We start from the raw sequence: 57,671 nt of genomic DNA on the forward strand, positions 1-57,671 counted from the left end.
GTAGGTCTTGAGCCCCAAGGCGCGTCCGAAGATCTGGTTACCGAAGCAGATACCGAACAGTGGCAGATCTGCCTTGATGATGTCTTCAACAATGCCCACCATCACGTCTGCAGTTGCTGGGTCACCAGGGCCGTTGGAAATAAACACGCCGTCCGGGTTGTACTGCTTGATTTCCTCAAATGGAGTGTTTGCTGGGACCACGACGGTCTTGATGCCACGGGCAGCGAAGTTGCGTGGGGTCTGGGACTTAATGCCCATGTCGTAGGCCACGACGGTGTACTTGGTCTCCCCTTCCGCCTCTAGCACGTAGGGTTCCTTGGTGGATACCTCTGCCGCGAGGTCGGCTCCGGCCATCGCTGGCTGCGCCTTCACAATTTCCAGCAGTTCTGCCTCGGGCTTCAAGGCGTCATCGCCGGAGAAAATGCCGGCTGCGATTGAACCGTGGTTGCGCAGGTGGCGCACCAGCGCGCGCGTATCGACGCCCGCGATACCGATGCAGTCCTGGGCCTGCATCTGTTCCGGAAGGCTCCGCTTCGCCCGCCAGTTGGACACCTGCTGGGACAGATCGCGGATCACAAGGCCGGCAACCCAGATGCGGTTGTCGTGGGATTCATTGTCCTCGTCGTTCCAACCGGTGTTACCGATGTGCGGTGCGGCGGTGACCAGAATCTGGCGGTGGAAGGATGGGTCCGTCATGGACTCCTGGTAACCCGTCATAGAAGTGGTAAAAACTGCTTCGCCGAGGGTGGTTCCGGTCGCGCCGAAGCCGGTACCGCGGAACGTGCGGCCGTCGGCCAGCACCAAGATTGCTGGTACGTCGTTGTTCACTGTGAAAACCTTTCTATTTAACTTATACGGCGCGAGGCGCGGCGGCCTTGCCTTCAGCACAGGTGATGTGGCCACGCAGGATGGTGGTAGTGACCTTGGTGTGGAACTCCGTGCCTTCGTACGGAGTGTTTTCCGCCTTGGAATCCATGTCCACGCCACGTGCAATCCAGGTGGTGTCTTCCGCAACGAGGGTCAAGTTTGCTGGCTCGCCGACGGCGATCGGGCGACCATGGCCCGGCAGCCGGACGATCTCGGCGGGACGTTCGGACATGACTTTTGCCACCCAGCGCCAATCGGCCTGGCCGGTGCGAACGAAGGTATCAGCGATCACTGCCAGCGAGGTTTCCAGCCCCAGCATGCCGGGCCGAGCGTGCTCGAATTCGACGCACTTTTCTTCCGAGCCGTGTGGGGCGTGGTCGGTGGCGACGCAGTCGATGATCCCGTCGAGCAGGGCTTGGCGCAGCGCCACGGTGTCGTGGTCTTCCCGCAGCGGTGGATTCACGCGGTACACGCCGTCGTAGGATTCCAGCAACGCGTCGGTAAGCACCAGGTGGTGTGGCGTGACTTCCGCGGTGATCGGAATGCCCTGGCTCTTTGCCCATTTGACCAGCTCCACAGAGCCGACGGTGGACAGGTGGCAGATGTGCATGCGGGTGCCGTAGTCACGAGTGAGGAGAGAGTCGCGGGCAACGATGGATTCCTCGGCGGCACGGGGCCACCCGCGCAGCCCGAGCCGGGCTGCGGTTTCACCTTCATGGGCTGGGGCGTTGTCCGTCAGGCGGAGGTCCTCGCAGTGCTGCGCGAGCAACACGTCCTGGCCTTTGGCGTACTCGATGGCACGGCGCATGATCATCGGGTTGTCCACGCATTTGCCGTCATCGGAGAACATCCGCACCTTGGCTGCGGAGCGGGCCATCATGCCGAACTCGGTGATCTCAGTGCCTTCGAGGCCCTTGGTGATCGATCCCACCGGGTGCACATCGCACAGCCCAAGGGCCTGGGATTTCAGCCACACTGATTCTGCGATGGTCGGTTGATCCATCACCGGGATGGTGTTGGCCATAGTAAACACGGCGGTAAACCCGCCCTTCGCAGCAGCTGCCGAACCGGTAGCGAGGGTTTCGGTGTCCTCACGGCCCGGCTCCCGCAGGTGGACGTGAATATCCACCAAGCCCGGAAGCAGAACCTGGCCTTGCCCGTCGATTTCTCGATCCGCCGTGACATCCAAGTTGGCGCCGATCTGGGTGATCTCGCCGTTTTCTACGAACACATCAACAGTGTCTTCACCGTAGGGGCGGACGTTTTTAATCAATAAGGACTGCTCCGCCACTGGCGCGAGTCGCCCGGTTTCTGGGTAGTGCATTCTTAGCCCTCCGTCCCGATCAAAGTGGTGAACAGCACTGCCATGCGCACGTGCACACCGTTGCTGACCTGCTGCAATACGGCGGTCTGTGGTGCATCGGCCACGTGGTAATTCATTTCCATCCCGCGCAGCATGGGGCCGGGGTGCATGATGATCGCATCGTCACGCATCGACGCGGCCCGGGCTTTGGACATGCCGTAGAGCGTCGCATATTCGCGGTGCGACGGGAAGAACCCGCCGTGCATGCGCTCCTGCTGGACGCGCAGCATCATAACGACGTCCGCCTCCTTAATCTCTTCATCCATGTCATAGGCGAAGCGCACCGGCCAGTGCTCCACGCCTGTTGGCAACAGTGTCGGTGGCGCGATGAGGACCACCTCATTGCCAAGGGTGGCATGCAGATCCACGTTGGAGCGGACCACACGCGAGTGCAGGCAGTCACCCACAATGACGACCTTGAGACCGGTGATCCGGCCGAGGCGTTGGCGCATGGTGACGGCGTCGAGAAGCACCTGCGTTGGGTGCTGGTGCGCGCCATCGCCGGCGTTGATGATGGACGGGCCACTCACTCCGTCGGGGCTGAGCCACTGTGCTACCTGCTGCGCCGCGCCTGACGACGGGTGTCGCATCACAATCGCGTCGGCGCCAACGGCGGCTAGTGTGGCAGCGGTGTCCTTGAGGGATTCGCCTTTCTTCACCGAGGAGCTGGACGCGGAAATGTTGATAACATCTGCGCTCATCCATTTGCCGGCGGTTTCGAAGGAGGAACGGGTACGGGTCGAGTTCTCGTAGAACATGGTGAAGATGGTGCGACCACGCAGGGTGGGCAGCTTCTTTACCTCGCGTCCTTCAAGAGCCTCGCGGAACTTATCAGCTTCATCCAAAAGCCCGATGATTTCCTCGGAGCTTAAGTCAGCAATATTCAGCAAGTGCTTCATAGTCAGCTTTCTCGAGTGATGGTGACGCTGTCGTGGCCGTCGATTTCCGACAGGCGAACGATCACGTCTTCGTCCTTGGACGTCGGGATGTTTTTGCCCACGTAGTCGGCACGGATCGGTAGCTGGCGGTGGCCACGGTCGACCAAGACAGCCAGTTGGATCATCGCCGGGCGACCTTCATCCCGCAGCGCATCGAGCGCAGCCCGGATCGTACGTCCGGAAAACAGCACGTCATCGACGAGGATGACCGTTGCTCCGTCAATGGACTCGGGGATCACTGTGGGAAGTAGCGCGCGATGCGGCTTCTTGCGCAGATCGTCGCGGTACAAGGTGATGTCTACCGAGCCGGTGGGAACCCGCTGCCCGGAGAATTCTTCGATCTTCGCAGCTAGTCGCTGCGCTAGTGGGACGCCTCCGGATGGAATGCCAAGCAAGACCACTCGGGCACTCCCTGGGGCATCCAGGGCCGTCTTTTCAATAATTTGGTGCGCGATTCGCGCGACGGTTCGACCAACATCTGCTGTGGACAGCAGTTCGGTTTCCACGTTGTCGCTCATCGTGACCTCCTTCCCCGCCTCTCTGTGCGGACCATTAAAGGATGTCTCTATGCTGGTATGGCAACGACGAGTCTAGCACCGGTACCTACCCAGGCACGAAAGGCACAACGAATGAGCTACACCACCACGCAATTCCTGCCGTTCGACCGCGCCACCGTCTGGGAGTACCACACCCGAAAGGGTGCCATCACCCGGCTGTCACCCCCATTTTTGCCGATGACCCCCGTGCGTCAGGCCAACAGCCTTGCCGACGGCACAACTATCTTTTCCCTCCCCGCAGGCCTCAAGTGGATCGCGCGCCATGACATCACCGCCTATCGGGGTGGTCGGCAATTCGCCGACGAATGTGTGTCGGCCCCATTTAAGGCTTTCGCGCAGTGGCGGCACGTACACCGGTTTGCGGATGCGGAAGGCGGGTGCACCGTCACGGACTTTGTCGATACCCGCGTCCCCTCTGCCACAGTGCGGGCCACCTTCGCCTACCGCCAGGCCCAGCTGCTCGGGGATCTCACCACTGCCGCCCGGTTGGACACCCGCCCCCTCACTGTGGCGATGACGGGATCCCGCGGTCTGGTGGGGCGCGCCCTGTCTGCATTTTTGTCCACGATGGGTGTGACGGTAGTTCAGCTTGTTCGCGGCAATGTGAAGGAGGGCCAACGACACTGGAACCCGCACGCCCCGGCTGCTGACCTGTTGGACGGGGTGGACGCCCTCATTCACCTGGCCGGAGAGCCTATTGGGGGCCGGTTTACAGACAGTCACAAGGCACTGTTGGTCGAGTCCCGGGTGGAGCCGACAGCAAAGCTGGCAGACCTAGTGTCCCGGTCCGAAACGTGCCAGGCTATGATTTCCGCTTCTGCGGTCGGTTTCTATGGCCCGTCTTGCGGTGGCGATGCCTCCGTCACTGATGATTCACCGGCAGGCTCAGGATTCTTGGCGGATTTGGTGCAGCAATGGGAGGCTTCGGCTGCGACCTGTACTAAACGCACGGTGCTGATGCGTACTGGTCTGGTGCTTTCTGGACGAGGTGGGTTGCTGCCGGTGTTTAAAGCCTTATTTTCTACCGGTCTAGGTGGCCCACTGGGCACTGGTGAGCAGTGGATGAGCTGGGTGGCGATTGATGATCTGCTGGACATGTATGCCACTGCCCTGTTCTCGTCCATCTCCGGCCCGGTCAATGCGGTGGCGCCCCAGCCGGTGCGCAATTCTGAGTTCGCGGAATGTTTGGCGAAGGAGCTGCGTCGTCCCGCACTGCTGAACGTGCCGAGCTTCGGCCCGAAACTGCTGTTGGGTAAGGAAGGCGCGACGGAGTTGGCCTTGGCGGATCAGCGGGTAGCGACGTCGTTTGAGCAGTTCCGTTTCCCTGCGCTATCTGAGGCGCTGGCTCACGAATTGGGAGGACATCGTGCTTAATCGAGTGGCGGCGTTTTTTGATGCTGAGGGCATTGCCTACGTGTCCGACGACCGGAGCGTGTCCACGGGGTTCGATGACGTGGCGATCACCGTGTTGTGGTCGGGCCAGCAGCTGCTGGTGAGCGCCCGGTACCGGGAGCCGTTTAAGAACCTCACGAAGGTCAACCAGTGGAATGTCGAACACCCAAATCCAACAGCGTTTGTGCTGGGTGGGGAGCTGTATTTTAAGGCTGGGCTAGCGCTGGCGGACCCGACTGTTGATCAACTCGGATTCTTCCTCGCCAGTGCTCTTGGCTCGATCGGATCCGCTTGCGAATGGTTTGCACAATGGAAGTAACATACCCCCGTATCCTCGACTCGGCCCGCGCTCTCGGCGTGGAGCTCACCCCGACTCCGACGCCACGCTTGTGGGTCGCTGATTTGAATGGACAGTTGATGCAGGTCCTCTCGCTGCCGTCACAGGTGGTGCTACGCATGGACTGCCCCGCCACGTCCATCCCGTGGTGCAACGAGGTCAACGCTGCCCCACTGTTTGTGAGCGCCGCGCTTATCGACGCCCAATCCCCTCTCACCCGATTGGAATATAGTTTCCCAACCGCTGCGGGTCTGGACGATGAACAACTCGAGCACCTGCTCAAGGTTGGCATCGATCAGCTGTTTGCTGCTAAGAATTCTTGACGCGTTCCAGTTCCCGAGCAACATCAAAATCAGGCGCTGGCCAGTCCAAGTTCATGCTGCGTAGGACGTCGAGAAGCAGCATCTTCACCACCAGCCTGGCGTACGGCTTGTTATCGCTTGGCACGATGTACCACGGCGCGGCGTCGGTATCGGTGCGCTCAAACGCAATCCGATACGCCTCCATATAGTCGTCCCATCGGGCGCGCTCATCCACGTCCCCGGGGTTGTACTTCCAGTATTTTTCCGGATCTTCCAGACGCTCGAGCAAATTCTCCTTCTGGAACTTACGCGAAATGTGCAAGAACACCTTAATCACCCGGGTGCCGCTTTTCACCAGCCGCGCCTCAAAATCGTTGATCGCCCCGTACCGGCGTTCGATCTCCTCCGGGCTGGAGAGCTGATGAACGCGATGCACGATCACATCCTCATAATGCGAACGGTCAAAGATCGCGATCTTTCCCTGCGCAGGCAGCTGCTTTTCCACCCGCCACAAAAAATCGTGCGCCAACTCTTCCTCGGTAGGCTTTCCAAAGCTCGCGATGTGCACTCCCTGCGGATCGAGCGGATCAAGCGTGTGCTTGACCACCCCGCCCTTGCCCGAGGTATCCATCCCCTGCAGCACAATCAGCACACTGCCCGGGTTATCGCCCGACCGCGCGTTAGCGTAAAGCTTCTCCTGCAACTCCCGCAGCTCGGCATCAACCTTCTCAGCATTCTTCTCGATAGCTGCTTTGTCGCCTTTAAAGCCCGGCGTCGCCTGCGGATCCACATCCATGGTGGTAAACCGCAAGCTTTTTGCTTCTTTAACTGTCAATGTGCTCATAGAGCCAGTGTACGGGCGTCGGGGCTGGCGGGAGTACGGAAAACTCGAAACCTAGAATTCGAGTCTCGGAGCCCGTTAGGCCAGTTTGACGGCGCATAGCCATTTTATTCACCGAGACTCGAAAAACAGGACTTGCACATCGGGTGAAGGTACTGTCGTAGCCCCGACAATAAGCAAACAGGAAAACCCCCGACCACGATGGATCGGGGGTTCACACTTCCAGCTACGACTACGACGTTTCAGCCTCAGGAGAATCCTCGGAAGCAACCTCAGAAGCTACTTCTTCGGGCGCGGCGAGAATCTCGTCGGCGTTGCTGAGCACGTCGTCGAGTACGGCGTTGATGTATGGCGGAGCTACGTCGGTGGAGTACTCGGACGCAAGTTCGATGCCTTCCACTACAGCGGTCTTGCGCGGAACCTCTGGGTTGAACAGGATTTCCCAGGTGGCGACACGCAGGATCGCCCGGTCGACTGCTGGGATGCGTTCCAGCGTCCAGGTCTCGGCAAGGAACCGCTCGATGGCCTCATCGATGCGGTCGAGCTCGACGGCGACACCACGCACAATCTCCTGCGAGTACGGTGCAACGGGCGCGACCGGTGGCTCGGGGAGGCGTGCGAGTTCGATGCGGTCTTCAACGACGGCAACTGGGTCGACGTCGCGGGCTTCGGCCTCGAAAAGAATGTCAACTGCGCGGCGACGTGCTTTGTAGCGGGCGCCGCGTCGTTTCGGATCGTTGCGCATTAGTTGTTGACGCGAGAGAGGTAAGAGCCGTCGCGGGTGTCTACCTTGACCACGTTGCCGGTTTCGAGGAACAGCGGGACCTGGATTTCCGCGCCGGTCTCCAGGGTGGCAGGCTTGGTGCCACCGGTGGAGCGATCGCCCTGCAGGCCTGGGTCGGTGTGCTCAATCTTCAGGTCAACAGAAATTGGCAGTTCTGCGAACAGTGGCTCACCTTCGTGGAAGGACACCTGAACAACCATGTTTTCCAGCAGGAACTTTGCGCCCTCACCCATCAGGTGTGGTGCGAGTTCGATCTGGTCGTAGGTCTTGGAATCCATGAGGACGTAGGAAGATCCGTCAAAGTACAGGTAGGTCATGTCACGACGGTCGACGGTTGCGGTTTCAACCTTGACGCCAGCGTTGAAGGTCTTGTCGACGATCTTGCCGGAGACCACGTCCTTGAGCTTGGTGCGCACGAAAGCTGGGCCCTTGCCTGGCTTGACGTGCTGGAACTCGATGATCTGCTGGAGCTTGCCTTCCATCTTCAGGACAAGGCCGTTCTTGAAATCAGCGGTAGTCGCCACGAAAAATCTCCCTCTTTAGGTATTAACCCGAGTATTCTACAACACCCGAAGGTCTTTGGACATTACGGTGATGATTTCCGGCGCGCCACCGGTGATGATGAGCGTGTCCTCAATTCGGACGCCACCGACTCCGGGAACGTAAATACCGGGTTCGATCGTCAGTGTCATCCCTTCCTCGAGCACGCCTTCGCTGGTCTTCGCGGCGTATGGTGCCTCGTGGACATCGAGGCCGACGCCGTGGCCGGTGGAGTGGACGAAATAGTCACCGTAGCCTCCCGCCTCAATGATGTCACGGCACGCCTTATCGACGTCCGACAGCGCCGTCCCCGGCGTTGCCGCAGCAACGCCGGCCAATTGCGCCTGAAGAACCAGGTTGTAAATCTCGCGCTGCTGCTCGGACGGCTCGCCGACGACAAAGGTACGGGTCATGTCGGAGTTGAATCCGCGATCATGGGCACCGAAATCAATGGTGAGGAAATCCCCGTCCTGGATGACCCGGTCACCTGCGCCGTGGTGTGGTTTCGCGCTGTTCTCACCGGATGCCATGATGGTGTCGAAGCTGGGTCGTTCCGCGCCGGCCTTGCGCATGAGATATTCCAGTTCTGCAGCAACATCGCGCTCGGTACGACCCTTAATCGGGCCTGCCAGGAGTTGTTCCAGGCAGCCAGTAGCGAGTGCCGCGACGTCACGCAGCCGCTCCAGCGAGGTGGCGTCTTTCAGCAAGCGAAGTTCCTCGATGACCCCAGTGACGGGGACCAGGACGATGTCGTCCCCCGCTGCTTCCTTGAGCTTTTCCAGCTGCGCCACGGAGACATAATCCGCCTCGAAACCCACGCGACGTGGCCCCGTCACGGTTGCCAACAGCGCGCTGGCACTGTTTCGCTCGATCAGAGCGTCGATATCCGGGACTTCCTCAGAAATCTGGGTGGTGTAGCGACCATCGGTGCATATTTTCGCAGTGAGATCCTTGTTTACCAGCAACGCAGCATTGGAGCCGGAGAAGTTGGACAAGAACCGCACGTGTGTCAGGTGCGTGACCAGCATGGAATCGATGCGCTGCCCAGCAAGTTTTGCGGACAGCGCACGGCGGCGGGTGAGGAAACGGGTATCGGCAAAATGAGACATGAAATCTATAGTACTTCGTCAGCTAGGCTGCGAAGTGCTAATTCATATCCTTTCACCCCAAGCCCCGCAATTACGCCCCGCGCGATGGGTGATAAGTAGCTGTGCGCGCGGAAAGGTTCGCGCGCGTGCACATTGGAAATGTGTACCTCAATGAAGGTGGTTTCCACGAGGGCGTCGCGGAGGGCGACGGAGGTGTGCGTGTATCCGCCTGGATTGATGATGATGCTCCACCCGTTCTCGGCAGCCTCGTGGACCCATTCGATAAGTTGCCCCTCGTAGTTGGACTGCCGGCACTCTACTTCCACGCCCAGCTCACTGGCCACGCGACGGATGTCAGCCTCGACGTCGGCGAGAGTGGTGAAACCGTAGATCTCGGGTTGTCGCTTCCCGAGCCGATCCAAGTTCGGTCCGTTGAGCACCAGAATCATCGGTTCATCTCCTCAAACGCGGCGCGCATCTCCTCCTTGGTGACGCCTTCCAACCGCGTGGTCTCGCCCACCGCGGTGATGGCGACGAAGCGGATCCCGCCACCACGATTCTTCTTGTCGCGGGTCATGCCGTCATATAGCTCGTCAAAATCACCGTCGTAGCGGGTAGGCAGGCCAGCGGCGGTGATGATGGACAGGTGGCGTTGCAGCAGATCGGCGTCGATAAGCCCCTTGCGGTGCGACAGGTGCGCGATGAAGCTCATCCCCACTGCGACGGCGTTGCCGTGGCGCCACTGGTAGTTTTCCGCAAGCTCAACGGCATGTCCGAAGGTGTGGCCGTAGTTGAGGATTTCCCGCAGCGAGCTTTCCTTCAGGTCGGCGGCCACGACGCGCGCTTTCACGGCAATGGAGCGTTCGATGAGCTCAGGGAGCTTGTCTTCGCCGGACTCGTAGATCCGCAGGATCTCTTCGTCAGCGATAAAGCCCGTCTTAATGATTTCGGCGGACCCCGACACCAGCTCCTCGCGTGGCAGAGTGTCCAGGAAAGCCAGGTCCACGTACACCGCAGCAGGCTCATGGAATGCGCCGACTAGATTTTTGCCGGCCGCGGTGTTGATACCGGTTTTGCCACCAACTGCGGCGTCGACCATAGCCAGCAAGGTGGTGGGCACCTGCACCACGCGGATGCCCCGCATCCACGCCGACGCGATGAAACCAGCGACATCAGTGGTTGCGCCACCGCCGAGCCCCACGATGAGGTCACTGCGGCTAAATCCGAGGCTGCCTAGTAAGTCCCAGGCCTTCTCCGCCACGGCGAGGGTCTTGCCCTCCTCGGCATCAGGGATCTCAAACAGGTGAGCATCCTCGAAGGCCTCGGCAAGCTGCTTGGCGTGATCCCGCATCACGGGCTGGTGAACGATGAGGGCTTTACCTGTCGGTGTTGCTGCCACCTGGTCAAGGAGATTGCGCCCGATGTGGACCTCGTAAGAAGTGCCGACCTTGATACTCACTGTTCCTCCAGGTGCGTCAGAATTTCGGTAACGACTTTCTGTGGCGTCGTCGAGCTGGTTTTCGCGCGGTAGCTGGCCACCTCGCGGTACAAAGGCTCGCGGGTGGTGAGGATTTCCCGGTAGCGGGCCTCAGGATCTTCCGCCTGCAACACCGGGCGGGAATTGTCCTGTGTCCGGCGCAGCCCCTCCACGACGGACACGTCGAGCCACACCACTTCGTAGTCGCGCAGCAGCTCGCGGGTGCGGGGGCTGAGGACGGCGCCACCGCCGAGGCTCACCACGCCACCGCCCCGCACGGCCTTAGCGACGACCTCTTCCTCAATCTCCCGGAACCGAGGCTCACCGAGTTCTGCAAACACCTCACCACAGGTTTTCCCGAATTGCTGGGCAATGAGCTCGTCGGTATCGGTGAATTCTTGGTTCAATGCCCGCGCCAATCGGCGCCCGATGGTAGATTTCCCGGCCCCGGGTGGGCCGACCAAAACCAAAGTGGACATACGTTAAAACTCCAACCGCTGGGCAACTGCATCCAGGTAGGATGCTACGTTACGTTTTGTTTCTGCGAGGCTGTCGCCACCAAACTTTTCCAGCACGGCCTTGGCCAGCACGAGCGCAACCATCGCCTCGGCGACGACGCCGGCTGCTGGGACAGCGCACACATCGGAACGCTGGTGGATCGCGCTCGCTGCGGAACCGTCCTTCATGTCGATGGTTTTCAGTGCGCGAGGCACGGTGGAAATCGGCTTCATGGCAGCACGCACGATGAGGGTTTCCCCGTTGGTCATGCCACCTTCGAGGCCGCCGGCGCGGTTGCTTTCGCGGCGAATACCGTCGGCATCTCGCACGATTTGGTCGTGGGCGTCACTGCCCCGGCTGCGCGCTTGTGCGAAACCGTCGCCGATCTCCACGCCCTTGATGGCTTGGATGCTCATCAACGCTGCTGCGAGCTGCGCGTCCAGTCGGCTCTCGCCGGACACGTGCGATCCCAAACCGATTGGCAAGCCCTTAACGACGACTTCCACCACGCCGCCAAGCGTGTCTCCCTGCTTCTTCGCGGCCTCGATTTCAGACACCATGGATTGTTCGGCGTCCTTGTCAAAGCAACGCACAGGAGAAGCGTCGATGGCTTCCAGATCACTGAAGTCCGGCACGGCCCCTTCGTAGGAGAACCCGCCGATGCCGAGCACGTGAGAGAACACCTCGACCCCGAGGGTCTCCCTCAGGAAGTTGCGGGCCAGCGTCGCTGCCGCGACCCGGGCCGCGGTTTCTCGTGCGGAGGAACGCTCCAGCACGTTGCGGGCGTCCTCAAAACCGTACTTGACCATTCCAGAGAAGTCGGCGTGACCTGGGCGAGGCCGAGTGAGCTTGGCGCCACGACCGGAGTCGAAAGCCTTAGCAACCTCTTCATCGGAGGTGTCCACAGGATCGGCGGACATGATGGTGGTCCACTTGGGCCACTCGGTGTTGCCCACCATGATGGCCACGGGCGAGCCCAAGGTTTCACCCAGGCGAACGCCAGTGAGCAGGGTGACCTCGTCGGCCTCGAACTTCATGCGGGCGCCACGACCGTAGCCGAGTCGACGACGCGCGAGCTGGTAGGAGACCTCTTCAGAGGACAGCGGCACGCCGGCTGGCATGTTTTCCACCATCGCGATGAGGGCTTGGCCGTGAGATTCACCTGCAGTAGTCCATCGAAGCATGCCCAACATTGTCTCATGTGGCGTGGTGCACTTAAAGCTAATACCCCCTTATTAGCAATGTGGCCACGATCATAGCTGGACCGTGTGGCAGTGCAGAGCGCCGCAGCAGGAGGCACAGTAACACCGTTGCTAACGACGCCAGCGCAATCGCAGCGAATAAATCCATGATTCCGCCCGCTACAGCCAGCGTGCCCAGGCTGGCGGCCAACTTGACGTCACCACCCCCGACGCCACGTCGCAGGTATAACGCGGCCCATGCCACTCCCCCAAGAATGCAAGTCGGATGCCACCACCACGCCACCGCGATAGCCGGAAGAGTCAGCCAATCCGGCAGGCGCCGAAAACAGATGTCATAGCCACACAGCGCAGTGGCCCAGAAAAATACCCCCATGGGGCATCAGGCTAGCAGGCGTTACGCCTCTTCGCGCGCGGGGAACAACCGTGCCTCCAGCGCACTGCGCATCGCATCGCGAGGTGCCGGCTGGCCCGTGAATAGTTCAAACTGGGCGTATGCCTGGTGCGCGAGCATGACGTGCCCAGCCACGTGTGGCAAGTTTTTCGACGCGGCCTGCGCGATCAGTGGCGGTGGCCAGGGGCTGTAGCTGACGTCAAACAAGGGCGCATCGATGCTCAGCTCGGCCGCGGCGGCACCGGGTAGCGTAGAGACCACCACATCAGCGTCCGGAATGGTCCCGAGTGGCAGCCACTGGGCGTCGGCAAGCCCGGCGAGTTCCTTCGTGCGGTCGCTGCGGTTCATCACGGTGACGTCCGAGACGCCGAGCTCGCGCAGCGCCCACAGCACGGAGCGCGCAGTACCACCTGCGCCGATGACAACGGCGGTACGGGGTGCGACATCGAGTTCTTCGAGCGCGCCGAGCACACCGAGGCAGTCGGTGTTGTCCGCGAGCCACCCGTTGCCACGGCGTACCAAGGTGTTAGCTGAGCCGATCTCGCGGGCCCGATCAGTGACCTCGGTCGCTGCGTCGAGGGCCGCAAATTTGCAGGGCATGGTCACTGAGTAACCGGCGAATGATGGGTCAATCAGCGTCGGCAGCTGCTCCGCGGTGCATTCGATCGCGGTGTATGTCCAGTCATCGAGCCCTAAGGCCGCGTACCCCGCGTTGTGGAGCAACGGGGAGAGCGAGTGAGCGATCGGGCTTCCTAAAACAGCTGCGTGTGGCATTAGCGCTGACTATCCAACACGCCGTTCGCGATCGCTTCGTTCGTATCGCGCTGGTGGTCCTCGAAGGTGCGGTTGAACTTCGTGGTGCCGTCCTTGCTAACGGTGACGAAGAACAACCAGTCTCCCTCTGCGGGATTTTCCATGGCCTCGATAGCTTGCATAGACGCTGCGGAGATCGGGGTTTCCGGCAGGCCTTCCTTGGTGTAGGTGTTCCACGGGGTTTCGCGCTTGCGATCCTCGTCCGTGGTGGCGACCTCCACGGTGGGGAGCCCATAGTTGACCGTAGAGTCGAATTCCAGGCGCATCGGCTCGGCGAGGCGGTTCAGGATCACTCGCGCGACCTTATCGAAGTCACCGCGCGGTGCCTCCCGCTCCACCAGCGATGCTGCGGTGAGCAGCTGATACGGCGTGAGCTTCATGGCGGCAGAGCGCTCAACAATACCGGAATCCTCATACTGCTTCGCGGAGCGGGTGATCAGATCGGTAAGGATGGCGGTGGCGTCGTGGCTAGGGTTGATCACGTACTGCCCTGGGGCGATAAGGCCCTCCAGACGCTTCGGGTCATTGCCACGCTTCACGACGTCCGCTACCGCCCACTCCGGCACCCCGAGCGCCTTCGGGTCTGCTGAGGCCGCAACCTGCTCGAGTTGCGCGACGTTCACACAGTTGTTTGAGTGCTTGCACGTCACATCTTCAATGGTGGAGTAAATACCTTTGCGGGTTTCACCGCCAACGACCGTCACATCAGCCAGGGTTTGTCCGCCCGGCACCTGCAACAACTCCACCTTGTTCTTAGGATCAACCAGCGCCGCTACCGCGTCGGCAGCCGACATTTCCTTCTGCACCCGGTAGAACCCAGGCGAGACAGTAGCGGCGGCATCGTTTTGACCGGCGGCCCGCTGGAACGCGCCGTTGGACTTCACCACGCCCAGTTTCACAAGCTCGGGGCCGAGTTGAGAAACGCTCTCGCCTTCCGCGATTTCCACCATGACTTCCTCGCCATTTCCGGCACCTTTGAAGTCTCCCAGGCTCGGGGGATTCGCACGGGTGTATCCAATGAACACGATCGCTCCAATGATGAGGAGGAGGCAGGCTACCAGCACGGCGAGGCCACGCTCACGGCGCTTCCGGTACTTAGGTTCCATACGCATGTCGTTCAAGCCCTTTCTAGGTACCGGTGGCGTGCGTCGAGCCACGATTGCAGGATTTCCACGGCCGCGATCTGGTCAATCACGGCGCGGGTTTGCTTTTCTGTTCGCCCAGCAGCGTGAACAGCCCCGAGGGCTGCTACCGTAGTGAGCCGCTCGTCACCGAGGCGCACGGCGATGTCTTTTCGTCGCTTGATGCGGAAGGCAATGTCCTTGGCGTGTTTGACGCTGCGAGAACCATTGCCTTGCAGATCACGGGGCAGTCCCACGACTACCTCCACGACATCGTATTCCTCGATGAGGGCCAAGATCCGCTCGATATCAGTGGAATCGCGGTCTTTCAGGCCGGTAGTGCGGGCGATGGTTTCCAGGGGCATCGCCAAGGTTGCTTCTCTATTTGAGTAGGCAGCCCCGATACGGACAGTACCCACGTCCAACGCGAGCCGTCGGCCTTGGCCTGGGTCATTTTCCCCTGGGATGTCCGGTTTCACCATGTTTTCAACTTAGCGGGTTTCCGGCCCGCCACAGGGCAATGCCCTGGGCGTGTCTGAAAACTCTTAGCGCTGCTCCAACTCGTGCTTTACAGCGGCAAATGCCTCGTGTAGCCCAGCAGCGTTGGTACCTGCGCCTTGTGCCATGTCCGGCTTTCCACCGCCACGGCCGTCCACGTACTGGCCCATCAACTTGACCAAGTCACCACTCTTGACGCCTCGGTCGATGGCGGACTTGGTAGCGGCGACGATGAACGGCACCTTGTCGCCGGCCTCCGCTGCCAGCACGATCACGGCGTCCTGGGCGGAGAGCTTGTCACGCATCTGCGTAGCGATGCCACGCAAGTCACCAGCCTGCACGCCCTTGGCCAACTGCGCCGTGACCACCTTGAACCCGTTGACGTTCTGAGCGGAGTCCACGTGCTTCAAGCTGTCGGCTGCGAGCTGAGCTGCGCGCATCCGCTCAACTTCTTTTTCTGCCGCCTTGAGCTTTTCAGTGAGCGCTGCGATACGATCCGGTAGTTCCTCCGATGGTGCCTTGAGCGAAGCTGCCAGACCAGCCGCAAGGGCGCGTTCTTTGGACAGGTAGCTGAAGGAATCCATGCCGGAGTAGGCCTCGATGCGACGCACGCCGGAGCCCACGGAGGATTCACCAAGGACGGCAACTGGACCAACCTGGGACGAGTGAGACACGTGGGTACCACCACACAGCTCCATGGAGAACGGACCACCGATCTCCACCAGGCGAACTTCGTCGCCATAGTTTTCGCCAAACAGGGCTAGCGCACCCATGGCTTTGGCTTCCGCCAGGCTGGTTTCGATGGTGTTGACAGCCCAGTCGTTATCCACGGCTTGGTTGGTGATCTGCTCGATCTCGTGCAGCTGCTCCGGGGTGAGAGCCTCGGTGTAGTTAAAGTCGAACCGCAGGTAGCCAGGCTTGTTCATGGAACCGGCCTGGACAGCTGTTGGGCCGAGTACCTGGCGCAGCGCAGCGTGGATCAGGTGGGTACCGGTGTGTGCCTGACGAGCGGCGTGACGCCACTGCTTATCCACACTCGCGGTGACCCGCTCCAGTCCCAGCTCACCTTCGGTCACCACCGCCTTGTGCACCCAAAGCTTCTTACCGATCTTCTGCACGTCCGTGACGCTCAGCAGCGCGCCACCAGCCTTGATCAGGCCACGGTCGCCCAGCTGGCCACCGGCCTCAGCGTACATCGGGGACACGTCAAGGATCACCTCGACCTCTTCGCCCTGAGATACGGACGTTTTCTTCTCCCCGCCAGAGAGCAAGCCAATGACATTGGCCTCTGCATCGAGGTTGTCGTATCCAACGAACTCGGTCGGATTCTGATCCACCCACTCGCGGTAAATAGACAGGTCAGCGTGACCGTGCTTCTTTGCCTGGGAATCAGCCTTGGCGCGGGCCTTCTGCTCAGCCATCAGGGCGTGGAAACGGTCCTCATCCACAGACAGCCCAGCTTCTGCCGCCATTTCCAGGGTGAGGTCGATGGGGAAACCGTAGGTGTCGTGCAGTGTGAATGCTTCCGCACCGTCCAGGATGGTCTTGCCGGAAGATTTGGCCGCAGCGGCTGCTTCTTCGAAGAGCTTGGTGCCGGATTCGAGGGTGTTCAGGAAGGCCTTTTCCTCATTGACAGCCACGGCGAGGATGCGCTCGCGGCTATCCGCGATCTCCGGGTAGGACGGGGTCATGGTGTCCATGATGGTGTTCATGAACTCGGCCATGGTAGCGCCGGTAGCGCCAAGCAGTCGTGCCGAGCGGATAATGCGGCGCAACAGGCGACGCAGGATGTAGCCACGGCCTTCGTTACCTGGGGTGACGCCGTCGAGGATGAGCATCATGCCAGTGCGGGAGTGGTCAGCAATGACACGGAAACGGATGTTGTCCTCGTCCTTAGCACCGTAGGTGGCGCCGGTGAGTTTCTCCGCAACATCAATCACTGGACGCAGGAGGTCGGTCTCGTAGACGTTGTCCACGCCCTGCAGCAGGCAGGCGATACGTTCGACGCCCATGCCGGTATCGATGTTCTGCTTCGGCAGCGGCCCGAGAATTTCAAAGTTATCCTTGCCAATGCCCTCGCCGCGTTCGTTCTGCATGAACACGAGGTTCCAGATCTCCAGGTACCGGGAATCATCGGCGATCGGGCCACCTTCCTTACCGTACTCTGGGCCGCGATCGTAGTAAATCTCGGAGCAGGGGCCGCACGGGCCAGGAACACCCATGGACCAGTAGTTGTCCGCCATGCCGAGGCGCTGAATGCGTTCCTTTGGCAGGCCAATCTGCTCGTGCCAAATGTCGGCAGCTTCGTCGTCATCCAAGTACACAGTCACCCAGAGCCGCTCTGGACCGAAGCCGTAGCCACCCTCTTCTACCGGATTGGTCAGCAGGGACCAAGCGTGCTTGATGGCGCCTTCTTTGAAGTAGTTGCCGAAGGAGAAGTTGCCCGCCATCTGGAAGAACGTGTTGTGGCGGGTGGTGATGCCGACCTCTTCGATGTCCAGGGTGCGCACGCATTTTTGGATGCTGGTGGCGGTTTCAAACGGAGGTGTCTGCTGACCCAGGAAATAGGGCTTAAAAGGGACCATGCCTGCGTTAACGAACAGCAGGTTTGGATCGTCCAGAATCAGGGACGCGCTGGGCACTGCGGTGTGGCCGGCGTTGACAAAGTGCTGGGTGAATCGTTCCCGGATTTCATGGGTCTGCACGACGAATGTTCCTTGCTTCGTTGGGCGATAAGTTACAGCGTCTCAGTTTACCCCGTTGCACAGTGCGCTTTTCGACGGCCACACTTTTTCTTCATTCTCGGTACTGTCGGAGCCGTGAACTCTCCCCTTCATTAGTTCAATGAAATCCGAGCCGTCGGCAGACACGGCTTGTTTTTCTCTGAGATTCAACAACGCGCACTCACCCGGCAGATTAGCTATAAGGTTTTTCCAGACACCGTACCCACGATCGACAATCCAGCTGGTGTCCGTACGGATTTCCACCGTCACATGGACCTATACGGCCAGCCACCGTTTGCCTTGTTCTATCATCCGGATCGTCCCGATGCCCCGGTGCTGCACGCCAAGGCGCACTTGATGGCGTCATTGTCCTTGGGACCTACCACAGTACTGTGGGGCTACGCCTCCATGTTTGCTGACCGTAGGGACCTTAGCCCAGTTCCCATGCAGATTTTCAGTTCGGGCGACAGATGCAATTGGAGGCCTTCAATACAGAGGCGTTCTACTATGCAGATCCAGCTACCCCTGACTCCGACCGGTTGGCAGCCCGCACCGATGCGTTTCGGTACTTGGGCGGGGTAGCTGCAGAGATCTTAGGCCCTGGATATGTATATCTGGATTTGTTGTGCTGGTTTCCGACTTCTTGCCACCAGATTTCACGGTCACTTTTGATGACGTCTTTACTTTTCTGGCCGATGTGTTGGTGGACGCTGCACTGCGGCGGTACGACGCTTTGGTGGGTATCCGGGGTTTGGCCAAGCACCTAGGGTGGCAACTTTCTGAACAGGCGACCGACACGTTCGGGCTCATACCACCCGAGGGGCCCGAAGGCCTAGGACGTGCCACGCACTATCCTGCGAAGCCGGCCAAGGAAGTCATGCAACCGCTTTTCAGCGCCATGGGTTGTCGGTTCGTAATACACAGCATCGGCTAATTCTTCCGGCACATACTGCTGGGGCACCACTCCCCTAGGATCATCGTGCGGGTAGGCGTAGCCGACTGCGTTTCCGAGCTGCTTTGCTCCGGCGTAATGGCCGTCTCGCAAATGCGGCGGCACCACACCGATGTTGCCGCTACGGACGTCGGAAAGCGCGCGGTCTATCGCAACGTACACCGCGTTCGACTTCGGCGCTGTGGCCAGGTGAATGGTGGCTTGTGCCAACGCCAGCCGTCCCTCAGGCATCCCGATGAAACTCACAGCATGGTATGCAGCAGTGGCGGTCTGTAAGGCCGACGGGTCCGCCATCCCCACATCCTCGCTCGCATGCACCACCAGCCGTCGAGCAATAAAACGAGGATCCTCCCCCGCATCAATCATCCGGGCCAAATAATGCAGTGCGGCGTCTACGTCAGAGCCACGAATCGACTTAATGAACGCCGACGTAATGTCGTAGTGCTGGTCCCCATCCCTGTCATAACGTGCGACAGCCCGGTTGATATTCGCTCCCACGATCTCCGGAGTCAACTCTTTCCCGTCGTCCACAGCTTCCGCAGCAGCCTCCAGGTATGTCAGCGAACGACGGGCATCACCACCGGCAAGCTGGACCAACATCTCAACGGCTTCCGCACTGGCGGTGATCCGGGATGCCAGGCCACGGTCGTCGTGAATTGCGCGCTGCAATACTTCCCTAATTGCCTCGGGTGGCAGGGAATGCAGCTGGATCAGCAGGGAACGCGACAGCAACGGTGCCACCACGGAGAAGCTTGGATTTTCCGTGGTCGCTGCAACGAGCAGTACGGTCCGGTTTTCCACCGCCGCCAGCAGCGCGTCCTGCTGAGTCTTGGAAAACCGATGCACTTCATCAATGAACAACACGGTCCGCTTACCGTGAATGAGATCCCGGCGGGCCTTGTCAATCACCGCGCGAACTTCCTTCACGCCAGAGCTCAACGCGGACAACCCTACAAAGTTATCGCCGGTGGCCTCGCTGATCAGCGAGGCGATAGTCGTCTTGCCAGTTCCGGGCGGACCATACAAGATCACCGACGCTTCCCCATTGCCTTCAATGATCCGGCGCAGCGGCTTCCCAGGGCCCAGCACCTGCTGCTGGCCTACCACCTCGTCCAACGACCGCGGGCGCATCCGAACGGCCAGCGGAGCACCGTGGTCAGGATGGAAATAGTCCTTCGCCTCGGTACTGGGTTCTTCAGGAAACAACGACGACTGAGTCACGGTTTACCCGTCAGACAAGCTGAGCCGATCGACCATAGTTTCGGCGAACACCTGGATTGGGGCGAACCGGCCATCGTCCCAGCGTGCCGCGAAGCGGGCCAGGGCCTCAAAGGTCTCGTACAAATCCTTGCGGGCAAGGCGCCCCTCCGGGGTACCCTCCGACAAGAAATCTGCCGTGAACAGGTTAAACTCAGCGTCCAAATCGGCAGCGATCAGCGCCTCAAGCTCGGGATCAACCTCACCGTCCCACTCGTCTACCGAACCCACCAGGGACACCGCCTGGTTCATCGAACCGTGATACAGGTATGCCACGCTAGCCAGAGCCCAACCGATCAAAGCTGTGACAATCCGGCCGCCACGACGGTTCACATCATCAGCGTTCGGCCACAGCTCCCGGACTTCACGAGCCCAAGACTCCACAAACGCATCCACTTCCTCATCAGTGATGATGCGGGCAGACACGAACTGTGGGAATCCCGCCACGACGCAGGCCACGTCGAAGGTGACATCGCGGAAACCAGCCCACTCGTAATCCAGGAAATAGGTGCGATTCGCCGACAAAATGTTGTCGGGAGACAAATCAAACGGTGTGAACGCCCTGTGATTGCCGGACGTGAGGCGTCGTTTAGCTTCGCGCGCCACACGGCGCACTTCCTCCGGCGCCGCAACCCCCGACTGTTCGATCAGGTCCAGGCCGTTGTCAATGCTGGCAAGCAGCGAAAGATCACGCAGATTCTGCAGGTGTCCCGTATCCGGGTGCGCTTTGAGCATCCGCGCAAGTAACACATCAAAGTCCTGCTCGTGCGTAGCCGTGGCCACATGCAGCTTGCCCAACGCCCGACCCAAATTCCGCAGGTGCTGCTTACGCACCTCCAGGTCGGGGTGTGCCAGGAGCTGCTCGTAGGTTTCGCTATCACCGGCGTCGGTGATAACGAGGATGCGGTGTTCGACGTCGTAACCGAGCAGCACCGGACCCGGACGCACATCCTCACCGAGAGAGTTAGTGAACTGGTAGGCGACGATTTCGCGGATCAGGGCGGCATCATCGATCGCGTCCTCGGAAGGCGGAACGTACTTGATGACCACGGAGCGCTCGTCTAGAAACGGCGACGGGCTCAATCGTGCGCGAAGCACCCGCGCCGAACCATTACCGCTCAACGGCTCCGGATCAGACAACGTTTGGGTACCACCCAGCCTTTTAGACAGCAGCTCCGCTGCCAGCCCGACAATGTCGGAATCGGTTGGCATATCGTGGTCCTTCCTAGAACGTAAGTGTTCAACTGAGTTTTATTCTACGTAAGCGCCCCAGGGGTTGAACAACAGTTGTGGGGCTAGGTCACACAAGAAAGTGGCCAACGCATCTGCGCGCAAGCCACTTTCCGATACTTGGTCGTCCGCTAGCTTTTCAGCTCAGCCTTCTTCGGCTCAGCCTTCTTTGGCTTTGCGTCGATGCCGGCTTCCTTACGCTGCTGCGGGGTGATCGGTGCCGGAGCGTCGGTCAGCGGGTCGACGCCGCCACCGGACTTCGGGAAGGCGATAACGTCGCGGATGGAGTCGAAGCCGCCCAGCAGGGAGACGATACGGTCCCAACCGAAAGCGATGCCGCCGTGAGGTGGTGCACCATAGGAGAAGGCCTCCAGAAGGAAGCCGAACTTCTCCTGCGCTTCTTCCTCGGTAATACCCATCACCTTGAACACGCGTTCCTGCACGTCACGGCGGTGGATACGGATGGAACCGCCACCGATTTCGTTGCCGTTGCATACCAGGTCGTAGGCGTATGCAGTAGCTTCGCCTGGGTTCTCATCGAAGGTATCGATCCATTCCGGCTTCGGCGAGGTGAATGCGTGGTGCACTGCGGTCCACGCGGAGTGACCGAGCGCAACGTCGCCAGAGGCCGTCGCATCGGCAGAAGGCTCGAACAGTGGCGCATCCACGATCCAGGTGAATGCCCAATCACCTTCCTTGATCAGGCCCAGCTTCTTAGCGATCTCGCCACGAGCAGCGCCAAGCAGCGCACGGGAGCTCTTAGCATCGCCAGCTGCGAAGAAGATGCAGTCACCAGGTTGCGCGCCGACGTGAGCTGCAATGCCTGCGCGCTCCTCATCGGTGATGTTCTTGGCTACCGGGCCGGCCAGTTCGCCGTCCTCGCCCACCAGAATGTAGGCCAGGCCCTTGGCGCCACGCTGCTTCGCCCAGTCCTGCCATGCGTCAAGCTGACGACGTGGCTGGGAGGCACCGCCCTGCATCACGACGGCACCAACGTAGTCATTCTTGAACACGCGGAAGGTCGTGTTGGCGAAGAACTCGGTGCATTCCACGATCTTGATGTCGAACCGAAGATCCGGCTTGTCGGAGCCGTAGTACTTCATGGCATCGGCGTAGGTCATCCGTGGGATGGGCGTTGGTACGTCGTACCCGATGAGCTTCCAGATTTCGGTGGCAAGCTGCTCACCCAGCGCGATGACGTCGTCCTGATCCACGAAGGACATTTCGATGTCCAGCTGGGTAAACTCGGGCTGCCGGTCGGCGCGGAAGTCCTCGTCACGGTAGCAACGGGCGATCTGGTAGTACCGCTCCATACCAGCAACCATCAGCAGCTGCTTAAACAGCTGCGGGGACTGCGGCAGCGCATACCAGGAACCTGGCTTCAAGCGAGCTGGAACCAAGAAGTCACGGGCACCTTCAGGGGTGGAACGCGTGAGCGTTGGGGTTTCAATTTCGGTGAAGTCGTTCGCATCCAGCACGCGACGAGCAGCCTTGTTAACCTCGGAACGGAGGCGCAGCGCGTTGCCCTGGGATTCCCGACGCAAGTCCAGGTAGCGGTACTTCAGTCGGGTCTCCTCGCCGACTTCACCGGAGTTCGACTGGTCGTCGATCTGGAATGGCAGTGCCGCTGCCTCGTTGAGAATTTCCAGCTCGGTGACGTTGACTTCGATGTCACCGGAAGCAAGGTTCGGGTTCTCGGAACCTTCCGGGCGTGCTTCCACAACACCGGTGATACGCAGGCAGTATTCGGAACGCAGTGAGTGTGCTCGCTCGGCCACTTCACTTTCCCGGAACACAACCTGTGCGATGCCGGAGCGGTCGCGCAGGTCAATGAAGATCACGCCACCGTGGTCGCGACGACGCGCCACCCAACCAGTCAAAGTGACAGTTTGCCCAACAGATTCTTTACGGAGTTCACCCGCAAGGTGCGTACGCAACACTTCAGATCGTGTCCTTCCAGCGAAAACGTCTAACGTCATTTAGTCTGTCGGCCAGTCTACCTGCCACAGTTGGTGGAGTACACGATTACCTCACCCAATACCGCCATTACGCCCCGTTATCGCCAGTGATGTGGAAAGATTATCGCCATGACATTCCGCGAAGACGCTGACTATTCCGAAAAGTACGCCCGCACCGGAGGCGGAGGCCGACGCCTCGCTGCTGGTGGTGGCATCGGTTCCCTGCTGCTGGTGGGCTTATTCCTACTTCTCGGTGGCAACCCCGGCGATATCGGTGAAATCCTCGGCGATAACACCCAACAGTCCAGTGGTGAGGCTGGATATCTCGAAGGTTGCGATAGCGCGGAAGCCGCCAACACTCGCGCAGACTGCCGAGTGGAAGAAGCAGGTGTGTCCACCAACAAGGTGTGGGAAAAGGTTTTGCCCGAGCAGGCAGGACTGCAGTACACCAAGCCAGGACTCGTCGTGTTCACCAACTCGACCATGTCCGGTTGCGGTATGGCATCCGCTAACACCGGTCCGTTCTACTGCCCTGCCGACGACACCGCCTACTTCGATGTATCATTCTTCAACCAGCTAGAAAAGCTCGGAGGTGACAACGCACCACTGGCACAGATGTACATTGTGGCCCACGAATTCGGGCACCACGTACAAAAGATCGAGGGCACTCTCGGCCTTTCCAACTACAACCAGCCGGGCGCAGATTCCAATGCGGTCAAGATCGAACTGCAGGCCGACTGCTACGCCGGCATCTGGGCCCACCACGCTGACAAGGGCGAAGGCGCGATGCTGGAGACAATCACTAACGACCAGGTCCGTTCCGCTGTGGAAACAGCCGCTGCGGTGGGCGACGACAACATCCAAAAGCGGTCCGGAGGCGAGGTTCGACCGGACCTGTGGACCCACGGCTCCTCCGCCGACCGCGCTAAAGCTTTCATGACGGGATACCAGCAAGGCACCATGAAGTCCTGCGACACTCTCGGCCGCGGGGTATATAAGTAGAAGCTAATAGGAAATTTAGCGTATAGATGGGACGATTCCAGCTTAAAAAATCCCATCCGTACGCTAAATCCGGGTTGCCCTAAATATTCAGCTCCGGATGCAGGGTATCCAAGCTCATGACCCGGTCGCGCCAGGCGGACAGCGTGGTGATGGTGAGTGCGCCGATGAGGACGCAGCCGAGCACCAGAATTGATTGCGTGAGGCGTCCGTCCCAGACGGAGTGTCCCCCTACCAGCATCTGTCGGAACAGGTTCACTGAATAGGTAATCGGGTCTATCGTGTGGAACCAGCGCAGGAAGGCTGGCTGTGTTTCCGGCGGGTAGAGCCCACCGGAAGAGACAAGTTGCAGCGCCATCAGAATGATGCACAGCAAGCGGCCTGCCGAGGTCCCCACGAGGGCGTTGATGGATTGAGTGACGGCCACGAAGGTCATGGATACCCCAATCAGCGCAGCCCACAGCCCGAGTGGGTGTACGGCGTGGGCCCCGAGGAGGAATTCGAGGACGAACCATACTGCGGTGGCCTGGAGGCTGCCAATAATGATGCCGGGGATCCAGGAGGAAATAGCGACCCGGAAGGGGTGCATGCCGGCGTCGATGGCACGCCGCTTGAGGGGCCGCAGCACCATGAACATCATGGTTCCGCCGAGGAACATGGCCAGCGATGCGAAAAATGGTGCGAGACCGACACCGAATTTGGTCAGCTCTTGCCCTTCATTGTGGGTGTTGACCATTCGTCCCAGCATGGTGGAGGCGTTTTCGCGTTTGTCGTCGTCGAAGTTGGGGACTTTTTGGCTGGCGTCGCTCAGTTTTAGGGATAGCTCCCCGGAGCCTTCGTCGAGTTGCACCAGGCCATCACGCAAGGCGGCTGCTCCAACGGAGAGTTGTTGGGTGCCGTCGACAAGCTGCGTGGTGCCCGCGGTGAGAGTTTTCGTGCCGATGACAAGCTTGCCCGACCCTTCTGAAAGCGCACCAAGTCCCGTGGCCAGCTGGCTTGCGCCGGTTCCAGCCGCGGTCATGCCTTGGCGGTACTCGGACTCAGGGTTGTCCAGCTGGTACGCGAGGGCGTGCGCGCCGGTCTGGAGGCGCTGCAGGTCGGCGGCGGTTTTCGATGCGGGCCCGACGCCCTGCTGGCTTATCGACGCAATGACCCCATCAAACTGGTTGGCCAAGTCGATCGCTGCTGGGATGCCCAGGGCGCGAAGTTGCGCCGAAGCGTTCACCAGCGGAGCCAGCACTTGGTTTTGGGCGTTGGTGAGGCCGCCTGCCATCCCGACGATCTTGTCTACCCCGGCAGCGATTTGGGAGGCTCCGGAACCGAGCTGGGTGGTGGCCCCTTGTAGCTGGCCCAGTCCGTTATCGAGCTGGACTGCGCCGTCGGCAGCTTTTTTAATCCCTGCGTCTAGCTGGGATGTGCCGTTGGCAAGCTGTTGTGCACCGTTGTTGAGTTGGGTGCTTTTCTCGGCGAGAGTGTGGTTGCCCTCGGCGAGCTTATCGGAGCCGGTGCGGGCCTGGCTGACGCCGTCGCTGAGTTTCTTGGAGCCATCGGCTGCCTGCCCCAGACCGCTACTGATGGTGTTGAAGCCGATGAGCAGCTGGTTGGTGGCCTTTTTGCCGAGTTCCGCGTCGATGGTGCTCACGACCTGGTTTGTGACGGTGTTGCCCAGCATGGTGGCGATGAAGCCGTTAGCGTTGTTGTACACCGTGGCGATCTGCGCGGCATGCGGATTGTCGCTATCGACGCTGGTCACAGCCTCGGAAAAGTCGGTGGGCAGTTCGAGCGCGAAATAGTAGGTACCGTCGGCGACGCCACGTTCTGCCTCTTGCGCTGTGGCTTCGACAAAACCGACCTTGTCGCTCTCGATGAGCTTGCGCTGGACTTGTTCACCGGCGTTGATGTGCTCGCCCTTCACCTCGGCTCCGGTGTCGGAATTGACCACCGCTACGGGGAGGTCTTTCAGGCCCGTAATTGGGTCCCAGTATGCCCAGGGGAACAATCCGCCGAAGATCAGTGGGAGGAGAGTGAGAACAACGAAGGCCGCGCGTGGGAGTTTGCCAGTAGCAAATCGACGCAACTCAGAGCCAATGTGGAACAGGTTCATTGGACGCTTCCTCCGTCCAGGGAAATAACGGTGTCAAAGTCTGAGTGTTCATCAGGATTGGTTGAGGCCACCAGGACAGGCACTCGTTCAGAAAGGCGCCGGAGCTGAGAAATCAAATCTGCCCGGATGGCTCCGCTGCGAACCTGGTCGATGTCGTCGATGATGACGAGGGCAGGTTCGGGCCTCGCAAGGAGTGCCAGAGCGACACGCAACAGGAAGCGGTCGGCGGGCCCCAGCTTGCCGACGTGCAGCGCCGGATCAAACTCGAGGGCAAACAGCTCTGCGAGTTCTTTCCACCGCTCGATCTGGTCGACGTCGCGCGGGGTGCGCCGGTACCACGGCGCTGACCAGGCAGATACCTCGCGAATGTAGGTGGCGGCGGAGACGTTGCGGTCGAGGCCGTCGATGTCCGGGACACCTGCGAGGGCAACTTGTTGCGCGATGCTGCGAGGCGTGGAAAGTTCCTCACCGCCCACTCCGCGCAGGACGATGCTGCCTTCCCGCGGCTTCATGCGTCCGGCGAGCGTGAGCATAGTGGTGGTTGCGGAAGACTCCCGACCTGTGGTGACCAGATTGAGGGGTGTGGTCAGGGTGAAATCCGGGACATGTTGTCCGGTAGCGACCACAAGGGAGTCAACATGCAAAAAAGTATCCGGGGGCATCGGTTCCTAATTTCCTAACCGGAGGTTGGACTATCACTTAACTGTGGGTCTATCATGCTCCTACAGAGATACATTCGCAAATATGGAGGTGGGAAGCCAGCCATGCGTGCTGATGCGCGTCGACGCAGAGAGGCAATTATCGAGGCCGCGAAGACTGTTTTCGCAGCCGGCCCAGACTCAGGCACGTTGGAGGATGTAGCCAAAGTGGCCGGGGTGGGCATCGCCACCGTGTACCGCAACTTCCGCGACAAGGATGCATTGCTCATCGCGCTTCTCGACGACCTCCTGGCCGCGATCGTCAGCCTCCAAGAAGACACGCTTGCCTCTTTCGAATCAGAACCGGAACGAAAGTGGCACGCCTACGCTCATGGTCTTATTGACCTTGGCTTGGCTCCGCTGATCGTCAAAGCGAGTGATGACACGGTGCGCGAGCTACTTCCCCACTTCTTGGAGTTCCGCGACCAGATCACAGCCAACAATCGACGGATTGTCGGCTTGGCCCGGCAGCATGGACTGGTGCGGGCGGATATTTCTTCCGCACTGTTTATTAACGGCATTATTCAGGCAGCCCGGCCAGCAGTCACTACCATCCTGCCGGCGGTGCCGAACGTGGAAACCCGACTGGTCGATATTGTGCTCACCGGGCTCCGGCCCGTCTCCTGACCTAGTCTGGAAGGTATGACCACGTCGCCAGCCACAGCTTTTCTCGCAGCTTTTAACGCCATCGAGAGCCACCTTCGGAACGCCTTGAATGCACGAAATTCCGATAGCTTTTCCTGGATGGTGCGTCAGGCAGCGCAGCGCCGGATCATGACAGAGCGCCAGTCACGCACGTTGTTGGACTATGCGGAGTTACGGAACGCAATTGACCACGGCGAGTTCGATGATGGTCAGCCGATCGCTGACCCCCGAGAACAAACAATCACAACCATTGAGGCTATTCGAGATAGTTTGCTTCATCCCCCGTCAGCTCTCACTGTCCTCGGCCCCCTCCCCGTGCGGACGGTGGGCCCGGAAGATACCATCGCTGACGTGTTGGAGCTAGTGCGCACGACACAGTTCACCCAGTTCCCCGTGTATCAGGGGCGCCGGTTTCATGGCTTACTTTCCGCCCGCACACTCACCCGGTGGGTGGCCAATGACTATACGGATAACGGCACACTCGATGCTATGACGGTCACTGACGTTTTACGCTACGCCAGTAACTCGGAGGCGGTGGAGTTTTTGCCTCGTAATGTCTCGGCCACGACGGCTCTGCTCACTCTCCTTAGCCCCGGCTCGATCCAGTTTGCGCTGATCACAGAGAACGGGCACCAGCATGAGACCCCGCTGCGCGTCATCGGTCGTAGCGATCTGCCTACTCTCCATGCGGCAACCGAGCCGGTGAGGGCTGTTCGAAAACGCTAACAAAAAGCATTATTGTTGATGTAACAATATTTTCTCGGTCAGTTAGGATCCACATGCAATTCGGAATTTTTACCATCGGCGACGTCACTACGGATCCCACCACCGGGCGCAGCCCCACCGAGGCCGAGCGCATCCAATCCATGACTGCCATCGCACTCAAAGCGGAAGAGGTAGGCCTTGATGTGTTCGCGACTGGCGAGCACCACAACCCGCCTTTTGTCCCCTCATCCCCTACCACGCACCTGGGCTACCTTGCCGCAAAAACCGACAACATTATCCTGTCCACCGCTACCACGTTGATCACCACCAATGATCCGGTGAAGATCGCGGAGGACTACGCGTTCCTGCAGCACCTATCGGGTGGCCGCGTGGACCTGATGATGGGTCGCGGGAACACCGGCCCCGTGTATCCCTGGTTTGGTAAGGACATCCGCCAGGGCATCCCGCTCGCCGTGGAAAACTATCACCTGCTTCGTCGTTTGTGGCGCGAGGATGTGGTGAATTGGCAAGGTGAGTTCCGCACCCCGCTGCGGGGCTACACCAGCACCCCAGCCCCACTGGACGGCGTGCCTCCGTTCGTGTGGCACGGCTCAATTCGTTCGGTCGAAATCGCAGATCAGGCAGCCTTTTATGGCGATGGATTCTTCCACAACAATATTTTCTGGAACAAGGAACACACCGCTCGCATGGTGAACTCCTATCGGCGCCGCTTCGAACAATACGGCCACGGCAGGGCCGACCAAGCGATCGTCGGATTGGGCGGTCAGATTTTCGTGGCCGATTCTGAAGCCGAGGCAAAGCGCATCTTCCGCCCGTATTTTGACAACGCCCCAGTGTATGGTCACGGACCGTCGCTAGAAGAATTTACCGAAGTAACACCACTGACCGTCGGCACGTGCGAGCAGGTCATCGAACGCACCATGCAGTTCGCGGATTGGGTCGGCGATTACCAACGTCAGCTTTTCCTCATCGACCACGCCGGGCTGCCCCTTACAATGGTCCTCGAACAGATCGAGATTCTCGGTCGCGACATCGTTCCGGAGCTGCGCCGTCGTATGGAAGCGCGTCGCCCGGACCATGTGCCATCCAATCCGCCCACGCACGCTACCCTCAAAGCACAACCAGATTCGCCGCACTTTAAGGTCATGCCAGGAAAGGAAAGTTAATGCATCACCTCGTTGTGATCAACGCAGGCTTATCGACGCCCTCCTCGAGCCGCACCCTCGCCGAGCAACTCGCGGCAGCAACGACCACCGCACTTTCCACGCGTGGCGAAGCCTCAGACATCCACTACATTGACCTGCGTGACCTGGTAATGGACCTGGCGCAGTCGTTTACCAACCCTGGTTTTAGCTCTCCGAAGCTCAGCGCCGCGATTGAGCGCACGGAATCGGCGAGCGCTCTCATCGTGGTCACACCCATTTACAAGGCAAGCTACTCCGGCGTATTTAAGATGTTCTTCGACATCATTGATCAAAAAGCGATCATCGATAAGCCGGTACTCATGGGCGCCACTGCCGGTAGCCCTCGGCATTCCCTCGCTCTCGAACACGCTGTCCGTCCCCTGTTTTCCTTCCTGCGGGCACGCACCATCGCCACCGCGGTGTTCGCTGCTACCGAAGACTTCGGTGGTTCCAACGAACTCGGGGACCGGATCGTGCGCGCAGCCGGTGAATTGGCTACCAGTTTGACGTCGGTAAGTACGACCGTCGGCGGGCTCGGTGGTACCTTCGCACGCGACGGAGAGGCAGATGACCTGGGAGAAGGCAGCTTCGCGGACAGAATAAGGAAATATAACTAAAATCGCGTGCTATGACGATTAGTGTCGTAGATCTCTTTAGCGTAGGTATTGGCCCTTCTTCCTCCCATACCGTGGGACCGATGCGCGCGGCCCAACGATTCATCACAGAACACCCCGCCACGCACGTGGACATCGAACTGCGTGGCTCACTCGCCGCCACCGGCAAAGGACACAGCACTGACCGTGCAGTCCTCCTAGGCCTCCAAGGCTTTGCCCCCGCCACAGTGCCCGCCGACGTAGAACCCACCGCAGGCTCCGACATCCCCGCCAGCGGAACCTTGCCCGGCGGACTTACCTATTCCATCACCTTTGACACCGAACCTCTGCCCGCACACCCCAACGCAGTCATCTTCCGCGCCGGGGACCAGGAGGAGTGCTACTACTCCGTAGGTGGTGGCTTCATCCTTTCCGCCCCTGAATACGAGGAACAGCACAACCAAGGCGGTGTCGGCGCCGGCGTGTCCACCACCGGCCGCCCCGACGATGTCCCCTACTATTTCACCTCCAGCGCCCGCTTGCTCATGCTGTGCCACAAGTATGACCTCAGCATCTCAGACCTCATGAAGGCCAATGAGACTGCGTTGCACGGCTGGGAATCCGTAGAAGCACATCTCGACCTGGTGTACCAGACGATGCGCGAGTGCGTCACTGCCGGTATCTCTACGGAAGGCATACTGCCGGGCGGATTGAACGTGGAACGTCGCGCGCCGGGCCTCTACAAGCAGCTGGTACGGAAGCGGGAGCAGCTTGCCACCGATGCGTTCGGAGCGATGGAGTGGGTGAACCTCTATGCCCTCGCGGTGAACGAAGAGAACGCCGCCGGCGGCCGGATTGTCACAGCCCCGACCAATGGCGCCGCTGGTATTATTCCTGCGGTGATGCACTACGCCCGCGATTTCCTGCCACAATTCACTAAGGCCGAATCACGCCGATTCTTGCTGGCGGCCGCCGCTGTGGGCCTGATTATCAAGGAAAACGCCTCGATCTCTGGTGCCGAGGTCGGCTGCCAGGGCGAGGTGGGTTCCGCGGCTGCAATGGCTGCTGCAGGCCTAAGCGAAATTTTGGGAGGCACCCCGGAGCAGGTCGCTAACGCCGCCGAGATTGCGCTGGAGCATAACCTGGGGCTCACCTGCGATCCGGTGGGTGGTCTAGTGCAGATTCCATGTATCGAACGCAACGCCATCGCGGCGGTGCAGGCGATCAACGCGGCGCGATTGGCGAACCTGGGCACTGGTATCCACCACGTGTCGCTCGACGATTGCGTCCGCACGATGGCCGACACCGGCCGCGACATGATGAGCAAATACAAAGAGACCTCCATGGGAGGCCTCGCTGTACATATTGGGTTGCCGGTCAACCACACGGAGTGTTAGCCGAGCGCTGCACCGAGCTGCTTCACGACGCTCTCCAGCGCCACCTCTTCCTGTGAATGTTCGGCGAGGTTCTTCACTGCCACCACGCCGGATTCCAACTCCCGGTCGCCGAGCACGAGGGCGTAGGCTGCGCCTGCCCGGTCTGCGCCCTTCATCGCTCCCTTGAGCCCGCGATCGCCGTATGCCATGTCGGCGGAGATCCCAGCGACGCGCAGCTCGTTAATCAGGCCGACCATCCGGCGCTTGGCTTCTGCGCCCATGGCCACACCATAGACATCGACGCGGTTTCCCGCAGTGACCTGCTGTTGCTCAGCCTTGAGGGCGAGCAGAGCGCGGTCTACGCCCAGGCCGAAACCAACGCCGGAGAGCTCCTGACCGCCGAGTTGGGCCATGAGCCCGTCGTAGCGGCCGCCGCCACCGATGCCGGATTGGGCACCGAGGCCGTCGTGGACGAATTCGAAGGTGGTCTTGTTGTAATAGTCAAGTCCACGGACCATACGCGGGTTGATGACGTACGGCACGCCCATGTCGTCGAGCAGGCCGAGGACGGTGTCGAAGTGGGCCTTAGACTCGTCGGAGAGGTGGTCGAGCATAAGTGGCGCGTCGACTAGCAGCTCTTTCATTTCTCGGCGTTTGTCGTCCAGAACGCGCAGCGGATTGATGTCAGCGCGACGGCGGGTTTCTTCGTCGAGCGGCAGCTTGAACAGGAATTCTTGCAGCTTTTCACGGTAGGCCGGGCGGCAGGTGTCGTCGCCAAGGCTGGTGAGCTCCAGACGGAAGCCACTTAGGCCGATGGAGCGGAAGCAGCGATCCGCCAGGGCAATGACCTCAGCGTCGAGGGCTGGGTCATCGATGCCGATGGCCTCGACGCCCACCTGCTGCAGCTGGCGGTAGCGGCCAGCCTGGGGGCGTTCGTACCGGAAGAATGGGCCAGCATAGGTGAGTTTCACGGGTAGCTGTCCCCGGTCGAGGCCGTGTTCAATGACGGCGCGCATCACACCGGCGGTGCCCTCGGGGCGCAAGGTCACGGACCTATCCCCACGATCGGCGAACGTGTACATCTCCTTAGACACCACGTCGGTGGATTCACCGACGCCGCGGGCAAACAGGGCGGTTTCTTCAAAGATCGGCAGCTCGATGTGCTCGTATCCAGCGAGGTGTGCTTGATGCGCAAAGGTGTTGCGCACGGCGAGGAACTCCGGGGAGACCGGTGGGACGTAGTCCGGCACGCCTTTGGGAGCGGACAGGGGCTGGAATTTCTTTGCTTGACTCACAACGAAAAACTTTACCTTGTTCTATTTCAGTTGTTGCAGGAAGGGGTTAGTGGCACGCTCGGCCCGGATCGTAGTAACGCCCCCGTGTCCCGGCAGCACATTCATTTCATCCGGCAGAGTGAGGACTTGTTCCCGCAGCGAGGTCAGCATGTGCGCGTGATTGGAGAAGTTCAGGTCGGTTCGACCGATCGAGCCTTTAAAAAGGACATCGCCCGCGAAGCACACCTGTGCGTCGGCGTTCACGAGCAGCACTGATCCTGGCGAGTGGCCAGGGGTGTGGCGGACCTCAAAGTCCACACCGGCCATGGAGACGTTATCGCCGTGGTTCATCAGTTTCAGGTCGGAAATAGCAACCATGCTGTCTGCGTCGAAAAGCTGCCGCGTTTCCTCCCTCATGCCCGCCCCCTTATCGAGCATGAACTCATCCTCAGGGTGGATGTACACCGGCACCCCGAACCGCTGCGCCAACGAGCCGGCGTCGCGCGTGTGGTCGATGTGACCGTGCGTAAGCACGATCGCCTCTACTCTTAGCTGCTGCTTGTCGACGGCCTGTACCACCCGATCGTGGGCGTGCATGCCGGGATCGATGATCACACAAGCGCCTTCGTTGACCCAGAAGTAACAGTTTGTTTGGAATGGCCCAGCGGCAAACCCCATAATTTCCATGCCCTCACCATACTCTGCCAAGGCACTCGACTAGGATTAATGAACGATTTATGTCCTCTTCTATGGAAAGCAACACTACTGTGACTTCTAATAAGCAACGGCGCGAACAAGCTATGCACAGCCTCGAGCGGGAACTGAAAAGCCGCGATCGAGCGGAAAAGACGAAACCACTGGGCGTCATCGTGACCGCCGCGGTAGTGATCCTGGCGCTCGTCGGCGGTATTTGGTTCGCAGCCACCCGAACCAATGACACCGAAACCGAGGCTGGCTCTGAATCCACCCAGACGCAGCCATCCACCGAAGCGCTAGAAGTAAAACCACTGGCCATGAAGCGTGCCACTGCCCTGCCGGACACTGTGGAATGTGCCTACCCGGCCAGCGGCGAAGCAGCCAAACCGGTGACCGCGCCGGCTAAGACCAGCGGCGTCCCAGCAACGGGCACTGTGAACGTCACCCTGACCACCTCCCAGGGCCCCATCGGACTTGAGCTGGACCGTGCTGCGTCGCCATGTACCGTTAACGCCATCGAGCACCTCGTGAGCAACGGTTTCTATGACGACACTGTGTGCCACCGCCTCACCACCGCTGGCCTGTTCGTGCTGCAATGTGGCGACCCATCTGGAACCGGAACCGGTGGTCCAGGATTCTCCTTCGCTAATGAGTACCCCACTGACGAGATGGCAGACGACCCACAGGTGATCTACCCACGAGGCTCTGTAGCAATGGCAAACTCGGGCAAGGACACCAACGGTTCCCAGTTCTTCCTGAACTTCAAGGATTCGCCACTTGCCGCCAACTACACCTACTTCGGTCAGATCGATGAGGCTGGATTGGAAACTCTGGACAAGGTTGCAGCTAATGGCGTGCAGGGAGGCGCTGCGGATGGTGCCCCAACTGAAGAGGTGCGCATCACCAAGGCTGAGGCGAAATAGTAGGCTCCCCCGCAGGTACCACTAACACCATAGGCCCCTTCAGCAACAGACCTTGATAACAATTCCATAACAAGTTTCCGGCTTTTCACACTAGTTTTCAGTAGTGGAGCCGGAATCTTTTTTGCCATACCTCAAGGTAGAAGCAATATTTTATGGTTCGGTAAGCAATTTTTAAGGTGTCATATTTGAACAACTTTTACACAGGAAACTTTTACTAACCCGTTGCATTGTTACGGTCCGACCCATATCATGTTGGAAGGTTCACCGCTTCTACAAGACGATAGGAACAATATGAAGCTCTTCTCCCGCAAGGCAATTGCTGCAACCGTCGCTGCCGCTGCGATCTCCACCGGCGCTCTGACCGCTCCTGCAATGGCTGCTCCTTCTGTGACCGTTGTTGCCCAGGAAAACAAGAAGGAAGACGCCACGAAGCCAGCTAACGGCGATGGGTCCACCGACTTCGTCTCCGGTTCTTCCGACTTCGACTCCAAGAAACTCAAAGAGGTCGTTGCGACTGTTTCCGGTATCGGCAGCCTGCTGGGTGCTATCATCACCATCTTCAAGAACTTCGACGCTATCACCAAGCTGCTCAAGTTCTAATACACTGGCACTTCAAGCCTTGCATTAAAAGCCCGCTAGGAATACTCCTAGCGGGCTTCGCAATTCAGAAGCGAAATCCAGCGTACGGATGGGACGATTCGTTGCTCAAAAATCCCATCCGTACGCTAAATTTCCCGAGTATCCTCTCACCCCGCTACCCGCCTGACGTCAAGCGGTACACGTCATATACGCCTTCGATATTGCGCAAGCGCGCCATCACGGAACCCAATTGTTTGGTGTCCGAAACTTCGAAGGTGAAGCGCGCAACGGCGACCCGGTCGTCGGCGGTATGGATGTTCATCGCGGTTGTGGTGAGGCGTTCCTCGTTGATAACGCGAGTAATGTCCATGAGTAAGCCGCTACGGTCAATCGCCTCAAGCTGCAGGTTCGCCGCAAAAACCGCCTTGCTTTCCGACGCCCACTCCACCTTAATCAGCCGCTCTTTTTCTTCGAAGAGTTTGGCGGCGTTGGTGCAGTCGGCGCGGTGCACGGACACCCCGCCGCCTCGGGTAATGAAGCCGAAGATTTCATCACCGGGTACTGGCATGCAGCATTTGGCGAGCTTGGCCATCACGTCGGGACTGCCGTCGACCAGGATCCCGGAGCCAGTGGCACCGGTGTTTCGTGCGTGAGACTGCGCGTTGACGATTTCGCTGAGTGGGGCGCGGGATGCGAGGACGTCTTGGACGTCTTCGTCGTCACCGTAGTAGGCGGTGATCTGTTCTACCACGTGCCGTGGTGTGATTTTGCCGTCGCCGATTGCGGTGTAGAGGGCGTCCACGTCTGGGAAGTTCAGAAGGGAGGCCACATCCTTCATGGAGTGGGCGTTGAACAACCGGTGCTTCGGCAAGCCGCCTCGCTGAATTTCCGCTGCGAGGGCGTCGCGACCAGCCTCGAGAGACTCCTCGCGGCGTTCCTTTGCGAACCATTGGCGAATCTTCGCTTTAGCGCGTGGCGAAACGACGAACTTCTGCCAGTCCTGACTCGGCCCAGCGGCAGGATCCTTGGAGGTAAAGATCTCAACGCGGTCCCCGGATTTGAGTGCGGATTCCAGTGCCACCAACTTGCCGTTGACCTTCGCACCAATGCAACGGTGCCCAACTTCGGTGTGCACGGCGTAAGCGAAATCCACCGGGGTGGAACCAGCTGGCAGGGTTACCACGTCGCCCTTAGGCGTAAAGGCGAAGATCTGTTTCGTGGTGAGGTCGTAGCGCAGCGAGTCTAGAAACTCGTTTGGGTCGGCTGCTTCCTTTTGCCAGTCCAGCAGCTGCCGCATCCACGCGATCTGGTCGACCTCGGTTTGTTCACCGGAGTTTTTGCCCTTGGTTTCCTTGTATCGCCAGTGCGCTGCGATGCCGAATTCCGCGTTGTAGTGCATTTCGTGCGTACGAACCTGCACTTCGAGGGGCTTGCCACCGGGGCCAATGACTGTGGTGTGCAGCGACTGATACACACCGAACCGTGGTGCGGAAATATAGTCCTTGAACCTGCCTGGCATCGCTGGGTAGAGGGCGTGGACGGCGCCGATGGCTGCATAGCAATCGTGGATGCTGTCGACCAGGATGCGGATGCCGACGAGATCGAAGATCTCGTCAAAGTCGCGTCCCCGGACGATCATCTTCTGGTATATCGACCAGTAGTGTTTTGGTCGTCCCGCGACCTCGGAGACGATGTGGTTTTCCTTCATCGTTCCGGAGACCGAATCAATAATCTCCGAAAGGTAGCGGTCACGGCTGGGAGCGCGATCAGCAACAAGCCGGACGATCTCGTCGTATTTCTTCGGGTACAGGATGGCGAAGGAGAGGTCTTCTAGCTCCCACTTCACTGACGCCATGCCCAGACGGTGCGCCAGAGGCGCAATCACTTCCAGAGTCTGGCGGGCTTTCTTCGCTTGCTTTTCTGGTGGCAGGAACCGCATGGTGCGCATGTTGTGCAGCCGGTCCGCCACCTTGATGACCAAGACGCGAGGGTCTTGGCTCATCGCGACGATCATTTTGCGGATCGTTTCGGCCTCAGCGGACGCGCCGAGGGCAACTTTATCGAGTTTGGTGACGCCGTCGACAAGCCGCGCTACTTCCTCACCGAAGTCGGCGGTGAGGTCTGCAAGCGAGTAGTCCGTGTCTTCCACGGTGTCGTGCAGCAGAGCGGCAACCAGCGTAGTAGTGTCCATGCCGATCTCCGCGGCGATCGTCGCGACGGCCAGCGGGTGGGTCACGTACGGGTCTCCGGACTTCCGGAAAACCCCTTCGTGGAGACGTTCAGCAGTGTCGTAGGCGCGTTGCAGCAGCGCCGCGTCGGCGCGGGAATGGAACTGCCGGTGGATGCTGAGCAGTGGTTCCAGGATCGGATCGATCCGCGTGCGCCCACCGGTGAGGCTGCGGGCTAACCGCGCAGACATACTGCGCATGTTAACCTGCTGTTTTTGCTGCTTTCGCTCGGCCATCACACACCCCTTCGTAACTACCCCTCTATGCTACCCATCACAGGTATCGCGGTGAGTAATCAGTACTGTTCGTTCAGAACCACCACTGGTGCGCCCGCGAGTCGATCGCGGCCACCAAGGCCGGGAACTTCCAGGACCACAACGTATCCGACGACCTCCGCGCCGCATTTTTCCAGGAGGTCATGCGCCGCGACCAGGGTGCCACCGGTAGCGAGGACGTCATCGACGAGCACCACTTTCTTACCTTCTACCTCGATGCCACTGGCTGGAATTTCCAGCGCCGCCTTGCCGTATTCCAGCGAATAAGACTTGGTGTGAACTGGTGGCGGCAGTTTGCCCTTCTTGCGGATTGCCAGGATGCCTTGCCCAAGCTTGTAGGCCACGGCGGAGCCGAGGAGGAAACCACGTGCATCGAGTCCCCCGATGATTTCGGCGCCCATGCCCTTAGCAGCCGCCGCGAGTTCGTCCACGATGATTGAGAACCCTTCCGGGCTGGCCAGCACCGGGGTGAGGTCCTCGAATAGGATGCCTTCGCTGGGGAAGTCGGGGACTAACCGGACGAGGTCGGTTAGTGCTTCGTGCGCGGTGGCGTATCGGTTGCTCACTTGGTGGTCCCTTCTACCCAACGTTCCATGTTCCATCCGATGCCGGAGAGGGAGCTGTTGGGCACAATATTCGCAATCTTGCTGTCATAGACAATAGTGCGTGGTTGGGCTGCTAACGGAATGGTGTCAGTTTCGTCCCACAGTTGCTGTTCGGTGGCACGCAGCTTTTCGACGTCATCAAGTCCCCCATCAACGTGTCCGTATCCCTGATGTGGATCAGCGGCATACAGGAAGGCGTCAAGAGATCCCTGATAGTCGCGCTCTCCCCCGTGATAGTTTTCCTTCCGGCTCACATCACCCAGCGATGCGTTGTCAGAGGAGGCATCGACCACCGTGATTCCGGCGGGGGAACACGAGGCTTGAATTGCCGCGACCATCGCCTGTTTCCGCGGGTTGGGGCCTGAATAGCCGATGCGGATCGTTTGTCCGCGCAACGCCTCAGCCTCCGCCAGGTTGACGCCGACATGTGCCGCACCGACCGATTCCAATTGGGCGTTAATAGGATCATCAGCGTTAGTCAGTCTGCTGGTCATGGGCATGACCTCTACCCCAGACTCGGTGCTGGAAACTCGAGCGATCTCTTCTTGGTTCACGCATGCGGCAAATGCGCGTCGTGAAGCAGCCTCTGCAAAAACACCCGCATTGCCCAGTGCTAACACCTCGGTAAGCAGCCCCGCCTCGTGCTGAACCGTAAACCTGTTACGCGGATCGTCGCGGTTCACCCACGGGATGTCCTTGACGCCTACCAGGTCGGCCACCTCAACACTGTTCGACTCATTGACCTCCACCAAGTCAGTGTTCTGCGGCCACATCATGACGCGCTCGATGTTCGCCGCGTCGCCGTGGAAATTCTCATTGCGCACAAGCTGCACCTGCCCCTGGTCCCCCACCGACTGAATCCGGTACGGGCCTGCCGACACCTGCAACTCCGGATCAAAGTTCCGCAGATCAAAACCCTTATTCCACAGCTGAGCAACCGGCATCAACGCAGCGCGATTGTCAGACTGCAACAACGCAACGAACTGCTCCTCAGACAGTCCCAACCGTCGGCCCACTGCATGCGAAGGCACCACCGTTCCCGGCCCAAACAACTGGCGCCAACGAGCCCCCGTATTTTCCTTGAACTTGACCGTAAACTCCCGGGCGCCCGCAACACAATCAACGGACGCAACCTGCTGCATCAGCGGCGCACGAGAGCCAAACAAACTCGGATGCGACCCTGCTTTCACCGCCAGCAAAAAGTCCGTACACGTGATTGGCTCGCCATCCGAATACGCCGCTTTCGGATTAATCTTGTACACCACCTGGATGTTCGGGCCGGGCAGCAGCTGGACAGTCGCCAAATCGCGATTCGGAATCATCTGCCCCGACGGCCCCGGAACAAACACAGGAGGATACAACCGCCCCGCCAGCATCTCGCTCGCGGTGGAAGCCCCCACTAGTGTCTGGGCATTCGTGGTCAGCAATGGCGAAGCGACGGCGTAACCAAAATGGTCAACAGCCGAAGCTGGACTTCCCTGCGAACAGCCCGTAACGGCAGTCACCGCAACCACAGCAGCCACAGCGCGTGCATGCTTTAGCGCAGCCCTTATAAGCCCACAAGCTGACTTACCAAACCCAAACATGACGAACCTTTAGCTCATTTGCTATCAACCGAATCAATTATAGTGCCCACGGAATGACTCACTGTGCTCGGGCTACGCACCACACTGTGGTTAGCTGACGAGATGCTTGCAACCACCCCGACATTATGCCCCCGAGAATGCTCCAAAAACACCCCCAACGGGCCCGAACTTCGGGAGGGTAATGTCGGGACCTTTGGAAACAGAAATAGAAAAACAGCCGGCGGTTACCTCAGTCGCCGACTGTTTTCTTAATGCACTACTGCCCTGGTCGCCAGGTTTTTCCATTGCCCATGGTGTCGCGGAATCCTTGTGGGATGTTGTCCGCCATTCGTGTCACTATGCGGGTGACTGGAGTTTCTTCCGGGTTTTTCCCAGCGCGCAGGTCGAGAACTGATTGTTCGTGTTCCTGCATTTTCTTTTGGCGTCGCTTGAGGGATACCAAGATTGGGGTTGCCAGGAATACGGAAGACAAGGTGCCTTCGATGACGCCGATGAGCTGCACGAGGGCAAGGTCTTTGAGGGTGCCTACGCCCATGAGCCAAACTGCCACGACCATGAGCGCGATGATAGGGAGCGCGGAGATCACGGTGGTGGAGATGGAACGCATGACAGTTTGGTTCACCGCTAGGTTCGCTTGTTCGGCATAGGTGCGGCGTCGGGAAGCTTCAAAGCCTGCGGTGTTTTCTTTCACCTTGTCGAACACGACCACGGTGTCATACAGCGAAAAAGCCAGCACGGTGAGCAGGCCGATGATGGTTGCTGGGGTGACTTCAAAGCCGACGAGCGAGTAGATTCCGGAGATCAACACGAGGTCCACGAGGAGGGCACTCATTGCTGCGATGGACATGTCCCGTTCGAAGCGGATCGCGATGTAGACGAAGGTCAGGATCAGGAACACCGCCATGGCCATCAGCATGCGGTTCGTGATCGTGGAACCCCAGGATTCAGACACCGTGGAGTCGCCAATGGCGTCTGGGGTTGCCTCGCCGGTTTGGTCGGTCGGCTGGAACTTCTCGAACAGCGCCACGCGGGCGTTTTCGATCTGTTCCTCGGTGAGTCGTTCGGAGTTGATCTCGACCATGCGAGAGTCGCCCGCGCCGACCACCTGCACCAGTTCTGGGGTGATGCCGGTGGCGTCGACAAATGTTTCTTCGACCTGCTCGACGCTGTAGTTCGCGTCGGGCATGTTCATTTTCGTGCCGCCCTCAAAGTCAATGCCGAGGGAGAATCCGCGCAGCGCGATAAGCGCGACGCTAGCGGCGAGGAGTACGGCGGTGATGCCGTACCAGAGTTTGCTGCGGCCGACAAAGTCGATTCCGCCTTCGCCTGTGTAGAGGCGGCTGAGGGTACCTGCGGTCATTAGTTCTTCTCCTCTACGTCGGCGAGCTCGCCTGCTTCACGACGCCGTTGCGCCACCCTCGTCACCGCGCCAAGGCCATTGACCCCCGGTCGGGCGAACCATGGGTGCCGGGACGCCAGGATGACCAGTGGCCCGGTGAGCAGGAAGGTGACAAACAAGTCAAACACGGTAGTAAGACCCAGGGTGAATGCGAAGCCCTTGACCTCACCAACAGCCAAGATGTACAGCACCACGGCCGCAATCAAGGACACAAAGTTACCGGTGAGTACTGTCCGCTTTGCGGAATCCCACGCCCGTGGAACGGAGGAACGGAACGTGCGGCCGTCGCGGATCTCGTCCTTGATGCGCTCATAGAACACCACGAAGGAGTCAGCCGTGGTGCCGATACCGATGATGAGGCCTGCGACGCCAGCCAGATCCAGCGAGTAGCCAATCCACCGCCCCAGGATGACGAGTGAGCCGTACACCAAGGCGCCAGATGCTACCAAAGTAAACAGCGCGAGGACGCCAAAGACCCGATAGTAAGCCAGGGCGTAGAGCGCCACAGCGATGAACCCGACGAGGCCTGCAATAAGACCGGCCTTCAGCGAGGCCACGCCGAGGGACGCTGGGATCGTCGTCGTGGTGCCGCCCTTTTCGCCATTTTCACCGGCGAAGCTCAGCGGCAGCGCACCGTACTTAAGGTTGTTCGCTAGATCCTGCGCTTCCTGCTGCGTGAAGTTACCGGTGATCGAGGTGGCAGATCCGGCTGGAGTTGCGCCTTGAATCGTCGGTGCGGAAATAATCTGGGAGTCCAGCGTGATCGCTACTTGGCGCTGCAGGTATTCCTGCGTGACTTTCGCCCAGGTAGCGCCACCTTGTTCACCGCCGTCTGACTTAAAGGAAAAACCGATTTCCATCTGGCCGGTCTGCGAGTTCAATCCACCGGAGATTGGCCGGTTGGAGTCGATCTCGTTACCCGTCAGGCGCTTGCCACCTTCTTGCTCGCCCACCAGCAGTGGCACCGGTTCTAGAACGTATTTCTGGCCACTGGTATCACAGGTGACGAACGGCTTGGCCGGGTCATCCGAGCCGGCCAGCGGATCCAGCTCTTCCGTGCACTGCATTAACGACGCGGCTGCGAACTGCACGTTCGGATCGTCACTCTGCCGGTCTTTGCGCAGCATTTCGGTGATCTCCTGGCGGCGCTTCGTCGCCTCAACGGAGTTCTTTGGCTCCTCAGGTCCAGCGGCGCTAATCTCCTTGACCTCGAATGGCGCCTCCCCCTCTGCGAGTCCGCTATTAACGGATTCGATCAAGCCCTTCATAGACGTGTTCGCCTGCTCAGAGGTGATCAGGCCTTTTTCCACCCATCGGGTGGCCATGTCGGTAGCGGAATCCACTACTGCCTTGGCGTCCGGCATACCCGGCTGCGACACCGGGCGGAACATCAGCTGCGAGGTCTGGCCCAGCGCCCGGGCTTGGCTGGTGTCTTCACCAGGAACCGTAATAACGAGGGTATTGCCGTCGGTGACGACGCTCGCGCCGCTAACACCCATGCCGTTCACACGGTTTTCCAGAATCAGGCGGGCTTGAGCCAGCTGGTCTTGGGTCGGCTCAGCGCCTTGGGGTACGAGCGTGACTCGGGTGCCACCTTGCAGGTCGATGCCGAGTTTCGGGTTGGCGGTACGGTCACCGGTGAGGAAAACGACACCGTAGACGAATATTAGGGCGAGAAAAAACAAACCGATGGCTTGTATCGGCCATGCCCGACGGCCACGAGGTCGTCTTGACGTACTTGACACTAACGAACTCCTTTTAAAGGTGGTCCGCTACAACGGATAGCCGGACCACGGTCATGTAAAAAGTCAACGCCTTATGGTACGTCATAGCGCACGGCTAGGTCGCTAGGGCGTGCTGTAACTGCCGATTGCGTCGTCAGGCGGTTGCAATCCGATGTGGTGCCAGGCGGCTGCCGTGGCGACGCGGCCCCGCGCGGTGCGGGCGATGAGACCTGCACGCACGAGGAACGGTTCGCAAACTTCTTCCACGGTGGAAGGTTCCTCACCTACGGCGACCGCGAGCGTGTTGAGCCCCACCGGGCCTCCCCCATGACCACGGATAAGTGCGTCCAACACGGCGCGGTCCAGGCGGTCAAGCCCTAGCTCATCGACGTCAAACACCACGAGCGCTTGCTGCGCTGCGGAAAGGTCGATGTGGCCGTCGGAGTGCACTTCGGCAAAGTCTCGCACGCGGCGCAGCAACCGGTTAGCGATACGTGGCGTGCCTCGGGAACGAGACGCAATCTCATAGGCAGCGTCGGCGTCAATCGCGACACCAAGAATCGACGCGGCGCGAGTCACTACCTTGGTGAGATCCTCATCGTTATAGAACTCCATCTGGGCGACAAAGCCGAACCTATCGCGCAATGGCCCGGTGAGCATACCGGAACGAGTCGTGGCCCCTACCAGGGTAAAGGGGGCGATTTCCAGCGGAATCGAGGTGGCGCCGGGTCCCTTGCCGACAATCACGTCAATCCGAAAATCCTCCATCGCCATGTACAGCATTTCCTCGGCGGGGCGTGCGATGCGGTGAATCTCGTCGATGAACAACACATCGCCTTCGATGAGGTTGGACAGCATCGCGGCCAAGTCGCCAGCGCGTTCCAGCGCCGGCCCGGAAGTCATCCGCAGGCTAGCCCCGAGTTCCTGGGCGACGATCATCGCCATCGTCGTTTTGCCCAGCCCTGGCGGCCCGGACAGCAGAATGTGATCCGGCGCTACCCCGCGGTTCTTCGCCCCTGTAAGAACAAGGTCGAGCTGGCTCCGGACCTTCGGCTGGCCAATGAATTCGGTGAGGCTTTTCGGGCGCAGCGACACCTCCATGTCTGTTTCACCGCGCTGGGCGGTGGCATCAACAGCTGAGTCTGGGGTCCTTCCCCGTGGCGGGAGGACACCGGGGATCTCGAATTCCGTGCGTTCAATATCCTTCACGTGCGCCTACTTCCTGCCCAAGAGTTTCAGGGCGTCCCGCAGCGTGCTGGAGCGGTCGTTGTCCGGCTTTTCCGCAAGCACCGAATCCACCGCGGCGGAAGCATTCTTCTCCAGAAAGCCGAGGCCGACCAGTGCTTCCACGATGTCGGCACCACCTGCAACTGGAGTAGCCACGCTTACCGACGCCACCGACTCTTCCTCAGCAAAGACCGCCACCTTGTCCTTCAGATCCACGATCATGCGTTCCGCTGTGCGCTTTCCCACCCCCGGAATCCGCTGCAACTGCTTCACTTCTCCCTGAGAGATGAAGCCAGCGAGGTCACTTGCGCTATACATAGCCAGCGCTGCCAGCGCCAATTTTGGTCCCAGGCCGGACACGCCTTGCAGTGTTGAGAACATCGCTTTGGCCTCGGCATCGTGAAAGCCGTAGAGGTTCATCGCGTCCTCGCGTACCGTCATCGTGATGTGGACGAACGCCTCCTCACCGCGGCGCAACTCGCCAAGGGTTTGTGGCGTTGCTGCGAAGTAGTAGCCGACTCCCCCACATTCGATCACCGCTCCTCCCAATTCGATGGCCACTACCGTGCCACGCAGTGATGCAATCATGAGCCGCTCCTTCGGTGCGTATTTGAATGGGTGATGGTGGGAACTGGGGTGCTGCGCTGTCGCCGATTCTGGTTGAACACAGCTTTCGCTTTACCCAATTTACCGGCCTGGATGCGTCGCGCGTGGGCGAGCTGTTCATCGGTGAGTCGTTGTCTCTCCAGCATCGGTGCCCGCCAGCAGTGGCAGACCGCAAGAGCCAGGGCGTCAGCGGCGTCAGCGGGTTTCGGCGGCTCGCTAAGCCCCAGGATCCTAGTGATCATCGAGGTCATCTGCTTCTTGTCAGCCCTGCCATTACCCGAGATCGCCTTTTTCACCTCACTGGGGGTGTACATGTGCACCGGAAGTCCTTGCTGCGCCGCAGCAAGGACCAACACTCCCACTGCGTGTGCGGTGTGCATGACGGTGGAGACGTTGCCTCGTTCAAAGACGCGTTCAATAGCCACGACATCCGGTTCGTATTCTGCGATCCAGCTGGTTACGGCGTCGCTAAGCCGCAGCAAGCGTTCGCTGAGCGGTGCGTCCGCCGGAGTGCGCACCACCCCGACCGAGACCGGATAGATACTACGGCCAGTTCCCGTTTGCACCACGGACAGCCCGCATCGGGTGAGCCCTGGGTCAATGCCCATCACCCGCAATCCCGCAGTTGACACCGCTCTCCTTTTCCTCACACTGTAAGCGCCACTGTACAACACATAGCACACAATTTCGAATCGTCGAACGTATTTCAGAGCGCTGCCGAAACAACAGCAAAGCCCAAACCACTATCGGTTTGGGCTTGTCACGCTGTAACAGACTAAAGCTTTGCGAGCACCTCATCGGAAACATCCATGTTCGTGTACACGTTCTGGACATCATCGGAGTCTTCCAGGGCATCGATCAACTTGATGATCTTCTTAGCACCATCGAGCTCCAGCGGAACCAGGACGGAAGCACGGAAATCGGTGTCGGTGTCGTCGACTTCGATGTCGGCGTCGATGAGAGCCTGTTTCACGGCGGTAGCGTCGCCAGAGTCAGACACTACTTCGAACTGTTCGCCGAGGTCATTGACCTCTTCCGCACCGGCATCAAGCACGGCCATCAGGATGTCGTCCTCTTCTAGCTCACCCTTCTTCACCAGCGCGATCCCCTTGCGGGTGAACATGTAGGACACGGAGCCAGACTCAGCCAGGTTACCGTTGTTCTTGGTCAGCGCGGTGCGGACCTCGGTGGCGGCGCGGTTGCGGTTATCGGTTAGGCACTCAATGAGCATGGCCACGCCATTCGGGCCGTAGCCTTCGTAGAAAATGGTCTGCCAGTCCGCGCCACCAGCTTCTTCGCCGGAGCCACGCTTGCGGGCACGCTCGATGTTGTCGTTAGGAACGGAAGCTTTCTTGGCCTTCCGGATCATGTCATCGAGGGTCGGGTTCGAAGCAGGATCGCCACCGCCGGTACGAGCAGCAACTTCGATGTTCTTAATCAGCTTGGCAAATTCTTTGCCGCGCTTGGCATCGTTCGCTGCCTTCTTGTGCTTGGTTGTTGCCCATTTAGAGTGGCCAGCCATTAACTATAAACCTTTCTTCGATTCGCACCTGTTGACAACGGTGCCAGTTCTAGGGGCTCAGTATACGCGCCCGCTGTGAGAGAAAAATAACTAGCTAGTGTGCCTGCGCACCATATCAACAAAGTATTCGTGCACCCGGGTGTCGCCTGAAACCTCTGGATGGAAGGACGTGGCCATCACATTTCCGGAGCGAACTGCAACAATTGCCCCAGCTGCGGGGCCGTTTGGGACAGTGGCGACTACATCTACTCCCTCGCCCACTCGTTCCACCCACGGCGCACGAATAAAAACAGCTGGCACGGGATCGACGATACCGGCAAAGTCCAGTGCCGCTTCAAAGGAATCGACTTGGCGGCCGAACGCATTGCGCCGCACCGTGATGTCCAACCCACTCAAGCACTGGGCGTCTGCACGGGTATCGAGGATCTCGGAAGACAGCAGGATCATCCCGGCACAGGTGCCATAAGCCGGAAGCCCGCCTCGGATAGCGTCCTTTAGCGGCTCCAGCAGGCCACCCAGTTCCAGCAGCTTGGAGATGGTCGTGGACTCCCCGCCCGGCAAGATGATGCCGTCGAGGCCCTCCAAATGCGCTACCCGGCGTACCTGCCGATGCTCCACCCCCAACTCATCCAGGGTGCTCTCGTGTTCTGCAACGCCTCCCTGAACTGCCAGTACGCCAATGATCATGCTTCTCCTACCTTGAGTGTTTTCATGGGGAAGGCTTTCTTGCCGGGTTTGAGTAGCCGGGTGAGCCCCTCCTGGGTGACCACAGCGACGAGGTTGCCGCTGCGGTCGAAGATGCGTCCGTGCGTGAGCGCACGCCCATCGGCTGCGGACGGTGAAATTTGATCATAAAGCAACCATTCGTCGGCGCGGAACGGCCGCAGGAACCACATGGCGTGGTCCAGCGAGGCCTGCATGACGGCAACATCAGGGTGTGGCACCAGTGCACTTTGCAGCAGTGTCATATCGGACATGTATGCCAGGGTGCAGACGTGGAAAGTGTCGTCGTCAGGCAGTGGGGTTTTGGATTTGAACCACACTACTTGCTGGCTAGAGGTGTATTTGTTGTGGTCGAAGGCGTCGTTTGGCACCATGCGGATGTCCCATTCACTCCACTCTTTCAGCAGTGCCCGTGACCTGGGGATCATTGCCTCAGTGTTCACCACGATGTCCTCAGGATCGGGAACGTCCCGCATCTGATCTGTGTGTTCGATACCTACATCACCGATCTTGTGGAAACTCGCCTGCATGATGAAGTTCGGCTCGCCATCTTGCACTGCTTTGACTTGCCGAGCGCAGAAGCTGCGACCGTCCCTGATTCGATCCACGAGGTATGTGGTGGGCTGGTCGGATTTACCGGGCGCCACGAAGTAGCCGTGCAGGGAGTGAACTCGATATTCCGGGTCCACCGTGCGAGTTGCTGCGACCAGGGCTTGGGCGGCAACTTGCCCGCCGAAGGTGCGGATGAAGGCTGTAGGGACTACCGGCCCGCGGTAGATATCGCGGTCAATCCGCTCGAGGTTAAGGACCTCATCAATCACAGCCATACTAAAAACTCCCATCTACACCAGGGCCATACACCTGACCTCACCATTACACCACGACTGACGTAGGCTCTATCGCTATGTCCCCTAAAAAGCTCTATGCCACCCTTGCCAAAGCAGAAATGGTCACCTGGACACTCCTCCTGAGCGCCATGGTGCTGAAATACACCGGAGTTACTGACCTAGCGGTTCGATTTGCCGGCGGTATTCACGGCTTCGTCTTCCTCTGCTACGGCGCGGTCACCATTTTGTTATGGATTAACAACCGCTGGCCAGCTTCCCGTGGCATCCTCGGCTTGTTATCCACCCTCATTCCGTTTTGCACCGTGCCGTTTGAGCGCTCCGTAGAAAAGGCCGGGCTTATCGACGGCCCGTGGCGCTTCCGCGATACCACCGAGCAGCCACAAGGGTTCTTCGAGCACATCCTGGCGCTGATCGTGCGTCGCCCGCTGATCGCAGCGGTCGTGATCCTCGCACTGATCGTGGTGGTGTTCCTTACGTTGCTGTCTCTCGGTTCCCCACTCGAAGCACTGAAGAATTAGCCCGCAACAAGCAACGGTTAAGTAGCAAAAAGTGTGTCCGGTCGGCGTGTTGTCAGTTGTTACCTCACCCCTGGGGGGCTCTGATCACGGCCCCTGAAGTTTCTTACTAAACCCCGGGAAGCATTCCCCGGATCTCTGACCAAAAACAGCGAAATAGCAAGTGTAAAGCCTAAAAAATCACCGAAACCCGGGGAATACTTCCCGGGTTTTACAGGGTTAAGCAACACAAGGGCGCGAACCTGCGGTTCAGACTCCATCGGGAGATACCCAACGAGCCTGCAGCATCGGTCATTGCGGTTGAGCCGACAGCACAAGCAAGGACGGCCCGAAAAGGTCGCCCTGTGTGTGAGATCAGCTCTGGTTTTGGTGGTGCCGTTGTCTTTGCATTGTCCCAGGCAGACGGGAAATCGGCTCGGTTTTTGGGTCACCGGAGTTAGGTAACCGCACCTGCTAGCACAGGTGCGGTATCACTGGCGGTATTGAACAAGATTTGTGGGTTTACAAGGCCCGAAACAATATACAGCACCTGTTTACATGCCCTGACCTGGCTTTACTGTGGAATTCAGACACACATTCTGTCTCTTAATCCACAAAGCCCGCTACCTCCTATGTTCACAGGTAGCGGGCTGTTTCCGTTGGAGCGACTAGTGGCTACCAGCCACGCTCAGAGAGCCGGTGCGGTACTGGCTCGTCCTCAACATTGATGCCAACCATAGCTTCGCCCAAGCCGCGGGAGACGCGGGCGATGGTCTCTGGATCATCGAAGTTCTGGGTTGCCTGGACGATCGCCTTGGCGCGAGCTTCTGGGTTACCGGACTTGAATATGCCAGATCCCACGAAGACGCCCTCAGCGCCAAGCTGCATCATCATAGCCGCGTCGGCTGGAGTGGCGATGCCACCTGCGGTGAACAGTACCACTGGCAACTTGCCTTCGCGTGCGACCTCGCGGACCAGCTCGTATGGCGCCTGCAGTTCCTTGGCTGCCACGTAGAGTTCGTCTTCAGCCATGGACTTGAGGCGATTGATTTCTGCGCGGATGGTACGCATGTGGGTCACGGCATTAGAGACGTCGCCGGTGCCGGCTTCGCCCTTGGAACGGATCATCGCTGCGCCTTCGTTGATGCGACGCAGTGCTTCGCCAAGGTTGGTGGCACCGCACACGAACGGCACAGTGAAGTCGAACTTGTCGATGTGGTTAGCGTAGTCAGCTGGGGACAGCACCTCGGATTCGTCGATGAAGTCGACACCGAGGGACTGCAGCACCTGTGCTTCTACGAAGTGACCAATACGGGCCTTCGCCATCACTGGGATGGACACGGCGTTAATAATTCCCTCGATCATGTCTGGGTCAGACATGCGGGAAATGCCTCCCTGGGCGCGGATGTCGGCTGGGACGCGCTCGAGTGCCATTACGGCGGTTGCACCTGCGTCTTCAGCAATCTTTGCCTGTTCTGGGGTAACAACGTCCATGATGACGCCGCCCTTGAGCATTTCTGCCAAACCGCGCTTGACGCGCGCAGTGCCCTGTGTTGGTTCCTGGTTGGTCACGACGGTGGTGCCTCCTTTATTTTTATGTCAATAGTTTCGACTCACCCCATGTTAAACGGTTCACTTTTCCGAGCTACCAACCGCCCCGCCTAGTTCATGAACGCAGTTCAAAATACACCGGCAGGCGGGCGGTTCCCCCGAGTCGTAACGCCCGCACGAGAGGCCGGGTGCGGACGGCGCGGGTGTCGCTCACGGCATCGTTGTAGAAGCGATGCGCGAGCTGTACCCGGGCAGAGGCGTCCACAATCAGAGGGTGCTCGCTGGTCACGCTCTCCATCAGTTTCCGTTCGGCGGCGGCCCGGTCGTCGAAAAGCGCGGGCGTGAGGCGGATGGACTCAGCGTGCTGCGCAAGCTCGCTTACCGACGGCTCCAGCGCCGCGACCACGGCAGCCCGACGATCGAGCGCGGACTGGAGGCTGCTGAGCGCCGCGTCGACCCTGATGTGCAGGCGGTTGAGGCGTTGCGCGGTGAAAAATGCCCACGATAGTGCGAGCGTGAGTACGATGACCGCAAGGATTGTCCAACTCATCGCACCCGTACCTTCGTGCCGTCCGCCACCGTGTCATACACCCGCTGGATCTCCGCGCCGATCCGCGACCAATCAAAATCCCAGGCCCGCGCCCGGCCCCGTTCCCGAACCTCGTCCCTACGCTGCTGCTCGCCTACCACCCGATCAAGCACGCGCGCTAAGTCGACTGCTGATCCGGAGCGAAAGGTGTATCCGCACGGAGTAGCTGAGTCGCTGTGCAGCACGCTAGAGAACGCTTCCAGGTCAGAAGCTACCACCACAGCCCCGGCGGCCATCGCTTCCACGAGCACAATGCCGAAGCTCTCCCCGCCGGTGTTTGGGGCAACATAGATGTCCGCTTGCTGTAAGTAGGCGATCTTGTCCTCCTCACTCACTTTGCCCACATACGTCACCCCAGGGGCTGGGATCGGGGTACCACCGCCAATCACGGTGACGTGCAGTTTAGTCTCCAGCATCTCCAGCGCCTCCAATAGCAAAGCCAACCCCTTGCGCGGTTCATCAAGGCGCCCCAGAAACACCAGCTCCCGTGGAGTATGAGGCCGATCCGTGGCATACTGCGCCACCTCTACCCCGTTCGGGATCAACACTGGATCCCCGCCCAGTTGCTCGACTTGCCAGCGCCGGGCCATCTCCGACACCGCGATGCCACCGCGAATCTTCTCCAGCAGCGGGCGCAGACTCGCCGCCGCCAGCCGCAACAACCACGAATCTGTGGCCGAGGCGTGGTACGTAGCGACAATCGGCCCCTGCGCCAGAGCTAGAGCGTGCAGGGAAAAGCTCGGCGCGTTGGGCTCATGAATATGGAAGATGTCAAAGTCGCCCTCCGTAATGAACCGCCGCACTTTACGACGCACTTCCGGCCCCACGGCTAGCCGCGCAACTGACCCGTTGTATGGAATCCCGATGGACGGACCACCCTTCACCACAAAATCAGGCACCTCGGTACGGGCCGAACACGGTCCAATGACCTGCACGAAATGGCCCTGTTGCTGCAGGTAACGTGCGTGGTCAAAAATGTGGGCCTGGACGCCACCCGGCTCGTCAAAGGAATAGGGGCACACGATGCCGATGCGCACGGTCAGTCCCTCCATCTGTCAGCCGGCCATACTGGTTGCAGCATATGCCAATCTGCCGGGTGCTCCGCAATAGTGCGGGCGAAGCGATCAGCAATGCGTTGGGTGGTGGCTACTAGGTCGTCAACCACCAGCGGCTCGGAAATCTCCATTTCCCATCCACCATCGGTGAAATGGCAATCCACAGTGTGCAAGGCCGCGCCTGTCACCCGAGCAAGCTCTGCCGGCCCGGCGGGAAACGTGGTGGGCTCACCGAAGAATGTCACAGGCACGCCCTTGCCCTTCAAATCCCGCTCTCCCATGAGGCACACGACCCCGCCACCGCGCAGCACGGTTGCTAGGTGTTCGAAAGGCGCAGGGCCACCGCGGTGGGCCAGCACCTCAAACCCGAGCTTGTTGCGATATTCCACAAACGCATCGAAAAGGACTTCTGGGCGGAGGCGCTCGGCAACCGTCGTGAAGCTGCCCGCGTGATGCACCAACCACACCCCGGCCATGTCCCAGTTCCCGGAATGCGGCAAAGTCAAGACAACACCCTTGCCTTTGGCGAGCGATGAGTCCAGGTAAGACACACCGATTACCGAGGCGTCGAGTTGCGCACGCAACGCAGCGCGGGAAGCCATGCGAGGCAAGCAGAACGCTTCCGCCCAGTACCGGGCGTAGGAGCGCAGGGAGGCGTCGAGAAGTGCTGGCGAAGGATCCGCGCCGGTCACCCGCCTGAGGTTCGTTCGGAGCTGCTTAGGAGGCGTGACCCGCGACGCTGCGAACTCCGCAAGACGACGAACCCACCGGGGAGGCAACAACCCCACTATCTTCCACGCAGCGATATAACCCACAGCGGCCACATCGCGGGATCGAAGCGCCTGAATGAGCTGCACCTTACGCCCCCGGCGGAGCCGTGATGAACTCGGTTCCGTGCGGATCATGGCTCGCCTTCATCAGGCGCTGAACAACAGTGACCACAGAACCAACAGCCAGCACCCACAGGGCCACATCGATGGCGTACGGCACGCCCAGGCCCGTCAGCCCCAGCCCTGTGAGGCCAATGATGAGCCGCTCCGGGCGCTCGATCAGGCCACCGATGATTTTGATGCCACCGGCCTCTGCCCGCGCCTTCACATAGGAAATCACCTGGGAAGCCACCAACGTAGTAAATGCTGCTGCGACCAGGGCCTGCGACGCCTCATAGCGGTAGATCAGCCACCACACGATGACAGAAAACAGCACCCCGTCCGTGACACGGTCACAACTGGCATCCAACGTAGCGCCAAACACGGTACCACCACCGCGTAGCCTAGCCATCGTGCCGTCGAGCATGTCAAAGGCCGTAAACAGCCCCGAGAGCACCGCTGCGAGGAACAGGTGGCCGGTAGGCACTAACGTGAGGATGATCGCGCAAGAAATCACTGTCCCCGCAACGGTCACGACGTTAGGGCTCAGCCCCAGCTTCAGGAAGGTCCGGGCAATCGGCTCCACGATGACGGCTGCAGGCTTGCGACCATGCACGCTTAACACTTAAGTTTCCTCTCCTCCCGCTACGGCCGGGCAACGCCAGGCAGATCATCGCGCCGCGCCCACTCTTCAGCCAAGATGTGGCGGGTATCCCGAAGCAGCTGCGGTAACACCTTCGTGCCCCCCAGGACAGTCATGAAGTTAGCATCTCCAGACCAACGTGGCACCACGTGCAGATGAAGGTGGTCACCGATCGACCCGCCGGACGCCCGCCCCAGGTTAAACCCGACATTGAACGCATCCGGGTGGGACACCGTCTTGATCACTGTGACCAGCGCCTGCGCAAACGCCATCAGCTCCGCGCTCTCCTCCGGCTGCAGGTCCTCCAAGTTTGCGACCTTCCGGTACGGCACCACCATGCAGTGCCCGGAGTTGTACGGAAACAGGTTGAGCAGGCAATACACGAGCTCACCGCGCGCCACGATCAAGCCCTCTTCGTCGCTGAGCTGAGGGATCTCAACAAACGGGTCGGACCGTTTTTCGGTACGGGGCTTGGTAGCGATGTAGTTCATCCGGTACGGCGCCCACAGGCGCTGCAACCGATCCTCGTGGCCAAGCCCCGTATCGACATACGTGTCGTCGCTATCGGCGGGCACCAATGTTATCCTCGTTCGGCTGATCGTTGATGCGCTCGCGGACCCAGGCGTCGATAAGCTCCACTGCCTCGGCCACCGGCACGCCGTTAATCTGCGTACCGTCCAGGAAACGGAAGCTCACTGCCTCGGCCTCCACGTCACGGGCACCTGCCAGCAGCATGAACGGCACGCGTGCCTGCGTGTGGTTGCGGATCTTCTTCTGCATGCGGTCGTCGGAAGTATCGACGTCGGCACGCAAGCCACGGGCACGCAACTGCTTAGCGACGCCCTCCAGGTGCTCCGCAAAGTCCGCAGCCACCGGAATGCCCACTACCTGCAGCGGCGCAAGCCATGCTGGGAAGGCACCAGCGTAGTGCTCCAGCAGCACACCGAAGAAACGCTCAATGGAGCCGAACAGTGCACGGTGAATCATGATCGGGCGCTGCTTGGTACCGTCCTGCGCGGTGTACTCCAGGTTGAAACGCTCCGGGAGGTTGAAGTCGAGCTGCACCGTGGACATCTGCCAGGTACGGCCAATCGCGTCACGGGCCTGCACCGAAATTTTCGGGCCGTAGAACGCCGCACCAGCTGGGTCTGGGACCAATTCCAGACCCGAGTTCGTGGCGACACGCTGCAGAATCTCGGTGGACTTCTCCCAAATCTCGTCGGAACCGACGAACTTATTCGGATCCTTAGTGGACAACTCAAGGTAGAAATCGTCCAGACCGTAGTCCTTCAGCAGCGAGATGATGAACTCGAGCACGGAGGTCAGCTCCGTTTCGAGTTGGTCCTCGGTGCAGTAGATGTGCGCGTCATCCTGGGTGAAGCCACGAGCACGGGTCAGGCCGTGGATCACGCCGGACTTCTCGTAGCGGTACACCGTACCGAACTCGAACAGGCGCAGTGGCAGTTCACGGTAGGAACGGCCTCGAGATGCAAAAATCAGGTTGTGCATCGGGCAGTTCATCGGCTTGGCGTAGTAGTCCTGAGGCTGCTTGGTGCAATTGCCGTGCTCGTCGTACTCGCCATCGAGCTGCATTGGAGGGAACATGCCGTCCGCGTAAAAATCCAGGTGCCCGGACTTATTGAACAGATCCCCCTTGGTGATGTGCGGGGTGTTCACGAAGGAGTATCCGGACTCGATGTGCCGACGACGGGAGTGCTCCTCCATCTCAAGGCGAATGATGCCACCCTTGGGGTGGAACACCGGGAAACCGGAGCCGATCTCGTCCGGGAAGCTGAACAGGTCAAGCTCAGCGCCGAGGCGACGGTGATCGCGCTTCTCAGCCTCCGCCAGCATCGTCTGGTACTCCTCCAGCGCTTCCTTGGATTCCCAGGCGGTACCGTAAATGCGCTGCATGCCGGCCTTGGACTGGTCGCCACGCCAGTACGCAGCCGAGGAACGAGTCAGAGCAAAAGCCGGAATGTACTTGGTGGTTGGCACGTGCGGGCCGCGACAGAGGTCGTACCACTCCACGGCGCCGGTACGTGGGTTGATGTTGGAGTACGCAGTCAGCTCACCGCCACCCACTTCCATCGCCTCGTCGGAATCTGGGTCGACGTTGCCTTTGTCGTCGATAAGCTCCATTTTGAAAGGCTCGGCGGCGTATTCCGTGCGGGCTTCCTCCACGGAGGCATACGCCTTACGCTCAAATTTCTGCCCCGACTTGATGATCTTCTTCATCGCCTTTTCGATGTTCTTCAGATCTTCCGGGGTGAACGGCTCGGCCGTCTCAAAGTCGTAGTAGAAACCACCCTCAATCGCTGGGCCGATACCCAGCTTCGTGCCAGGGAACAGCTGCTGCACAGCCTGTGCTAGCACGTGTGCGGTGGAGTGACGGATAACACCGCGACCATCCTCGGTGTTAGCTGGGACAGGAGTGAACGTAGTTTCTTCTGTAGGAACGAAGGAAAGGTCCTTGATGTCGCCGGTGGTATCTTTAGCTGCGACAATCGCCTCTGGGCCCTTGTTTGGCAGGTCCAGTTTCCGCATTGCAGCACCGACGGCTACTCCTGCTGGAACCTGGAAAGAAGTCATGGTGGTCACTGTTTGCGCTCCTTACGCGCTTAGGGGTGGCGGCATACCTGGCCGTCACCCGTGTTCCTAAAATTCCCAACATACTCGTCAAAAACAACAACGGGACTAGCTGGCTTTCTCCAAGCTCAGCTAGTCCTGTCGCCGCCGATCAAAGTTGCCTAGAAAATGATCCTACAAGAGGCTCTACTTCTCTAGAAGTGCAGCACCCCAATACTCGTCCGAATTCTCAGTTCCCGGTGGAATGAAGAACACTGCTGAGCCGATGTGTTCGATCCATTGGTTGAGTCGGTCCCCCTCGTCCAGTCGCTGTTGGATCGGCTCGAATTGGGTCCTGGGATCTTTCTGGAAGCAGACAAACACCAGGCCAGCGTTTGACGTCTGCTCCGAACCAGGCTCGACAGGCAGGTCGTAGTTATACGCCCTCCGCTTGAGCCGCTGCTCCGGATGCCCCTTAGGCATGGTGGCCCGGGCCATGTGGCTCATCGGATCAATGACGGGCAAACCGAAATCATCGATTTGGTCGAACTTTGCAGGGTCAAGTTCCTCGTTTCCGGTCAGCGGAGCTCCGTTATCGAGTTTTCGCCCCATTGACAACTCGCGGGAATCCCGGTCGAGGATTTCCCAGGTGTCCAGGTTCATGCTGATGCGGCGCACCACCATGACAGAGCCACCCTTGGCCCATGCTGGTCCTTCATCAATCCAGACCTGTTCGTTGTACTCGCGGTCCTCCCGCGGGTTAACAGTGCCATCAAGCTGGCCGAACAGATTACGCGGGGTATCATTCTTCGACTTCGCACCGTCGGCGTGCAGGAAGCCTTGTTGCATCCAGCGCACCGCTACGTAGTCAATACCACCCCGAATCAGCTGGCGTGTTGCATGTGACAGTGTCAGCGGGTCGTCACAGCACAGCTGCAGCACGATGTCCGCTTCACCCCAACGATCGTCCAGCTTGTCTCTGCTGAACGGTTTGATGGGCTTGACAAACTCCGGAACGTCCTCACCGATGATCTCAAACAACCGACCACCAAAACCGCAGGTAATCGTGAGATTAGATGGCGCTTTCGTCATCTCCGGTTCCAGATCCCCCAGCGGGGTGGCCCCGGAAGTGAGCCGACGGGCATCATCGGTCCATACCTTCATGAGCTGAATGATCCGCACCCGATCGACACCAGGCCGCAGCGTAAAAGCGACCAAGTTCAGGTGCGCCTGGCTCGCAGTCGAGATACCGGCTTGATGAGGCCCGTCGAAAGGCACTACCTGGTCTGCAAGCAGCGCAACGGTTTCTTCGGGCGCGTCACCCGCCGGTGAAGAGCACGACGCAACTACCCCACCGGCCGCCGCGGTAGCGGAGGCCGTGAGGAAACTACGACGTGAAATGCGCTTTTTAGCCATGGTTGTGGTCGTGGTTGTGATCGTGCATCGGAGTAGCAGCTGGGGTCATGCCGGTGACGCCTTCCACTCCACCGTTTGCACCGTAGTTTTCCTGACCGGAAGCGATGGTGCGAACCTCGGAATTGACGTCAACGCTCTCGCCGTTGCTGAAGTTCAGGGTCACCTTGACGGTGGTGCCAGCTTCGATCGGATCATTGATGTCCATAATCATCAGGTGGTCGCCGCCTGGCTTGAGCACATACTCACCGCCAGCTGGGATGGTGATACCGCCTGACTTGAGCTGCATGACACCGTTGACCACTTCGTGGATCTCGTACTTACCTGCGTTCAGGTTGGTGGTGAAGGACTCGATCTTGACGTCCTTGGAAGTGCCGTTCTTCAAGGTGCCGAAGATGCCGGTCATAGACTTGTCAGCTGGCTTTGCCTTCACGAAGGTGTCCTCGAAGGTCACTTCGTTAGCCGCAGCTACAGCGGTGGTCTTCTCAGACTTCATAGCGGAGGTCTGTGCTGGCTTTTCGACGCCCGTTGCCGTCTCAACCTTGGTCTCAGAATCCTTCTGAGAGTTACCACACGCGGCGAGGGATGCCGCGGTCAGTGCCGCAATAGCAATGGTGCTGATCTTCTTGATAGATGCGTTCATCTTCATTTCTTCCTTCGTGAAAGTGCGAGGACTACCCCTACGACAATAATAATCAATGCAATGAATACACCGACTACCGCGTAGAGGAACTGGTTATTAGACCACGGTGATTCCGAAGCACCGGCGACCATCTCCTCTTCGGAACTGGCCGTTGGTATATCACCAGCAATGGTGAAG

At 59.6% G+C, this 57,671-nt stretch carries 57 protein-coding genes (2 of these 57 only partly in view); 12 read left to right on the plus strand and 45 right to left on the minus strand.

What is annotated here, in order from left to right; genetic code table 11:
- The 4 genes in view from carA to pyrR are tightly spaced (at most 22 nt apart) and all read right to left on the minus strand, a layout consistent with a single transcriptional unit that may run on beyond the window.
- Positions 1–828, minus strand: the 5' portion of a protein-coding gene (gene carA, locus HW450_RS01080) for a glutamine-hydrolyzing carbamoyl-phosphate synthase small subunit (protein WP_182386209.1). It extends 300 nt beyond the left edge of the window; only the first 828 of its 1,128 coding nucleotides appear in the window; the start codon lies at positions 826–828; its stop codon lies beyond the left edge, outside the window.
- A 22-nt stretch (positions 829–850) separates the two neighbouring features.
- Positions 851–2,191, minus strand: a complete 1,341-nt coding sequence (locus tag HW450_RS01085) for a dihydroorotase (protein WP_182386210.1) — start codon at positions 2,189–2,191, stop codon at positions 851–853.
- 2 nt (positions 2,192–2,193) lie between these two features.
- Positions 2,194–3,129 (minus strand): aspartate carbamoyltransferase catalytic subunit, encoded by a 936-nt coding sequence (locus HW450_RS01090; RefSeq protein WP_182386211.1) that lies wholly within the window; start codon positions 3,127–3,129, stop codon positions 2,194–2,196.
- Positions 3,130–3,131: 2 nt separating this feature from the next.
- Positions 3,132–3,686, minus strand: coding sequence for a bifunctional pyr operon transcriptional regulator/uracil phosphoribosyltransferase PyrR (gene pyrR, locus HW450_RS01095; protein WP_182386212.1), 555 nt, complete (start codon positions 3,684–3,686; stop codon positions 3,132–3,134).
- A gap of 111 nt (positions 3,687–3,797) precedes the next feature.
- Between pyrR and HW450_RS01100 the strand changes: the two genes are divergently transcribed.
- From HW450_RS01100 to HW450_RS01110, 3 genes are read left to right on the plus strand one after another with little or no spacing between them, the layout of a single operon-like run.
- Positions 3,798–5,099 carry a TIGR01777 family oxidoreductase gene (locus tag HW450_RS01100; protein ID WP_182386213.1) on the plus strand — a complete coding sequence of 434 codons (1,302 nt, stop codon included), beginning with the start codon at positions 3,798–3,800 and terminating at the stop codon, positions 5,097–5,099.
- Positions 5,092–5,436, plus strand: coding sequence for a YbjN domain-containing protein (locus HW450_RS01105; RefSeq protein ID WP_182386214.1), 345 nt, complete (start codon positions 5,092–5,094; stop codon positions 5,434–5,436). The genes HW450_RS01100 and HW450_RS01105 overlap by 8 nt, the downstream gene beginning before the upstream one ends.
- A complete protein-coding gene (locus HW450_RS01110) occupies positions 5,427–5,777 on the plus strand; it encodes a YbjN domain-containing protein (RefSeq protein ID WP_182386215.1) in 351 nt (116 codons plus the stop codon). Before HW450_RS01105 ends, HW450_RS01110 begins: the two co-directional genes overlap by 10 nt.
- On the opposite strand, the gene HW450_RS01115 is transcribed toward HW450_RS01110, so the two are convergent.
- The 16 genes from HW450_RS01115 to aspS form a co-directional block, all read right to left on the minus strand.
- Entirely contained in the window at positions 5,764–6,600 is an 837-nt protein-coding gene (locus HW450_RS01115) for a PPK2 family polyphosphate kinase (protein ID WP_182386216.1), read from the minus strand. The two genes, HW450_RS01110 and HW450_RS01115, sit on opposite strands and share 14 nt — an antisense overlap.
- Positions 6,601–6,829: 229 nt before the next feature.
- Positions 6,830–7,342, minus strand: a complete 513-nt coding sequence (nusB, locus tag HW450_RS01120; protein WP_182386217.1) for a transcription antitermination factor NusB — start codon at positions 7,340–7,342, stop codon at positions 6,830–6,832.
- Complete coding sequence (gene efp / locus HW450_RS01125) at positions 7,342–7,905, minus strand: elongation factor P (RefSeq protein ID WP_182386218.1); 564 nt, start codon at positions 7,903–7,905, stop codon at positions 7,342–7,344. Before efp ends, nusB begins: the two co-directional genes overlap by 1 nt.
- Positions 7,906–7,941: 36 nt before the next feature.
- A complete protein-coding gene (locus HW450_RS01130) occupies positions 7,942–9,030 on the minus strand; it encodes an aminopeptidase P family protein (RefSeq protein ID WP_182386219.1) in 1,089 nt (362 codons plus the stop codon).
- Positions 9,031–9,035: 5 nt separating this feature from the next.
- Positions 9,036–9,458, minus strand: coding sequence for a type II 3-dehydroquinate dehydratase (gene aroQ, locus HW450_RS01135; RefSeq protein WP_182386220.1), 423 nt, complete (start codon positions 9,456–9,458; stop codon positions 9,036–9,038).
- The gene (aroB, locus tag HW450_RS01140; protein WP_182386221.1) at positions 9,455–10,468 is read right to left on the minus strand and encodes a 3-dehydroquinate synthase; all 1,014 of its coding nucleotides are present in this window, start codon (positions 10,466–10,468) and stop codon (positions 9,455–9,457) included. Before aroB ends, aroQ begins: the two co-directional genes overlap by 4 nt.
- Entirely contained in the window at positions 10,465–10,965 is a 501-nt protein-coding gene (locus HW450_RS01145) for a shikimate kinase (protein ID WP_182386222.1), read from the minus strand. The genes aroB and HW450_RS01145 overlap by 4 nt, the downstream gene beginning before the upstream one ends.
- Before the next feature lie 3 nt (positions 10,966–10,968).
- A complete protein-coding gene (gene aroC, locus HW450_RS01150; RefSeq protein ID WP_182386223.1) occupies positions 10,969–12,177 on the minus strand; it encodes a chorismate synthase in 1,209 nt (402 codons plus the stop codon).
- 28 nt (positions 12,178–12,205) lie between these two features.
- Positions 12,206–12,559, minus strand: a complete 354-nt coding sequence (locus tag HW450_RS01155; RefSeq protein ID WP_182386224.1) for an A24 family peptidase — start codon at positions 12,557–12,559, stop codon at positions 12,206–12,208.
- Between the two features lie 21 nt (positions 12,560–12,580).
- Positions 12,581–13,351 (minus strand): shikimate dehydrogenase, encoded by a 771-nt coding sequence (locus HW450_RS01160; RefSeq protein WP_182386225.1) that lies wholly within the window; start codon positions 13,349–13,351, stop codon positions 12,581–12,583.
- Positions 13,351–14,502, minus strand: coding sequence for an endolytic transglycosylase MltG (gene mltG, locus HW450_RS01165; RefSeq protein ID WP_182386226.1), 1,152 nt, complete (start codon positions 14,500–14,502; stop codon positions 13,351–13,353). The genes HW450_RS01160 and mltG overlap by 1 nt, the downstream gene beginning before the upstream one ends.
- A gap of 5 nt (positions 14,503–14,507) precedes the next feature.
- Positions 14,508–14,993 carry a Holliday junction resolvase RuvX gene (ruvX, locus tag HW450_RS01170; protein ID WP_182386227.1) on the minus strand — a complete coding sequence of 162 codons (486 nt, stop codon included), beginning with the start codon at positions 14,991–14,993 and terminating at the stop codon, positions 14,508–14,510.
- Positions 14,994–15,056: 63 nt separating this feature from the next.
- Positions 15,057–17,714: an alanine--tRNA ligase gene (gene alaS / locus HW450_RS01175; protein WP_182386228.1), complete on the minus strand. Its 2,658-nt coding sequence runs from the start codon at positions 17,712–17,714 to the stop codon at positions 15,057–15,059.
- A gap of 850 nt (positions 17,715–18,564) precedes the next feature.
- A complete protein-coding gene (locus HW450_RS01180; protein ID WP_232843355.1) occupies positions 18,565–19,890 on the minus strand; it encodes a replication-associated recombination protein A in 1,326 nt (441 codons plus the stop codon).
- 18 nt (positions 19,891–19,908) lie between these two features.
- The gene (locus HW450_RS01185; RefSeq protein WP_182386229.1) at positions 19,909–21,153 is read right to left on the minus strand and encodes a phosphotransferase; all 1,245 of its coding nucleotides are present in this window, start codon (positions 21,151–21,153) and stop codon (positions 19,909–19,911) included.
- A gap of 149 nt (positions 21,154–21,302) precedes the next feature.
- Positions 21,303–23,111 carry an aspartate--tRNA ligase gene (aspS, locus tag HW450_RS01190; protein WP_182386230.1) on the minus strand — a complete coding sequence of 603 codons (1,809 nt, stop codon included), beginning with the start codon at positions 23,109–23,111 and terminating at the stop codon, positions 21,303–21,305.
- Positions 23,112–23,258: 147 nt separating this feature from the next.
- Here aspS and ypfJ point away from each other — a divergent pair, with 147 nt between their 5' ends.
- Positions 23,259–24,131 carry a KPN_02809 family neutral zinc metallopeptidase gene (ypfJ, locus tag HW450_RS01195; RefSeq protein WP_182386231.1) on the plus strand — a complete coding sequence of 291 codons (873 nt, stop codon included), beginning with the start codon at positions 23,259–23,261 and terminating at the stop codon, positions 24,129–24,131.
- Between the two features lie 79 nt (positions 24,132–24,210).
- Here the strand turns inward: ypfJ and HW450_RS01200 are convergent, their stop codons facing one another.
- Positions 24,211–26,232: a YhgE/Pip domain-containing protein gene (locus HW450_RS01200; protein ID WP_182386232.1), complete on the minus strand. Its 2,022-nt coding sequence runs from the start codon at positions 26,230–26,232 to the stop codon at positions 24,211–24,213.
- Complete coding sequence (locus HW450_RS01205) at positions 26,229–26,894, minus strand: hypothetical protein (protein ID WP_182386233.1); 666 nt, start codon at positions 26,892–26,894, stop codon at positions 26,229–26,231. Before HW450_RS01205 ends, HW450_RS01200 begins: the two co-directional genes overlap by 4 nt.
- A gap of 102 nt (positions 26,895–26,996) precedes the next feature.
- Between HW450_RS01205 and HW450_RS01210 the strand changes: the two genes are divergently transcribed.
- Genes HW450_RS01210 through HW450_RS01230 form a run of 5 tightly spaced genes read left to right on the plus strand, consistent with a single transcriptional unit; the run spans position 26,997 to position 31,475 of the window.
- Entirely contained in the window at positions 26,997–27,557 is a 561-nt protein-coding gene (locus tag HW450_RS01210) for a TetR/AcrR family transcriptional regulator (protein WP_182386234.1), read from the plus strand.
- A gap of 15 nt (positions 27,558–27,572) precedes the next feature.
- Complete coding sequence (locus HW450_RS01215; RefSeq protein WP_182386235.1) at positions 27,573–28,301, plus strand: CBS domain-containing protein; 729 nt, start codon at positions 27,573–27,575, stop codon at positions 28,299–28,301.
- Between the two features lie 53 nt (positions 28,302–28,354).
- On the plus strand, positions 28,355–29,467 hold the full coding sequence (locus HW450_RS01220; protein ID WP_182386236.1) for an LLM class flavin-dependent oxidoreductase: 1,113 nt from the start codon (positions 28,355–28,357) through the stop codon (positions 29,465–29,467).
- Entirely contained in the window at positions 29,467–30,102 is a 636-nt protein-coding gene (locus tag HW450_RS01225) for a CE1759 family FMN reductase (protein ID WP_182386237.1), read from the plus strand. Before HW450_RS01220 ends, HW450_RS01225 begins: the two co-directional genes overlap by 1 nt.
- Before the next feature lie 11 nt (positions 30,103–30,113).
- Positions 30,114–31,475: an L-serine ammonia-lyase gene (locus HW450_RS01230; RefSeq protein WP_182386238.1), complete on the plus strand. Its 1,362-nt coding sequence runs from the start codon at positions 30,114–30,116 to the stop codon at positions 31,473–31,475.
- Here the strand turns inward: HW450_RS01230 and hisS are convergent.
- On the minus strand, positions 31,472–32,749 hold the full coding sequence (gene hisS / locus HW450_RS01235; protein ID WP_182386239.1) for a histidine--tRNA ligase: 1,278 nt from the start codon (positions 32,747–32,749) through the stop codon (positions 31,472–31,474). The genes HW450_RS01230 and hisS overlap by 4 nt on opposite strands.
- 21 nt (positions 32,750–32,770) lie before the next feature.
- A complete protein-coding gene (locus HW450_RS01240; RefSeq protein ID WP_182386240.1) occupies positions 32,771–33,415 on the minus strand; it encodes an MBL fold metallo-hydrolase in 645 nt (214 codons plus the stop codon).
- Positions 33,416–33,495: 80 nt separating this feature from the next.
- Between HW450_RS01240 and HW450_RS01245 the strand changes: the two genes are divergently transcribed.
- Both HW450_RS01245 and HW450_RS01250 read left to right on the plus strand, forming a co-directional pair.
- Positions 33,496–34,347, plus strand: coding sequence for a peptidylprolyl isomerase (locus tag HW450_RS01245; protein ID WP_182386241.1), 852 nt, complete (start codon positions 33,496–33,498; stop codon positions 34,345–34,347).
- A 291-nt stretch (positions 34,348–34,638) separates the two neighbouring features.
- A complete protein-coding gene (locus HW450_RS01250) occupies positions 34,639–34,947 on the plus strand; it encodes a hypothetical protein (protein ID WP_182386242.1) in 309 nt (102 codons plus the stop codon).
- A 154-nt stretch (positions 34,948–35,101) separates the two neighbouring features.
- Here HW450_RS01250 and HW450_RS01255 read toward each other — a convergent pair whose 3' ends face one another.
- The 11 genes from HW450_RS01255 to HW450_RS01305 all read right to left on the minus strand — a co-directional run bounded on the left by HW450_RS01255 (position 35,102) and on the right by HW450_RS01305 (position 47,648).
- On the minus strand, positions 35,102–37,390 hold the full coding sequence (locus HW450_RS01255) for a RelA/SpoT family protein (protein WP_407926257.1): 2,289 nt from the start codon (positions 37,388–37,390) through the stop codon (positions 35,102–35,104).
- A 59-nt stretch (positions 37,391–37,449) separates the two neighbouring features.
- On the minus strand, positions 37,450–37,995 hold the full coding sequence (locus tag HW450_RS01260; RefSeq protein WP_407926258.1) for an adenine phosphoribosyltransferase: 546 nt from the start codon (positions 37,993–37,995) through the stop codon (positions 37,450–37,452).
- Positions 37,992–39,557 (minus strand): ABC transporter substrate-binding protein, encoded by a 1,566-nt coding sequence (locus HW450_RS01265; RefSeq protein WP_232843288.1) that lies wholly within the window; start codon positions 39,555–39,557, stop codon positions 37,992–37,994. The genes HW450_RS01260 and HW450_RS01265 overlap by 4 nt, the downstream gene beginning before the upstream one ends.
- Positions 39,558–39,876: 319 nt before the next feature.
- Entirely contained in the window at positions 39,877–40,980 is a 1,104-nt protein-coding gene (gene secF / locus HW450_RS01270) for a protein translocase subunit SecF (protein WP_182386246.1), read from the minus strand.
- A complete protein-coding gene (gene secD / locus HW450_RS01275) occupies positions 40,980–42,764 on the minus strand; it encodes a protein translocase subunit SecD (RefSeq protein WP_232843289.1) in 1,785 nt (594 codons plus the stop codon). Before secD ends, secF begins: the two co-directional genes overlap by 1 nt.
- Before the next feature lie 102 nt (positions 42,765–42,866).
- Positions 42,867–43,952 (minus strand): Holliday junction branch migration DNA helicase RuvB, encoded by a 1,086-nt coding sequence (gene ruvB / locus HW450_RS01280; RefSeq protein ID WP_182386247.1) that lies wholly within the window; start codon positions 43,950–43,952, stop codon positions 42,867–42,869.
- A gap of 6 nt (positions 43,953–43,958) precedes the next feature.
- Entirely contained in the window at positions 43,959–44,558 is a 600-nt protein-coding gene (gene ruvA / locus HW450_RS01285) for a Holliday junction branch migration protein RuvA (RefSeq protein WP_182386248.1), read from the minus strand.
- The gene (gene ruvC, locus HW450_RS01290; RefSeq protein ID WP_182386249.1) at positions 44,555–45,208 is read right to left on the minus strand and encodes a crossover junction endodeoxyribonuclease RuvC; all 654 of its coding nucleotides are present in this window, start codon (positions 45,206–45,208) and stop codon (positions 44,555–44,557) included. The genes ruvA and ruvC overlap by 4 nt, the downstream gene beginning before the upstream one ends.
- Positions 45,209–45,351: 143 nt before the next feature.
- Positions 45,352–46,098, minus strand: a complete 747-nt coding sequence (locus tag HW450_RS01295; protein ID WP_182386250.1) for a YebC/PmpR family DNA-binding transcriptional regulator — start codon at positions 46,096–46,098, stop codon at positions 45,352–45,354.
- Between the two features lie 90 nt (positions 46,099–46,188).
- Positions 46,189–46,785 carry a pyridoxal 5'-phosphate synthase glutaminase subunit PdxT gene (gene pdxT, locus HW450_RS01300; protein WP_182386251.1) on the minus strand — a complete coding sequence of 199 codons (597 nt, stop codon included), beginning with the start codon at positions 46,783–46,785 and terminating at the stop codon, positions 46,189–46,191.
- On the minus strand, positions 46,782–47,648 hold the full coding sequence (locus HW450_RS01305) for an acyl-CoA thioesterase (RefSeq protein ID WP_182386252.1): 867 nt from the start codon (positions 47,646–47,648) through the stop codon (positions 46,782–46,784). The genes pdxT and HW450_RS01305 overlap by 4 nt, the downstream gene beginning before the upstream one ends.
- A 77-nt stretch (positions 47,649–47,725) precedes the next feature.
- Between HW450_RS01305 and HW450_RS01310 the strand changes: the two genes are divergently transcribed.
- Positions 47,726–48,187: a DUF3817 domain-containing protein gene (locus tag HW450_RS01310; protein ID WP_182386253.1), complete on the plus strand. Its 462-nt coding sequence runs from the start codon at positions 47,726–47,728 to the stop codon at positions 48,185–48,187.
- Positions 48,188–48,838: 651 nt separating this feature from the next.
- On the opposite strand, the gene pdxS is transcribed toward HW450_RS01310, so the two are convergent.
- The 10 genes from pdxS to HW450_RS01360 form a co-directional block, all read right to left on the minus strand.
- Positions 48,839–49,735 carry a pyridoxal 5'-phosphate synthase lyase subunit PdxS gene (gene pdxS / locus HW450_RS01315; RefSeq protein WP_182386254.1) on the minus strand — a complete coding sequence of 299 codons (897 nt, stop codon included), beginning with the start codon at positions 49,733–49,735 and terminating at the stop codon, positions 48,839–48,841.
- Positions 49,736–49,829: 94 nt separating this feature from the next.
- Positions 49,830–50,264, minus strand: a complete 435-nt coding sequence (locus tag HW450_RS01320) for a LemA family protein (protein WP_182386255.1) — start codon at positions 50,262–50,264, stop codon at positions 49,830–49,832.
- A complete protein-coding gene (locus tag HW450_RS01325) occupies positions 50,261–51,340 on the minus strand; it encodes a glycosyltransferase family 4 protein (protein WP_182387229.1) in 1,080 nt (359 codons plus the stop codon). The genes HW450_RS01320 and HW450_RS01325 overlap by 4 nt, the downstream gene beginning before the upstream one ends.
- 2 nt (positions 51,341–51,342) lie before the next feature.
- Positions 51,343–52,263, minus strand: coding sequence for a phosphatidylinositol mannoside acyltransferase (locus HW450_RS01330; protein ID WP_182386256.1), 921 nt, complete (start codon positions 52,261–52,263; stop codon positions 51,343–51,345).
- Positions 52,217–52,852, minus strand: coding sequence for a phosphatidylinositol phosphate synthase (gene pgsA / locus HW450_RS01335; RefSeq protein WP_182386257.1), 636 nt, complete (start codon positions 52,850–52,852; stop codon positions 52,217–52,219). Before pgsA ends, HW450_RS01330 begins: the two co-directional genes overlap by 47 nt.
- Before the next feature lie 20 nt (positions 52,853–52,872).
- Positions 52,873–53,445, minus strand: a complete 573-nt coding sequence (locus HW450_RS01340) for an HIT family protein (RefSeq protein ID WP_407926260.1) — start codon at positions 53,443–53,445, stop codon at positions 52,873–52,875.
- The gene (gene thrS, locus HW450_RS01345; RefSeq protein ID WP_182387231.1) at positions 53,432–55,462 is read right to left on the minus strand and encodes a threonine--tRNA ligase; all 2,031 of its coding nucleotides are present in this window, start codon (positions 55,460–55,462) and stop codon (positions 53,432–53,434) included. Before thrS ends, HW450_RS01340 begins: the two co-directional genes overlap by 14 nt.
- A gap of 183 nt (positions 55,463–55,645) precedes the next feature.
- Positions 55,646–56,854 (minus strand): Dyp-type peroxidase, encoded by a 1,209-nt coding sequence (locus HW450_RS01350; protein WP_182386258.1) that lies wholly within the window; start codon positions 56,852–56,854, stop codon positions 55,646–55,648.
- Positions 56,847–57,494, minus strand: a complete 648-nt coding sequence (locus HW450_RS01355) for a copper chaperone PCu(A)C (protein ID WP_182386259.1) — start codon at positions 57,492–57,494, stop codon at positions 56,847–56,849. The genes HW450_RS01350 and HW450_RS01355 overlap by 8 nt, the downstream gene beginning before the upstream one ends.
- A 2-nt stretch (positions 57,495–57,496) precedes the next feature.
- Positions 57,497–57,671: the 3' portion of a copper resistance CopC family protein gene (locus tag HW450_RS01360; RefSeq protein ID WP_232843290.1), read on the minus strand. Its footprint extends 365 nt past the window's final position; the window shows 175 of its 540 coding nt (coding positions 366–540); the start codon falls outside the window, past its right edge — the gene reads right to left on this strand; its stop codon occupies positions 57,497–57,499.

It is taken from the genome of Corynebacterium hindlerae, from assembly GCF_014117265.1.
Lineage (GTDB): Bacteria > Actinomycetota > Actinomycetes > Mycobacteriales > Mycobacteriaceae > Corynebacterium > Corynebacterium hindlerae.

Excerpts from the sequence above, each read along its gene's own strand:
- HW450_RS01110 (WP_182386215.1), top strand. The coding sequence starts at position 5,427 with ATGGAAGTAACATACCCCCGTATCCTCGACTCGGCCCGCGCTCTCGGC.
- HW450_RS01130 (WP_182386219.1), bottom strand. The coding sequence starts at position 9,030 with ATGTCTCATTTTGCCGATACCCGTTTCCTCACCCGCCGCCGTGCGCTG.
- aroC (WP_182386223.1), bottom strand. The coding sequence starts at position 12,177 with ATGTTGGGCATGCTTCGATGGACTACTGCAGGTGAATCTCACGGCCAA.
- HW450_RS01145 (WP_182386222.1), bottom strand. The coding sequence starts at position 10,965 with ATGTCCACTTTGGTTTTGGTCGGCCCACCCGGGGCCGGGAAATCTACC.
- HW450_RS01160 (WP_182386225.1), bottom strand. The coding sequence starts at position 13,351 with ATGCCACACGCAGCTGTTTTAGGAAGCCCGATCGCTCACTCGCTCTCC.
- HW450_RS01155 (WP_182386224.1), bottom strand. The coding sequence starts at position 12,559 with ATGGGGGTATTTTTCTGGGCCACTGCGCTGTGTGGCTATGACATCTGT.
- HW450_RS01205 (WP_182386233.1), bottom strand. The coding sequence starts at position 26,894 with ATGCCCCCGGATACTTTTTTGCATGTTGACTCCCTTGTGGTCGCTACC.
- HW450_RS01310 (WP_182386253.1), top strand. The coding sequence starts at position 47,726 with ATGTCCCCTAAAAAGCTCTATGCCACCCTTGCCAAAGCAGAAATGGTC.
- nusB (WP_182386217.1), bottom strand. The coding sequence starts at position 7,342 with ATGCGCAACGATCCGAAACGACGCGGCGCCCGCTACAAAGCACGTCGC.
- HW450_RS01215 (WP_182386235.1), top strand. The coding sequence starts at position 27,573 with ATGACCACGTCGCCAGCCACAGCTTTTCTCGCAGCTTTTAACGCCATC.
- HW450_RS01330 (WP_182386256.1), bottom strand. The coding sequence starts at position 52,263 with ATGATCCGCACGGAACCGAGTTCATCACGGCTCCGCCGGGGGCGTAAG.
- pyrR (WP_182386212.1), bottom strand. The coding sequence starts at position 3,686 with ATGAGCGACAACGTGGAAACCGAACTGCTGTCCACAGCAGATGTTGGT.
- HW450_RS01355 (WP_182386259.1), bottom strand. The coding sequence starts at position 57,494 with ATGAACGCATCTATCAAGAAGATCAGCACCATTGCTATTGCGGCACTG.
- HW450_RS01230 (WP_182386238.1), top strand. The coding sequence starts at position 30,114 with ATGACGATTAGTGTCGTAGATCTCTTTAGCGTAGGTATTGGCCCTTCT.
- HW450_RS01200 (WP_182386232.1), bottom strand. The coding sequence starts at position 26,232 with ATGAACCTGTTCCACATTGGCTCTGAGTTGCGTCGATTTGCTACTGGC.
- thrS (WP_182387231.1), bottom strand. The coding sequence starts at position 55,462 with ATGACTTCTTTCCAGGTTCCAGCAGGAGTAGCCGTCGGTGCTGCAATG.
- HW450_RS01100 (WP_182386213.1), top strand. The coding sequence starts at position 3,798 with ATGAGCTACACCACCACGCAATTCCTGCCGTTCGACCGCGCCACCGTC.
- mltG (WP_182386226.1), bottom strand. The coding sequence starts at position 14,502 with ATGCGTATGGAACCTAAGTACCGGAAGCGCCGTGAGCGTGGCCTCGCC.
- HW450_RS01085 (WP_182386210.1), bottom strand. The coding sequence starts at position 2,191 with ATGCACTACCCAGAAACCGGGCGACTCGCGCCAGTGGCGGAGCAGTCC.
- ruvX (WP_182386227.1), bottom strand. The coding sequence starts at position 14,993 with ATGGTGAAACCGGACATCCCAGGGGAAAATGACCCAGGCCAAGGCCGA.
- HW450_RS01305 (WP_182386252.1), bottom strand. The coding sequence starts at position 47,648 with ATGGCTGTGATTGATGAGGTCCTTAACCTCGAGCGGATTGACCGCGAT.
- HW450_RS01090 (WP_182386211.1), bottom strand. The coding sequence starts at position 3,129 with ATGAAGCACTTGCTGAATATTGCTGACTTAAGCTCCGAGGAAATCATC.
- HW450_RS01320 (WP_182386255.1), bottom strand. The coding sequence starts at position 50,264 with ATGAGTTGGACAATCCTTGCGGTCATCGTACTCACGCTCGCACTATCG.
- HW450_RS01250 (WP_182386242.1), top strand. The coding sequence starts at position 34,639 with ATGAAGCTCTTCTCCCGCAAGGCAATTGCTGCAACCGTCGCTGCCGCT.
- ypfJ (WP_182386231.1), top strand. The coding sequence starts at position 23,259 with ATGACATTCCGCGAAGACGCTGACTATTCCGAAAAGTACGCCCGCACC.
- HW450_RS01210 (WP_182386234.1), top strand. The coding sequence starts at position 26,997 with ATGCGTGCTGATGCGCGTCGACGCAGAGAGGCAATTATCGAGGCCGCG.
- pdxT (WP_182386251.1), bottom strand. The coding sequence starts at position 46,785 with ATGATCATTGGCGTACTGGCAGTTCAGGGAGGCGTTGCAGAACACGAG.
- HW450_RS01255 (WP_407926257.1), bottom strand. The coding sequence starts at position 37,390 with ATGGCCGAGCGAAAGCAGCAAAAACAGCAGGTTAACATGCGCAGTATG.
- aroQ (WP_182386220.1), bottom strand. The coding sequence starts at position 9,458 with ATGATTCTGGTGCTCAACGGACCGAACTTGGATCGGCTCGGGAAGCGA.
- HW450_RS01115 (WP_182386216.1), bottom strand. The coding sequence starts at position 6,600 with ATGAGCACATTGACAGTTAAAGAAGCAAAAAGCTTGCGGTTTACCACC.
- HW450_RS01225 (WP_182386237.1), top strand. The coding sequence starts at position 29,467 with ATGCATCACCTCGTTGTGATCAACGCAGGCTTATCGACGCCCTCCTCG.
- ruvA (WP_182386248.1), bottom strand. The coding sequence starts at position 44,558 with ATGATTGCATCACTGCGTGGCACGGTAGTGGCCATCGAATTGGGAGGA.
- secF (WP_182386246.1), bottom strand. The coding sequence starts at position 40,980 with ATGACCGCAGGTACCCTCAGCCGCCTCTACACAGGCGAAGGCGGAATC.
- HW450_RS01185 (WP_182386229.1), bottom strand. The coding sequence starts at position 21,153 with ATGCCAACCGATTCCGACATTGTCGGGCTGGCAGCGGAGCTGCTGTCT.
- HW450_RS01350 (WP_182386258.1), bottom strand. The coding sequence starts at position 56,854 with ATGGCTAAAAAGCGCATTTCACGTCGTAGTTTCCTCACGGCCTCCGCT.
- HW450_RS01295 (WP_182386250.1), bottom strand. The coding sequence starts at position 46,098 with ATGGCTGGCCACTCTAAATGGGCAACAACCAAGCACAAGAAGGCAGCG.
- HW450_RS01220 (WP_182386236.1), top strand. The coding sequence starts at position 28,355 with ATGCAATTCGGAATTTTTACCATCGGCGACGTCACTACGGATCCCACC.
- HW450_RS01240 (WP_182386240.1), bottom strand. The coding sequence starts at position 33,415 with ATGGAAATTATGGGGTTTGCCGCTGGGCCATTCCAAACAAACTGTTAC.